Below are 57,671 nucleotides of genomic sequence, written 5' to 3'. Positions count from 1 at the left end.
ACCGGCAGAACGCCAACGCCCTGGTCATCGCCGAGGCGCTGCGGGGCAGGCCCGAGGTGACGGGCCTGCGTCATCCGGGCCTGCCCGACGACCCCTCCCACAAGATCGCCGCGCAGCAGATGCGGCGCTTCGGATGCGTGGTCTCCTTCACGCTCCCCACCCGCGCGCGTGCCGACCGGTTCCTCGACGCCTTGCGGCTGGTGGACGACGCGACGAGCTTCGGAGGCGTCCGGTCCACCGCCGAGCGGCGCGGCCGGTGGGGCGGCGACGCGGTGCCGGAAGGCTTCATCCGCCTCTCGGCCGGCGCCGAGGACCCGGAGGACCTGGTCGCGGACGTGCTCCGCGCACTCGACGAGTCCGCGGACTGACCTCGTGCCGAGCGGCCGGCGGGCAGGCCGCGCCGCGCGTCCGGCCGCCCGGCATGCCGCTCATCACGACGGACGGTCCGAGCCTCCCCCCTCGTGGCTCGGACCGTCCCGGTTCTTTGCGCGAAGAACCGCGCGAACAAGGCTAGTTGACTCTGTGTCAGTGTCCAATCACAGTAGCGACAGCGACCTATCGACTTATTTATAGTTGAGGCTCGGTCGAGGGTGCTGGGAAAGGAGGGGCGCCATGGACTTGGCCCTGTTGCGGACGTTCGTGACCGTGCACCGGGCCGGCTCCTTCACCCGTGCCGCCGCGCTGCTCGGCCTCTCCCAGCCTGCCGTCACCTCGCAGATCCGGACCCTGGAGCGGCAGTTGGGAAGGCCGCTCTTTCTGCGTCAGGCCCGCGGGGTGACACCCACGACGATCGGTGACGAGCTCGCGCACAAGGCCGCGCCGCATCTCGACGCCCTGGTGGAGATAGCCGAGGCGGGGCTCGACGAGGACTCGTCGCTGCGCACCCTGCATCTCGCCGGCCCTCCGGAGTTCACCGCGGAGCGGGCGTTGCCCGCCCTGACGGAGCTGACGGGCGAGGACGGTCAGGGGTACGCGCTGCGCGCCTCCTTCGGCAACGCCGAGGAGACGCTGGAGGGGCTGGCCGCCGGGCACCACGACCTGGCCATCACCACGGCCCGTCCGCGCGGCGCCCTGCTCACCGCGACCCCGCTCTGCGACGAGGAGCACGTCCTGGTCGCGGCTCCCCGCTGGGCGGCCCGCATCGGCCCTGGAAAGCTCCGGCGCAAAGGCTCGCCGGTCCTGGACAACTTCCCCGTGGTCGAGGTCCACGAGTCACTGCCGCTCGTCGCCCGGTACTGGGCCTCCGTCTTCGACTCCCGCCCGGCCGCCTCGGGCACGGTGGTCGTCCCGGACCTTCGTGCCGTGCTCGCCTGCGCCGCGACGGGCGCGGGGCTCGCGGTGCTGCCGCGCTATCTGTGTGCCGACTCCCTGGAGCGCGGGGACGTCGTGGCGCTCCTCGACCCGGTGGTGCCTCCCCTGCGGACGTACTTCCTGGTGGTCCGAACCGGCACGCTGGCCATGCCCCACATCGCCCGCGCCTACGAATGGCTGCTGCGGGCCGCGGTGGACTGGACCTGAAGCCGCTCCCCGGACCCCGCCGTCGACCGTGGGCGCCTTCCCCGAAGGCCTCTCGAAGGCCGCGGCGCTCCAGAATGTTTCACGTGGAACCTGTCGGGCCACATTTCTCCCATGACCGTCCGACCCGTGGTCAAGCGCACCGCACGTGCCATCCTGCTCGATGGCGACGACCTGATTCTGATCAAACGCACCAAGCCCGGCGTCGATCCCTACTGGCTCACACCGGGTGGCGGGGTCGAGCCGGAGGACACGACCGTTGTCGACGCCCTGCACCGCGAGGTCCACGAGGAACTCGGCGCCAAGGTCACCGATGTCGTGCCCTGCTTCGTCGACACCGTCGAGCACATCGGCGACGACGGCGGCGCCACCGGCGTGAAGGTCCAGCACTTCTTCGTCTGCCGCCTGGAATCCATGGACCCGGCCCTGCGGCACGGCCCCGAGATCGACGAGCCCTGCGGCGAGTACGAGATCGTGCGCGTGCCCTTCACCCGGGTCGGTATCGCCTCCGTGCACCTCGTCCCGCTGTCCCTGCGCCACTACCTGGACGGGAACATCGAGGGCGTACGGGCCATGCACGCGCCCGACCTGGGCTGACGTCTCCGGCCACCGCGGTCTCGCGTTCAGGCCGCGGCGGCGCCCCGGTGTCAGTCGCCGGCCCCGACGAGCTCCTCGACCGAGTCGTGGCGGATGCGGTCCGACGGGATGCCGGCGCTCCTCAGCGCGTCCATCCCGCTGCGGATCATGCCCGGCGGTCCGGAGAGGTAGGCGTCGTACTCGTTCCACGGCCCGTACTCCCGCACCGCGTCGGGCAGGTGCAGATGCGCCTGGTGGTCGACGACCGGACGGACGGCGAGCCAGGGATGGCTCTGCTGAAGCCGCAGCATCGTGTCGATGTCGTACAGGTCGTGATCGGTGCGGGCCCCGTAGAAGACCTCGACCGGACGCCGTTCCCCGTGCTCGGCGACGTCCTCGACCAGCGCCTTGATGGGCGCGATGCCGGTGCCGCCGCCCAGACAGAGCAGGCCGCTGTCGCTGCTGTGGTCGACGGTCATCGATCCGGCGGGCGGGCCGAGACGGATGATGTCGCCGGGGCGCGCGCGGTGCACCAGGGCGTTGGACACCCATCCCGCCGGAACCGCCTTCACATGGAAGGACAGCAGTCCGTCGGAGCGGGGCGCGGAGGCGAACGAGTAGTGCCGCCAGATCCGGGGCCACCACGGCGTCTCCAGGCTCGTGTACTGCCCGGCGAGGAAAGGATACGGCTGGTCCGGCCGGACGGTGATGACGGCGACGTCGGGCGTCCTGAGATCGTGCGCGACCACCTCGGCGTACCACCAGGCGGGGGCACGCAGCTCGTCGGAGGCCGCCGCGTCGATCATGACCTGGGAGATGGTCGTGTACGCGCGCACCCAGGCCGCCTCGGTCTCGGCGTCCCAGACCGCCGAACCGAACCGGCTGAGCGAGCCGATGAGGCACTCGCCGACGGCCGGATAGTGCTCGGGCCGGGTGCCGTACTTGCGGTGTCCACGGCCGAGGTTCTGCAGGTAGTCGACGAGCACCGGGGTGTTGTCGATGTGCTCGGCGGCGGTCAGCAGCGCCTTGAGCAGCCGGTCCCGCTGGGTGTCCATCGCGGCGGGGAACAGTGACCTGAGGTCAGGGTGTCGCACGAAGAGCAGCGCGTAGAAGTACGAGGTGACCTTGTCGGCGACGGGTCCGACCTCGGCCATGGTCCGCCGGATGAGCACGGCGTCCGGGGACGGCTCCGCGACGGCGGCGGGACGTGCCGCGGGCGCCGACGGACGGACCGGTCCCGGTCGCGAGGGGGCGGGGTTCTGTTCCGCGGGGGACATGACCGGAGGCATGGTCCGCGGCGGCGTCGTAGGGGCCCGGAAGGGCGGGAGAGCGTCCCGGACGGGCTCGGGTGCCTCCGGGGGCGTGGACGCGGACACCACGGCCTCAAGAGCGGATATTCGAGCGGGCGTACCGGTCTCCCCGTCCGCGTGGCCCCTGTGCCGCTCGGGGCCTGTCTCCGTCGGCCCGGTCTCCGCGGTGCGGCCGACGGGCCGCAACGCGGCCAGACGGCTCGCGCCCTCGGTCTCCCGCTCTCGGTCGGCGGGTGCCGGTGCCGGTTCCTTGCGCGGCGTGAACCAGCCGCTCCCGCCATTTCCTCCGGAAGTGCCGTTGTCGGCCGACGTGGTGGTCGGAGCGTCCATACTGTGCCTCGCCTCGAACATCTTTCGGTCGGTCTACGCACACTTCCGTCTTCGGAAGATGCCTGCTTTCCCCCGTAGACGGCTTGCTCTCCTGCCCCGTTCAGTCCTCTGACCAATGCGGCCACATTCAACCCAGCTTTCCGCTCTGCGCGGACAAGTAAGGCGAGAACGTGACATTGACCGCATCGCTCTCACCGCAGCATCCCACTCCGCGTCAACGCCCGTCCGCATAACGGAAAATTCGGGTCTCGATCTTTCCGTCCCGGTACGCTGCATTGGCCTGCGTTCGCGGCCCACGACGTGCCCGCACATCACGGGGACGCGAACCGGAGTCGACCATACCGGCAGTCGCCCCCCGGACAAGTCCGCTCTTCACTCGAAGCGATCGAACGAGGGACTCCCCATCAATTGCCGTGATTACAGGGCCTGCCGGACCAGTTCATAGGCGTCCCACAGGCTTCGCCCCACGTAGGAGCGTGTGGCGATCCCGGCCAGGTGGCGGTCCGCGTTGATCGCGACGGACACCGGCACCGTCTCGAACAGGTCCTTGTCCGAGTGCGAGTCACCGTAAGCGACGCAGTCGCTCGGCCTCACCCCGAACTCTTCACAGAGCCGGTTCGCGATCTGCACCTTCGCCGCGGCGCTCAGAATGCCGGCCAGATCGACGGGCTCGGTGAAGGGCAGGGCCGGGAATCGCGAGCCGTAGGCCGCGTGCGCGCCCCAGTTCGTCAGCCGTTCGACGAAGAAGGACGGGGAGAGCGAGACGACGGCACAGTAGTCCCCGTTGCCCCTGATCTCGGTCCAGACGTCTTCGATGCCGGACAGCCAGGGCGCCTGGTCGAAGGCCGCGGCCACATGCGCGTCGGTGAGCCGGGCCCACAAGGCGTGGACCTGCGTGGCGTATTCCGGTGGTCCGATACGTCCTGCCGAGATCTCCTGCTCGATCGCGATGGTCTCGGCCTCCAGGCCGATCTGCCGCGAGATCTCCAGTGGCGCGGAACTCCCGTACAACAGCGTTCCGTCGAGGTCGAAGAGATGAAGGCGTGCCATGCGAGTCGAGGCTAGAGGACGCCTCTTCACCGTTTCACGTGAAACGTCTGGACGCGTCCGCCCTCACGAAGGACACCATGGCTAAAAGCGCATCCGTCCACGGGCAATCAGGTGGACGTCAGGGGTGCCTGTCAGACAGCCTGACCTGCGTGTCGACACCTTCTCTCCCCGCTCTGCCCATCCGCCGCCTGACGCTCCGCGATCTCACCGCCTGCGCAGACTTGTCCGAGGACCGGGGGTGGCCCCGCGAAGAGCACAAATGGGGTCTGCTTCTGACCGCGGGAAAGGGGTACGGGATCGACGCACCGGACGGCGGACTCGTCACCGCGTGCGTGGTGACCGATTACGGAACGCCGGGCCGGCCCGATCTGGGGGCGATCGGCATGGTGCTGGTGGCTCGGCGGTACGCCCGCCAGGGCGTCGGCCGACAGCTGATGCGCCACGTGGTGGCGGAGATGGGCCCCACTCCGCTGACCCTGCACGCGACGCCCTACGGGCAGCCGCTCTACGAGGAGCTCGGATTCAAGGTCACGGGCCGCGCCGAGATGGTCCGCGGACACTTCGCCCTCCGTGAGCCGGACACCCAGGTCCCCACACGGGCGGCCGGCGCCGAGGACCTCACCGGGATCCTCCGGCTGGACGCCGAGGTCTTCGGCCTCGACCGCACGCACATCATCACGCGCCTCCCCGCCTTCTCCGACCAGTTGCGCGTCGCCGAACAGGGGGGCCGGATCACCGGATACGCGGCCGCCTGGCCGAACATGGACACCCATGTCGTCGGTCCCCTGATCGCCCGCGACACGGAGACCGCGAAGGCGCTCGTCACCTCGCTGGCCGCGCGTACCGACCGTCCGCTGCGTACGGACGTCGACGTACGGCATCAGGAACTGCTGTCCTGGGTGAAGGCGCGCGGCCTGGAGTCCGTCGGTTTCAACGCCGTGATGGCGTACGGGGTCTCGGAACTGCCCGGCGACTGGACGCGCCGCTTCGCCCCGCTGACGGTGGCGGCGGGCTGAAGAACCACCTGACGCGCCGAGGCTTCCGGCACGCGCGAACGCCGTCCCTGGCGAACGCCGTCCCCGGCATCCGCCGGGGACGGCGCTTCATGCCGGGGCGCGATCAGACGAGAGCGTCCACGGCGGCGACGGCGAAGCCGTGGTCCTGCTCCGGCGCTCCGCCGCCGACGCCGACGGCGCCGATCAGACGGCCGTCGCGGTGGACGGGCACACCGCCCGCGATGAACAGCAACGGACGGTCGAGGGCGGTGGGCAGCGTGTGGAAGGGGCCTCCGGGCTGGACCGCGTCGACCAGGTCGGCGGTGGCGGAGTTCAGCTGGAGGGCCGTGTAGGCCTTGCGGGTGCTGGTCTCGCCGGAGATCAGCACGGCGCGGTCGTCGCGCCGGAAGGCGAGCAGATGACCGCCCGCGTCGAGGACGGTGACGCTGACCGTGACTCCGGCAGCCTCGGCGGCCTGCTGGGCCGCGGAGAGAAGGATCTCGGCGTCCTGGACGGTCAGCGGGGCGACTGCGCTGGTGGTGCTCATGAAGGGCTTTCTCCTTGAAGGGGCTGTACTCGGCGAGGGACGGCCGCGGGACCCGATGGGTCGCCACCGGTGACCGTCCGTCGACCGGGCGGTGAGGGGGCGGGCCGGTGGGCTCAGTGGTGGACCGCGGACGGCTGCTGGGCGGACGCGGACGCAGATGCGGTGTCGGCGGTGGACGGGGCGGACCGGCGCTCCAGGGCGGCCGAGACGACCGCGAGCACGAGGGCGCTCCCGGCCAGCACGACGCCGACCCAGTTGGGAGCGGTGTAGCCGAGGCCCCTCGAGATGACGATGCCGCCGAGCCAGGCCGAGAGGGCGTTGCCGAGGTTGAAGGCGCCGATGTTCACGGCCGAGGCCAGGGTGGGAGCGCCGTGCGCCTGGTCGAGGACGCGCTTCTGGAGCGGCGGCACCGTCGCGAAGCCGAGGGCGCCGATCAGCGCGATCGTGATCGCCGCGAGGATCTTGTTGTGGGCGGTCACGGTGAAGAGCCCGAGCACGAGGGCGAGGCCGCCCAGGGACGTGTACAGCATCGGCATCAGCGCCCGGTCGGCGAACCGGCCGCCGACGAGGTTCCCGCCGACCATGCCGAGGCCGAAGAGGACCAGCAGCCAGGTGACGGAACTGTCGGCGAATCCGGTCACATGGGTCATCATGGGCGCGATGTAGGTGATGGCCGCGAAGACACCGCCGAAGCCGAGCACGGTCATGGCCATGGCGAGCAGGACCTGGACGTTCTTGAAGGCGGCGAGTTCGTGACGGAGATGGACGCCTTCGGGCTTCGGCATCTCGGGAACCAGCTTGGCGACACCCAGCAGACCGATCACGCCGAGCACCGCCACACCCGCGAAGGTGACCCGCCAGCCGGCTGACTGACCGACCATGGTGCCCAGGGGGACACCCACCACATTGGCGACGGTGAGCCCGCTGAACATCATGGCGATCGCGCCGGCCTTCTTCTCGGGCGCGACCAGCTCGGCCGCCACGACCGATCCGATGCCGAAGAACGCGCCGTGGGTGAGGGACGCCACGATCCGGCCCACCAGCATCAGCCCGAAGACGGGGGCCACGGCGGAGAGCAGGTTGCCGACGACGAAGAGGCCCATCAGCACCATCAGCATCCGCTTGCGGGACACCTTCGTACCGAGCGCGGTCATGATCGGCGCGCCGATCACGACACCGAGGGCGTAGCCGGTCACCAGAAGCCCGGCGGTGGGGATGGAGACACCGAAGTCGCCGGCGACCTCGGGCAGCACACCCATGATCACGAACTCGGTGGTCCCGATTCCGAAGGCCCCGATCGCGAGGGCCAGGAGCGCGAGAGGCATGGCGGAGTGCACCTTCCAAACGATTGCAGGAGCGCTTTGCGTGCGTTCACAATAGTTGCAGGCGCGGGTTAATTGCAAGAGCGGGCTATTGCGGTCGTGCCCTACCCTGGTGACAGCCGCTCCGGGACGGAGGAACACACGCCATGACAGCCACGGACCCCGCACTCACCGCCCTCGCACAAGGGTGGTGCGCCCTCTCCCTGCTGCACGGGAGGATCGAGGCCCACATCGAGCGCGCCCTGCAGGCCGGGCACGGTCTGAGTGTGCGGGAGTACTCCCTGCTCGACGTGCTCAGCCGGCAGCACGACGGTGAAGGCGGTCATCTGCAGATGAAGCAGGTCGCGGACGCGGTCGTGCTGAGCCAGAGCGCCACTACTCGGCTCGTCACCCGGCTCGAGGACCGTGGGCTGCTGTCCCGCTACCTCTGCCCGACGGACCGCCGGGGCATCTACACGAACGTCAGCGAGGCAGGCCTCGAACTGCTCGAAGAGGCACGGCCCACCAATGACGCCGCCCTGCGCGAGGCCCTCGACGAAGCGGCCGGGAATCCCGCGCTGGCACCGCTGGTCCGTGTCGTCGAGTCGGCGAGCGTGCCCGCGTAGTCCTTGAAGAGCCGGGTTCCCCCACTGGATAGGCTGCGGGCATGGGAGATCTTGAGATCCGACCGGCCGTCGCGGACGACGTTCCCGCCGTCGTCGCGATGCTCGCCGACGACGCGCTCGGCGCTCAGCGGGAGTCACCCGACGATCTGAACCCCTATCTGGCCGCGCTCGAACGGCTGAGCGGCGACCCCAACCAGCATCTGGTCGTCGCCGTGCGCGAGGGTCGGATCGTCGGCACCCTGCAGCTCACCATCATCCCGGGACTGTCCCGCAGAGGGTCGACCCGCGCCCTCATCGAGGCGGTGCGGGTGCACACCGACGAGCGCGGCAGCGGACTCGGGACCCGGATCATCGAATGGGCGATCGCCGAATCCCGGCGCCAGGAGTGCCGGTTGGTCGAGCTGACCTCCGACGCCAGCCGCACCGACGCCCACCGCTTCTACGAGCGGCTCGGCTTCACCGCCTCGCATCTGGGCTTCAAACTGGCGCTCTGAAAAACCGCCCGCCACGGTCCGGCGAGTCGGCCCGATCTACGCCAAGGCGTCCTGTTTCACGTGAAACAGGACGCCTCCGAGCGCATCGTCGCCTACAGGATTCCGCGCCATCCCTCGGGATCCACCCCGCCGGGCACAGGAGCGCCCTGGTCGTACGGCTGACGGGTGAAGACGAACGACCCGAGGTCCAGGTGGCTCAGGGACCCGTCCGGGCGCCGTACGGCCCGCAGGAGCTCTCCCGTGTAGTAGCCGTCGAGTCCCGTCCAGGTCCCGTCGGCGTTCGGCCTGAACCGTGAACCACGGCCGCCCCCGGCCAACGGTCCCAGTTCGACCGTGCCGTCCGCGGTGACGTGCAGCGCACATGCCTGCGTGCCCCAGTACCAGGGCCCCGTCATCTCCAGTACGGACGGATCGATCTCACGGGCCGGACGCCAGGGCTCGGGGAAACGCGGCTCGGCCTCGGCGACGATGCCCACGAGATCGGCGGCCAGCGTCAACGGACGCGGTCCGGAGGTGCAGTTGGCCAGGACCACGGCCGACACGTCGTCCTGTACGCCGATGACGAGGGCCGCCAGGAAACCGGGCAGGGACCCCGAATGACCCGCGAGGGTCCGGCCCTCCCGCCGCAGTACCTGCATCCCCAGGCCATAGGAGTCGCCCGAGGCCAGCTCCGCGGCCCCCGGGGGAGCCGCGGGCGTCCGCATCTCCCGCACGGACTCCGCGCTGAGCACACGTACGTCGCCCTCTGCCAGGAAGGCCGCGAAGCGCGCGAGATCGCCCGTGGTGGACCAGAGTTGTCCGGCGGGGGCCATCCGGCCGAGGTCCTCCGCCGGCTCCGGCATCATGACGTCCGCCCACGGATGCACCGCCCAGCCGCCCGCGTGAGGAGCCTGCGGCAGCCCGCTCGTACGGCGCAGGCCCAGGGGTTCGAGCACCTCGCGCCGCAGGACCTCCTCCCAGGGAGCGCCGCGCACCTCCTCGACCAGGGCGCCGAGCAGGGTGTAACCCGGGTTCGAGTAGTGATGCAGCCGTCCGGCCGGATGCAGGAAGGGCTGCTCCCCGAGGACGTCGGCCAGCTCGGGACGCAGCGATCCGGGGGTGCGTTCCCACCAGGGGCCGGGTGTCTCGGCCGCCAGGCCCGCGGTGTGGGCGAGGAGTTGGGCGATGGTCGCCTCCCCCGCGCCCGTTCCGGGCAGATGCTTCTCCAGCGGATCACCCAGGTCCAGCAGCCCCTCGTCCCGCAGCCGCAGCACCAGCACCGCGGTGAAGGTCTTGGTGATCGAACCGATCCGGTACTGCACGTTCTCGTCCGGACCGTGCCCGTCCACCGAGGTCCGCGATCCGTGCCACACCGTCCGTCCGCCCCGCACCAGCGCGGCGACCAACGACGGTGCCCGTCCGTCGGCCTGGGCGACGGCGATACGGTGCGACAGAGCCCGGCGGGTGGCGGGAAGCAGCTCTTCCTGAGGTGTTGTCATTCCCCCAGTCCACCCGGACCCGCGCCGCACGTCGAGTCCATTTCCTCCGAGCCCGGCCGGTCTCCCACGCCGTACCCCGGGCGCCGGATCAGGTCTGTGCCATGTCCACGAAGCGGGAGTAGTGACCCTGGAAGGCGACCGTGATCGTAGCCGTCGGGCCGTTACGGTGCTTGCCGACGATGATGTCCGCCTCGCCCGCCCGCGGTGACTCTTTCTCGTACGCGTCCTCGCGGTGCAGCAGGATCACCATGTCCGCGTCCTGCTCGATCGAGCCGGACTCACGCAGGTCGGAGACCATCGGCTTCTTGTCCGTGCGCTGTTCGGGACCACGGTTGAGCTGGGACAGCGCGATCACCGGCAGCTCCAGCTCCTTGGCCAGCAGCTTCAGGTTTCGCGACATGTCGGAGACCTCCTGCTGACGGCTCTCGGAGCGCTTTCCGCCCGACTGCATCAGCTGCAGATAGTCGATCACGACGAGCTTCAGATCGCTGCGCTGCTTGAGGCGGCGGCACTTGGCGCGGATCTCCATCATCGACAGGTTCGGTGAGTCGTCGATGTAGAGCGGCGCGGCCGAGACGTCCGGCATCCGGCGCGCGAGCCGGGTCCAGTCCTCGTCGGTCATCGTGCCGGACCGCATGTGGTGCAGGGCCACGCGCGCCTCGGCCGACAGCAGGCGCATCGCGATCTCGTTGCGTCCCATTTCGAGGGAGAAGATCACGCTGGGCATGTTGTGCTTGATGGAGCAGGCCCGGGCGAAGTCCAGCGCGAGCGTCGACTTACCCATGGCGGGACGGGCCGCGATGATGATCATCTGGCCTGGGTGCAGTCCGTTGGTCAGCGAGTCGAGGTCGGTGAAGCCGGTGGGGACACCGGTCATCTCCCCCGACCGTGAACCGATCGCCTCGATCTCGTCGAGGGCGCCCTCCATGATGTCGCCGAGCGGCAGATAGTCCTCGGTGGTGCGCTGTTCGGTGACGGCGTAGATCTCGGCCTGGGCGCTGTTGACGATCTCGTCGACGTCGCCGTCGGCCGCGTATCCCATCTGGGTGATGCGGGTCCCGGCCTCGACCAGGCGGCGCAGCACCGCGCGCTCGTGGACGATCTCCGCGTAGTACTCGGCGTTGGCCGCGGTGGGGACCGTCTGGACGAGGGTGTGCAGGTAGGACGCGCCGCCGACCTTGGTGATCTCGCCCCGCTTGGTGAGCTCGGCAGCGACGGTGATCGGGTCGGCGGGCTCGCCCTTGGCGTACAGGTCGAGGATCGCCGTGTAGATCGTCTCGTGCGCCGGCCGGTAGAAGTCGTGGCCCTTGATGACCTCGACGACATCGGCGATCGCGTCCTTGGACAGCAGCATGCCGCCGAGGACCGACTGCTCGGCGTCCAGGTCCTGGGGCGGCACGCGCTCGAAGGACGAGCCTCCGCCCTCCCACGGCCCGTTGTCCCGGTCGCGGTCGTGCTGGTCGTCACGGGCTCGCCCCGTGTCGCGGCGCTGACGGGAAGCGGGCAGACGATCACTGGGACCGCTGTCGGCCCACGGGTCGTCCAAGGGCTCGGAAATACTCACCGAGCCACCTCCTCCCGTCCGCCGAGCGGACCTAGCCGTGCCCCATATTTCTACGGCACCGCACTGACAAATAAGGGGCCCAACTCCGGTTCTCACGCGTCGGTTTTGCGAGGTTTCCGAGGGCGGTGGAGAGAGCGGGCGCCGCACCACGTTAGGCCCGCGGGCACCGTCAGCCAATCTGGTTATCCACAGGCCATGTGGACGACGGCCCAGATGCTGTGGAGAACTCCGTAAAACCTGTGCACGACCCGGTGGACAGGCCTGTGAACAAGCCCTCAGCGGAACCTCCCCAACAGTCCTGACCTGCACCTTCACCGTCCACCGGCTGTGCAGAAGAAAAACTTTTCCAGCCGGACCAAGATCCCTTCGAACCGCGCCCGACGACACGCCCGACGGCCGGATCAGTAAGGGTCACGGATGGATTGCATCTCTTACCTGTGGAAGATTAGATTGGTGCCCATGACACAGGCTCCCCCGGCGCCCAGGGCCGCCCGACGCCGGCACGACCGAGAGATCGTCGCGCTGGCCGTCCCGGCCTTCGGCGCACTCGTCGCCGAGCCTCTTTTCGTGATGGCCGACAGTGCCATCGTCGGCCATCTCGGCACCGCGCAACTGGCCGGTCTCGGTATCGCCTCCGCGCTCCTCGTGACAGCCGTCAGCGTCTTCGTCTTCCTCGCGTACGCCACCACCGCCGCCGTCGCCCGACGCGTCGGCGCGGGTGATCTGCGCGCGGCGATCCGCCAGGGCATGGACGGCGTCTGGCTCGCGCTCCTGCTCGGCGCCGTCGTCATCGTCGCCGTCCTGCCCACGGCCCCCGTCCTGGTGGAACTCTTCGGGGCCTCACCGACGGCGGCCCCGTACGCGACGACGTATCTGCGCGTCTCCGCACTCGGCATCCCCGCGATGCTCGTCGTCCTCGCCTCCACCGGTGTCCTGCGCGGGCTCCAGGACACGAGGACCCCGCTCTATGTCGCCGTCGCGGGCTTCGTGGCCAACGCCGCGCTCAACGCCGGGCTCGTCTACGGCGCCGGACTGGGCATCGCGGGCTCCGCCTGGGGCACGGTCATCGCCCAGTTCGGCATGGCCGCGGCGTATCTGTTCGTGGTCGTACGCGGCGCCCGGAAGCACGGAGCCTCGCTGCGACCGGATGCGGCCGGCATCCGGGCCTGTGCGCAGGCCGGCGCTCCCCTGCTGGTGCGGACGTTGTCGCTGCGGGCCATCCTCATGATCGCCACCGCTGTCGCCGCCCGTCTCGGCGACGCCGACATCGCCGCCCACCAGATCATCATGAGCCTGTGGAGCCTGCTCGCCTTCGCCCTCGACGCGATCGCCATCGCCGGGCAGGCCATCATCGGACGTCATCTCGGAGCGAACGACGCAGCGGGCGCCCGCGAGGCCTGCCGCCGCATGGTCCAGTGGGGCGTCGCCGCCGGCGTCGTCCTGGGGCTGTTGGTCTTCGCCGCCCGTCCGCTGTTCCTTCCGCTGTTCACCGGCGACCCGGCCGTCCAGCACACCGCGCTCCCCGCGCTGATTCTCGTGGCCGTCTCCCAGCCCGTCAGCGGAATCGTCTTCGTCCTCGACGGAGTCCTCATGGGAGCGGGGGACGGACCGTACCTGGCGTGGGCCATGGTCCTGATCCTCGCGGTCTTCGCGCCCGTCGCGCTGCTCGTCCCCGCGTTCGGCGGAGGGCTCACGGCCCTGTGGGGAGCGATGACGCTGATGATGATGCTGAGGATGCTGACGTTGTGGCTGCGTTCTCGTTCGGGACTCTGGATCGTCACGGGCGCCACCCGCTGACCGCACGAGCACGTGAAGCGGGAGATGCCGCCGGGGGACCCTCCGGCCCGTAGGCGTACACGGAAGTGTCCGGCCGCCGCCCGCGCCGGGACATCCGGTCACCCGCGCGGATCCGTCGGGCCGGCCGTCGCCCAGCGACCGTTTCACGTGAAACCCACGGCACCGGAAGCCGGTGCCACGGACCCACGCGGCCCGAAGGGCCCGTTTCACGTGAAACGGGCCCGACCGCACCTCTGAGCCCGGCCCCACCCCGAGGAAGGCTCCCGTTTCACGTGAAACGACGTAGGGCCGCTGAAACGAAGAAGGGCCGCACCCTCAGGGGTACGGCCCTTCCCTCAGCTATGCCGAGTGCTGCACTCAGGCAGCGACGACCTCGATGTTGACCTTGGCGGCAACCTCGGGGTGCAGACGCACCGACGTCTCGTGGGCGCCCAGGGTCTTGATGGGCGAGCCCAGCTCGATGCGGCGCTTGTCGACCTCGGGGCCACCGGAAGCCTTGATCGCCGAAGCGATGTCGGCCGGGGTGACGGAGCCGAAGAGACGACCGGCGTCGCCGGAGCGGACGGCCAGGCGGACCCGGACGCCCTCGAGGCGGGCCTTGATCTCATTGGCCTGCTCGATGGTCGCGATCTCGTGGATCTTGCGAGCACGACGGATCTGCTCGACGTCCTTCTCGCCGCCCTTGGTCCAGCGGATCGCAAAGTTCCGCGGGATCAGGTAGTTGCGAGCGTAGCCGTCCTTGACGTCCACGACATCGCCCGCGGCACCGAGGCCGGAGACCTCGTGGGTGAGGATGATCTTCATGTTTCGGTCACCCTTCCCTTATCGCGCGGTGGAGGTGTAGGGCAGCAGCGCCATCTCACGGCTGTTCTTCACGGCCGTGGCGACGTCACGCTGGTGCTGCGTGCAGTTGCCGGTCACGCGGCGGGCACGGATCTTGCCGCGGTCGGAAATGAACTTCCGCAGCATGTTCGTGTCCTTGTAGTCCACGTACGTGACCTTGTCCTTGCAGAAAGCGCAGACCTTCTTCTTAGGCTTGCGCACAGGCGGCTTCGCCATGGTGTTTCTCCTGTGTGATCAAGAAGTGGGGGTACGGCCCACCCTCGGCCCGAAGGCCTAGAAGGGGGGCTCGTCCGAGTAGCCGCCACCGGAACCGCCGGAGCTTCCGCCCCAGCCGCCACCGCCGCCGCCCTGGTTGCCACCACCGGCAGGAGCGCCGGTCGCCCAGGGGTCGTCCGCGGGGGCACCGCCGCCGCCCTGCTGGCCGCCGCCGGAGCCTCCGCCCCAGCCACCGCCCTGCTGGCCGCCGCCGGAGCCTCCGCCGTAACCGCCCTGACCGCCTCGGCCGGTGGTCTTGGTGACCTTGGCCGTGGCGTTCTTCAGGCTGGCGCCGACTTCCTCCACGTCCAGTTCGTAGACCGTGCGCTTGACGCCCTCACGGTCCTCGTAGGACCGCTGCTTCAGCCGGCCCTGCACGATGACGCGCATGCCTCGCTGGAGCGACTCGGCGACGTTCTCCGCCGCCTGACGCCAGACCGAGCAGGTCAGGAACAGGCTCTCGCCGTCCTTCCACTCGTTGGTCTGACGGTCGAAGGTGCGGGGGGTGGACGCGACACGGAACTTCGCGACCGCCGCACCGGAAGGGGTGAAGCGCAGCTCGGGGTCGTCTACAAGATTGCCGACGACCGTGATGACGGTCTCGCCTGCCATGGGGGAACCTCTCGGCGGGTTTGCTGCTGGCTGCTGGTGCTGCTACTCGAAACCCGAGATCAGCTGAGCGGGAGAGCTCAGTGGGTCTCGGGACGGAGGACCTTGGTCCGGAGGACCGACTCGTTCAGGTTCATCTGGCGGTCGAGCTCCTTGACGACCGCAGGCTCGGCCTGCAGGTCGATGACCGAGTAGATGCCCTCGGGCTTCTTCTTGATCTCGTACGAGAGACGACGACGGCCCCAGGTGTCGACCTTCTCGACCTTTCCGTTGCCCTCACGGACGACGGAGAGGAAGTTCTCGATCAGGGGGGCGACAGCGCGCTCCTCCAGATCGGGGTCGAGGATGACCATCACTTCGTAGTGACGCATGTGGAACCCACCTCCTTTGGACTCAACGGCCACGGTCGTTCCGTGGCAGGAGGGTTGTGATGCGTACGCAACGGTATCGGCCGCCACTGACAATCGGACTCCGTCCGGCGCACCGTGACCAGTGACCGAGAGGGAGTCCTTGTCGTGACCTGGCCCAAGCCTGGGCAGACACCGCTGCAGAGGGTACAGAGTACCCGCACACCCGCTTCGGGTTGAAATCAGGGCGGGGTCACCGGCAATCTGTACACATCGGGTGTGTATGGCGCTACTATGCGCCGCCTTCCGCAGGAGGTGCCTCATGGCACAGACAGTGCGAACCAACACCGCCGGATCCCTGCTCGCCACCGACCACAAGCCCCATCCGCTCCAGGACGCCCTGCTCGCCGTGACCCTGGTGCTCGGAGTGACGGCGTTCATCACGGCACAGTTCCACAGCCTGCACCTGATCAGTTCCTGGACCGGGCTGATCGGCATCTTCACCGGAGCGAGCGGACAGTTCATCTCGGAGACCACCCGGCAGCGCTTCGGGCTGATCCTGGGTCTCGGCGCCGCCGCCATCGGCTTCTTCCTCGGCATGGCACATGGCGGCCTCTTCGGCGGCATCATCGGCTGAGGGGGAGCGCACGGCGGGCGGCCCGGAGACCACACCGCGGCCGCCCGACGGTCCCCGACAGGTGACACATCACCCCATACCGTCCCGACCGGGCATCGGTCCGGACGCGGGTTCCATACGGCCAGACGGGGCGCTCGCAGGGCGCAGTAGGCTTCGGCGCGAGAGCCGGAGCCCTTGTACCCATGGGGACACACCAGCCCGAGGAGCGCCCCTAATGAGTCTGACCCTGAGGACCATCAGCCGAGAGCAGCATCTGGCATACATCCAGAGCCTGTCCTCGGCCAGCCACATGCAGGTCCCGGCCTGGGCCGACGTGAAGGCCGAGTGGCGCTCGGAGAGCCTGGGCTGGTTCGACGGCAGGAGCGGCGAGATGGTCGGGGCCGGGCTGGTCCTGTACCGCCAGCTGCCCAAGATCAAGCGCTATCTCGCCTATCTGCCCGAGGGTCCGGTCATCAACTGGTACGCGCCGAACCTCGACGAGTGGCTGCAGCCGATGCTCGCGCACCTCAAGCACCAGGGCGCCTTCTCCGTGAAGATGGGTCCGCCGGTGATCATCCGGCGCTGGGAGGCCACCTCAATCAAGGGCGGCATCCAGAACCCGGACGTGAAGCGTCTGCGCGACATCGAGGCCGACTTCATCGAGCCGCGCGCCTTCGAGGTGGCCGACAAGCTGCGCCGCATGGGCTGGCAGCAGGGCGAGGACGGCGGCGCCGGCTTCGGCGACGTCCAGCCCCGCTACGTCTTCCAGGTGCCGCTGGCCAACCGCTCCCTGGAAGAGGTCCACAAGAACTTCAACCAGCTGTGGCGCCGCAACATCAAGAAGGCCGAGAAGGAGGGCGTCGAGGTCGTCCAGGGCGGCTACCACGACCTTGAGGAGTGGCAGCGCCTGTACGAGATCACGGCGATCCGCGACCACTTCCGGCCCCGCCCGCTCTCGTACTTCCAGCGCATGTGGACGGCCCTCAACACCGAGGACCCCAACCGGATGCGGCTCTACTTCGCCCGGCGCGGCGGCGTGAACCTGTCGGCGGCGACGATGCTGGTCGTCGGCGGGCACGTCTGGTACTCGTACGGCGCCTCGGACAACATCGGGCGTGAGTTCCGTCCGTCGAACGCGATGCAGTGGCGGATGCTGCGCGACTCGTACGCCCTGGGGGCGACGGTGTACGACCTGCGCGGCATCTCCGACTCGCTGGACGAGACCGACCACCTCTTCGGTCTCATCCAGTTCAAGGTGGGCACGGGCGGCCAGGCGGCCGAGTACCTCGGGGAGTGGGACTTCCCGCTCAACAAGCTGCTGCACAAGGCGCTCGACATCTACATGTCCCGCCGCTGAGTGTCGGGCGCATCAGCCACACTTTCCTTCCATACCTCTGATACACCGCAGCCACGAGAAAGGTTCCGGGACCGGCCATGGCGCTCACGCTCTACGTCGACACCGCGCGCTGGCGGGCACACCACAAGCAGGTGTCCGAGCAGTTCCCGGGGCTCGTCCCCGTCTGCAAGGGCAACGGCTACGGCTTCGGCCACGAACGGCTCGCGGACGAGGCCACCCGCCTCGGCTCCGACATCCTCGCCGTCGGCACCACGTACGAGGCCGCCCGGATCAAGGACTGGTTCGGCGGCGATCTGCTGGTCCTGACGCCGTTCAGGCGGGGCGAGGAGCCCGTACCGCTGCCCGACCGTGTCATCCGCTCGGTGTCGTCCATCGACGGCGTGTACGGCCTCGTGGGCGCCCGTGTCGTCATCGAGGTGATGTCCTCGATGAAGCGGCACGGTGTCAGCGAGCAGGACCTGCCGCATCTGCACTCCGCCATCGAGAACGTGCGGCTGGAGGGCTTCGCCATCCACCTGCCGCTGGACCGTACCGACGGCTCGGACGCCGTCGAGGAGGTCATCGGCTGGATGGACCGCCTGCGGGCGGCCCGCCTGCCGCTGCACACGATGTTCGTCAGCCACCTGAAGGCCCAGGAACTCGCGCGGCTGCAGCAGCAGTTCCCGCAGACCCGGTTCCGCGCCCGTATCGGCACGCGGCTGTGGCTGGGCGACCACGACGCGACCGAGTACCGCGGGGCCGTCCTGGACGTCACCCCTGTCGCCAAGGGCGACCGTTTCGGCTACCGGCAGCAGAAGGCGGCCTCGGACGGCTGGCTCGTCGTCGTGGCGGGCGGTACGTCGCACGGAGTGGGCCTGGAGGCCCCGAAGGCGCTGCACGGCGTCATGCCGCGCGCCAAGGGCGTCGCCCGGGCGGGTCTCGCGACGGTGAACCGGAACCTCTCGCCGTTCGTGTGGGCGGGCAAGCAGCGCTGGTTCGCCGAGCCCCCGCACATGCAGGTCTCGATCCTCTTCGTGCCCTCCGACGCCTCGGAGCCGAAGGTCGGCGACGAGCTGGTGGCCCATCTGCGGCACACGACCACGCAGTTCGACCGCGTCGTCGAGCGCTGACACCGGCCTCCGCACTCCCGCCCTCCCACCGCGGCCGCGCACGGACGGCGTCCGACAGCCGACGGCGGGCGGTTCGGGAGCCGGCAGCGAGCAGCCGAAAGGCCGTACACGATCACCGTGTACGGCCTTTCGTCCTGTCCGTGGACGCGCTGTTCGCTCAGGGCGAACGGTCCTCGACAGCCACACCGCCGTTGCCCCACTGCACCTGCGGCCCGTCGAAGTGGGCCGCGTGCCTGGGCGGACGGGCCGCGGCCCCGAGGACGAAGACGTCCTCCGCCCCGTCGAGGACTCCGCCCGAGGGGTCGTCGTCGCCCGCCTTGCGGACCACGTCGCGTTCCGGCATGAGGATGTCGCGGACGACCACCGCGCACAGGTAGAGCGTGCCCAGGAGGTGGACGGCGATGGCGATCTGGTAGCCCTGCGAGGAGAGGCCCTTGTGGGCGTCCCCGCTGGTCGTGTACGCGAGGTACATCCAGATCCCCAGGAAGTACGCGACCTCGCAGGCCTGCCAGATCAGGAAGTCCCGCCAGCGCGGCCGGGCCAGCGCGGCGAGGGGGACCAGCCACAGCACGTACTGGGGCGAGTAGACCTTGTTGGTGAGGACGAAGGCCGCGACGATCAGGAACGCGAGCTGGACGAAGCGGGGACGGCGCGGCGCGGTGAGCGTGAGCGCGGTCATGCCCACGCAGACCAGCACCATCAGGAAGAGCGCCCAGGCGTTCGCGGTGTCGGCGGTGATCGAGATCTTGAACCAGGTGGAGAGGAACAGGAAGACCGAGCCGAAGTCGACCCCCCGGTCGTGGCTGAAGCTGTAGAACTTCGCCCAGCCCTCCGGGGCGAGGTACATGACCGGCAGGTTCACGACCAGCCAGGCCCCCACGGCGCCCATCAGCGCGGTCCCGAACTCGCGCCATCTGCCGGCCCGCCAGCACAGCACGAGCAGCGGCCCCATCACCAGGAACGGGTAGAACTTCGCGGCGGTGGCGAGTCCGATGAGGATGCCGAAGGCGAGGGCGCGGCCCCGGGACCACATGAGCATGGCGGCGGCCAGCAGGGCCACGGCGAGGAGGTCCCAGTTGATGGTGGCCGTGAGCGCGAAGGCGGGCGCGAGGGCGACCAGGAGGCCGTCCCAGGGGCGCCTGCGGTGGAGGCGCGCGGTGCTCACGGCGATGACCGCCGCGCACACCATGAGCATCCCCGCGTTGACCATCCAGTAGATCTGCTCCTGGTCCTGGATGCTGCCGCCGCCCGGCGTGAGCCAGGCCGCGACCTCCATGAACACACCGGTGAGCACGGGGTACTCGAGGTAGTCCATGTCGCCGGGGAGCTTGTCGAAGTACGGCACCAGGCCGTCGGCGAACCCGCGCCCCTGGTAGAGGTGCGGGATGTCCGAGTAGCACGCGTGCGTGTACTGGGTGCTGGCCCCGAAGAACCAGCCGCCGTCGTAGCAGGGCACCTTCTGGACCATGCCGAGGGCGAACATGGCGATCGCGACCAGCGCGACGACCCGCACGGGCGTCCACCAGGACGTCCCCAGCAGGGCCCGCCGTCCGATGGGGCCGCCGATCAGCTCGCTGCCGGCCGCGGCGACCTCGTCCTCCTTGGTCGGCCGCACCGGTTCCGGCTCGCGCACGCTCGCTCGCGTCGTCTCTGCACTGGGCATGGCGCACATCCTGCCGTACGGACCTGGGGGCGCGGTGGTCGGCGACGGATGCCGCCTCCGCTCCCGGACCGCTTGTGATCAACGACACACCGGGCGCCGCTCACACGGAAGGGGGCCGACGGCGTGTGCCGTCGGCCCCCTTCCGTCAGGCCCGGGTGTCCCTCACTCAGCCGTTCTGGCCGCGGATGAAGCCGCCTCCGTTGCCGTTGCCGCCGTTGCCGGCGGTATCGGTGGCCGAGGGACTGTCGGTGACTCCGCCGTCGGTCCCGCCGTTGTCACTGCCACCGGCGTCGGTGCCGCCGTTGCCGTTGCACGTCCAGTCGAACTTCTTGCAGGTCTCGCTCGTCGTGGGCGAGGGAGAGTTGCTGAGCGTCGGGCTGGGGGTGTCGCTCGGCGTCGGGCTCGTCGACGGCGACGCCGTCTCCGACGGGGTCACGGACGGGCTCGGAGTGTCGTTCAGGATCTCGCCGATGGGCTGCGGTGTCGGGAAGTTCTCCACCTTCTGGCCCTTGAGCGCGTCCTCCATGTAGTCGTGCCAGATCTGCGCCGGGAACGAGGCACCGTGGATCTTCTTCTCGCCACCCGTGCCGTACATCTCCAGGAACGTACGGTTCTTGCTGCTCGCGTCGTCGTCCAGGCGGTACATGCTGATCGACGTCGACAGCTGCGGGGTGTACCCGACGAACCAGGCCGACTTGTTGCCGTCGGTGGTACCGGTCTTGCCGGCCACCTGGCGGCCGGTCAGCCGCGCGGCGGTACCGGTTCCCTTGTCCACGACGGTCTTGAGCACGTCGGTCACGTTGTCCGCGACCTCCGGGCTGAAGGCCTCCTTCGCCTTCGCGACCTCGCTGTGCCGGAACACGTTGCCGTCTTTGCTGTCGATCGTCTCGACCGAGTACGGCTCACGCTGCTGTCCGCTGTCCGCGAAGGTGGCGTACGCACCGGCCATACGGATCGCGCTGGGGTCGGAGGTACCGATCGAGAACGAGGGGAAGTTGGAGCTCGCCAGACTGGTCTTGAGGACGCCCGCGTTGAGCGCGGCCTCCTCCACCTTGTCCAGACCGACGTCCATGCCGAGCTGGACGTAGGCGGAGTTCACGGACTCCCGCATCGCCTCACGCAGGTCGATCTTGTAGCTCGGCGGGTTGTACGACTTACTGCCGTCGTTGGTCTGGAGCCACTCCTTGTTGTCCTTGTCGGTCCAGACCGTCCCGTCGGCATTCTTGATCTTGAGCTTGTTCTGGCCGCTGTACAGGCTCTTGGGGGAGGCGATCCGGCGCCCCGACGGTGCGTCGGGGTCCTTGACGCCCCACTGCATGGAGGCGGCGAGGACGAACGGCTTGAACGTCGATCCCACCTGGGCACCGGTCTGGTCGGCGTTGTTGGTGAAGTGCTTGGTCGCGTCCTCACCGCCGTAGATGGCCTTGATCGCCCCCGTCTTCGGGTCGACGGACGCCCCGCCGAACTGGACGTACTTGTCCGTGTCGGGCCGCACCTTGGGGTTGATCTTCGCCGCGCGGACCTTCTTCACCGCGTCTTCGAGCGCGTTGACCTTGGACTTGTCGAAGGTCGTGTGGATCGAGTAGCCGCCGCGCTGGAGCTGGTCCTCGGTGATCTTCGTGTTGTGGACGACGTACGCCTTGGCGAGGTCGACGAGGTAGCCGATCTGGCCGCTGAGGCGGGTGTTCGAGCGCGGGTTCTGGGCCTTGGGAAGCTCCTTGAACGTGGCCCGCTTCGCGGCGCTCAGATGCCCGTACTTGACCTCTTTGTCCAGCGTGTCCGACCACTGGGCCGTGGCCCGCTTCTTGTTGTTCTGGGGGGTGGCGTTCGAGTCGAGCGACTGGGCGCCGGCCGGGTCGTAGTAGGTCGCACCCTTGAGCATCGCCGCGAGGAACGCGCACTGGCTCTCGTCGAGCTTGATGGCGTCCTTGTCGAAGTACGCGCGCGCCGCCGCCTGGAGTCCGTACGCCCCGCGACCGTAGTACGCGGAGTTCAGGTACCCCTCCATGATCTTTTCCTTCTTGACCGTGGCGCCCACCTTGATCGAGACGAAGATCTCCTTGAACTTGCGGGAGATCGTCTGCGACTGGTCGTCCAGCATCGCGTTCTTGACGTACTGCTGGGTGATGGTGGAGCCACCCTGCGTCTGGCCGCCCCTGGCCATGTTCAGGAAGGCACGCGCGATGCCCTTCGGGTCGACGCCGCTGTCGGTCTCGAAGGTCTTGTTCTCCTGCGAGATGACGGCGTAGCGCATCGCCGCGGGGATCTGCGAGTAGTTGATGATCTGGCGGTTCGTCTCACCACCGGTGGCGACCATCTGGCTGCCGTCGGCCCAGTAGTAGACGTTGTTCTGCGCCGTGGCCGTCTGCGCCACGTCGGGGACGCTCACCATCGCGTACCCGATGCCGGCCACGGCCACCAGGCTGCCGACGAACCCGATGAACAGGCCCGACACCAGCTTCCAGGACGGCACCCAGCGGGCGCCTCCCGTCCTGCCCGCGCGCGGGTAGTCGATCAGGCGCTTCTTGACGGGTCCCGCGGCCCGGCCGCGACCGGGCCCGTTCGGACCCCCGGGGCCGCCGCGGCGGCCGCCGGCTCCCGCGGCTTCCGCGCCTCTGCGGCGCCCGCCGCCACTGTTCCTCTGGGCCGCGCGCCGGGCCTCGGCCCGGCCACCGTACTGACGCTCCTCGTCACCTCCTGACCCACCGGAGCCGGAAGGTGACTCATAGGAGTCGGAAGGTGACCCGGTGGCGCCTCGCGGTGTCGCGCGGCGGCCGGCGGACGGGCCGGGCTGGCCGCGCCGGGCCGCGGCACGTCCGCCGCCCTGCTGCTGCGGCGGTTTGCGACGGTGCTCGCTCATCGAACGACTACTCCTAGGGCAGGCGCACCCGTGCGCGCCTGGAAACGGCGGCTGGTTTCCGGTCCCCCCGAAGTACGGATGCGGTCGATCACACATTCACCCGTACTGCACCGAGGACGAAGACGTACTCAGGCGTCCCTCGGTTCCCGGTGGTTTTGCATGGCGCACAGACTACGCACCGTCAAAACCCGCCTAGCACCGAAGTTCACCTCAAATCAGGCAACTTGCTTCGTATGAATCGGTGATGTGACGCCGTTCACCGTGGCCCCTCTTGTCGCAGACGGGTGGCCGTTCTATCGTGCTGATGTATCGAGTCGATACATCAGCTCGGCATAAGGAACGTGCCGAGGAGGCCGCGACAGACAGGAGGCGACATGAGCCGGCGCTCCGGGATCCTCGAGTTCGCCGTTCTCGGTCTGCTCCGCGAGTCCCCTATGCACGGCTATGAGCTGCGCAAACGACTCAATACGTCACTCGGTGTGTTCCGGGCGTTCAGTTACGGGACGCTCTACCCCTGCCTCAAGACGCTGGTCACCAGCGGCTGGTTGATCGAGGAATCGGGAAACACCCCCGAGGACGCCCTCGCCGCACCACTCGCGGGGCGTCGCGCCAAGATCGTCTACCGGTTGACGGCGGAAGGTAAGGAACACTTCGAGGAGCTGCTCTCGCAGACGGGTCCCGACGCGTACGAGGACGAACACTTCGCCGCTCGTTTCGCCTTCTTCGGGCAGACGTCACGCGATGTACGCATGCGCGTACTGGAGGGACGCCGCAGCCGGCTCGAGGAGCGCCTGGAGAAGATGCGCGCCTCCCTGGCACGCACCCGGGAGCGCCTCGACGACTACACCCTTGAGCTCCAGCGCCACGGAATGGAGTCCGTGGAGCGCGAAGTGCGCTGGCTGAACGAGCTCATCGAAAGCGAGCGGGCGGGACGGGACCTCAAGGGGCCCGCCACCGAAGACACCTCCCGAGGTGCCTCCGACGGCCCCGCTCCGCACCACAGCACATCTGGAGAGACGGGCGGCCTGCCCCGGCACCGGGACGACTCCCGGCCGGATCCGTCCGACGACACCACCACGTGAGGTCCAGTCGGGGCTTCACCTCGTACACACAGGGAGCAACCGGAATGGGTTCGGTTCGCGTAGCCATCGTCGGCGTGGGCAACTGCGCCGCCTCGCTGGTTCAGGGCGTCGAGTACTACAAGGACGCCGACCCGGCGACCAAGGTCCCCGGCCTGATGCACGTCCAGTTCGGCGACTACCACGTCGGTGACGTCGAGTTCGTCGCCGCGTTCGACGTCGACGCGAAGAAGGTCGGCCTCGACCTCTCCGACGCCATCGGTGCCAGCGAGAACAACACCATCAAGATCTGCGACGTCCCGAACAAGGGCGTCACGGTCCAGCGCGGTCACACCCTGGACGGTCTCGGTAAGTACTACCGCATGACCATCGAGGAGTCCGCCGAAGCGCCGGTCGACGTCGTCCAGGTCCTCAAGGACAAGCAGGTCGACGTCCTCATCTGCTACCTGCCCGTCGGTTCCGAGGACGCGGCGAAGTTCTACGCCCAGTGCGCCATCGACGCCAAGGTCGCCTTCGTCAACGCCCTCCCGGTCTTCATCGCCGGCACCAAGGAGTGGGCGGACAAGTTCACCGAGGCCGGTGTCCCGATCGTCGGCGACGACATCAAGTCCCAGGTCGGCGCCACCATCACCCACCGTGTGATGGCGAAGCTGTTCGAGGACCGCGGTGTCCGTCTCGAGCGCACGATGCAGCTCAACGTCGGCGGCAACATGGACTTCAAGAACATGCTGGAGCGCGACCGCCTCGAGTCCAAGAAGATCTCGAAGACGCAGGCCGTCACCTCGCAGATCCCCGACCGCGACCTGGGCGAGAAGAACGTCCACATCGGTCCGTCGGACTACGTGCAGTGGCTCGACGACCGCAAGTGGGCCTACGTGCGCCTCGAGGGCCGCGCGTTCGGCGACGTCCCGCTGAACCTGGAGTACAAGCTCGAGGTCTGGGACTCCCCGAACTCGGCCGGTGTCATCATCGACGCCCTGCGCGCCGCGAAGATCGCCAAGGACCGCGGCATCGGCGGCCCGATCCTGTCGGCGTCGTCCTACTTCATGAAGTCTCCGCCGGTCCAGTACTTCGACGACGAGGCCTTCGCCAACGTCGAGAAGTTCATCAAGGGCGAGGTCGAGCGCTAGAAAGACAAGCGCCGAGCGCCGGCCGCCACGGATCACGGTGCCCGCACGACGGGCACCGCGGACCGACGGACGCCACGCACGGCGCCGAGGGGCTCTTCGCTCCTGCCCGTCGAGGGTCCCCGGGTCACCGACCCGGGGACCTTCCTCGTATGTGAGGCTGTGGCCCATGGCCGTCGTGCGTGACCTGCGCGTCCTCCTGCGCGTCAGGAACTTCAGACATCTGCTCGGGATCCGCCTGCTCTCCCAGGGCGCCGACGGGGTCTACCAGGTCGCGCTCGCCACCTACGTCGTCTTCTCCCCGGAGAAACAGACCTCGGCGGCTTCGATCGCCTCGGCGATGGCCGTCCTGCTCCTGCCGTACTCCCTCATCGGCCCCTTCGCCGGCGTCCTGCTGGACCGCTGGCGGCGCCGCCAGGTCTTCCTGTACGGGAATCTGCTGCGGGCCTCGCTGGCCGCCGTGACCGCCGTCCTGATACTGACCCCCGTGCCCGCCTGGCTCTTCTACGTCTCCGCGCTGTGCGTCACCGCGGTCAACCGCTTCGTCCTGGCGGGCCTCTCGGCCGCCCTTCCGCGCGTCGTCGACGCCGACCGGCTGGTGATCGCCAACTCCCTGTCGCCCACCGCCGGGACCCTCGCAGCGACCGCGGGCGGCGGCCTCGCCTTCATAGTGCGGCTGGCCGCCTCGGACTCGGACGCGGCGGTCGTGCTTGTCGGGGCCGCCCTCTATCTGTGCGCGGCGCTCGCCTCCCTGCGCATCTCGCCGGAGCTTCTCGGGCCGGAGCGGCGGTGGGTGCGGCCGAGACTGCGCGTCGCGGTCGCCGACACCGCGCGCGGTCTGGTGGCGGGCGTGCGGCATCTCGCCGAGCCGGGACGCCGCGAGGCCGCCTGGGCCCTCCTCGCCATGACGCTGATGCGCTTCTGCTACGGCGCCCTGACGGTCATGATGCTGATGCTCTGCCGGTACGCCTGGTCGTCCGGCTCGGACGACGGGCTCGCCCTGCTGGGGCTCGCCGTGGGTATCTCGGGGGCCGGGTTCTTCGCCGCGGCCGTGCTGACTCCCTGGGCGGTCGGGCGGGTGGGCCCCGGTGGCTGGATCATCGTCTGCGCCGCCACGGCCGCGGTCCTCGAACCCGCGCTCGGCCTGCCCTTCACGCCGCCGCCCGTGCTGGCCGCCGCCTTCGTCCTGGGCCTGACCACACAGGGCGCGAAGATCGCCACCGACACGGTGGTCCAGTCCTCGGTCGACGACGGCTACCGCGGCCGGATCTTCTCGGTCTACGACGTCCTGTTCAACGTCGCGTTCGTCGGCGCGGCCGCGGTGGCCGCCTTGATACTGCCTCCTGACGGGCGATCGGCTTCCCTCGTGATCACCGTGGCCCTGGTCTACGCGGCAATTGGTGCTTCTATGGCCCGCTTTGAGCGTCTGTCAGTGTCACATCAATGACACAGAGCCTCTCCTGACTACTGGATTGTCAGAGGCTCCCGATAACTTACGTGGGTCTTATTTCGCGCCACGCGCCTTCGTCCCAGGGGGGACCCCAATGGCTACTCCGCCGCCCCACGGCCAGAACCCGTACGCCCAGCAGCCCACCGCTCCCATGGGGCAGCAGCCCGGCCAGCCGGGGGTACCCCCGCAGCAGCCCTACGCGCCGTTCCCGAACCAGGGCGCCCCGGTGCCTCCGCCGGCCCCGACCCCGGGCAAGCGTGTCGGCAAGAAGGCTCTGCGCATCGTCATCCTGATAGTCATCGCCCTCGGCGTGTACGGGGTGAAGTGGTACCTGGGCCAGAGCGACGCGGAGACCACGTCGGTCGGTAGCTGCATGCACAACAACGGCACGGACTCCAATGCCGACCTCAAGACGGTCGACTGCTCCTCGGGCGACGCCCAGTACAAGGTCGTCTCGAAGTTCGACAACACGAGTGACGACACCAAGTGCAAGGACGTCTCGGACGCCACGATCTCCTACATCCAGTCGGGCGGCGGCCACGACGTGGTGCTGTGCCTGAAGGAGAACAAGTAGCGGTATCCACGCGATGAGGGGCGGTGTTTCACGTGAAACACCGTCCCTCATCCCTTCGCCGCTTGTCCGGGGGACATGTTTCACGTGAAACATGACCCCTTCCCATGCCTCAGCCCTGCCCGGCCCACCACTCCTTGAGCGCCGCCACGGCCGTGTCGTGGTCCGTGGGGCCGTTCTCCAGCCGCAGCTCCAGCAGGAACTTGTAGGCCTGGCCGATCGCCGGACCCGGGCCGATGCCCAGGATCTCCATGATCTGGTTGCCGTCCAGGTCAGGCCGGATCGAGTCCAGCTCCTCCTGTTCCTGGAGCTGCGCGATGCGCTCCTCCAGGCCGTCGTACGCACGCGAGAGCGCCGTCGCCTTGCGCTTGTTCCGGGTGGTGCAGTCGGAGCGGGTCAGCTTGTGAAGACGCTCCAGGAGCGGCCCCGCGTCCCGTACGTAGCGACGCACCGCGGAATCGGTCCACTCACCGGTGCCGTAGCCGTGGAACCGCAGATGGAGTTCGACCAGCCGGGAGACGTCCTTCACGAGCTCGTTCGAGTACTTGAGCTCGGACATCCGCTTCTTGGTCATCTTCGCGCCCACCATCTCGTGGTGGTGGAAGGAGACGCGGCCGTCCTTCTCGAAACGCCGGGTCCTCGGCTTGCCGATGTCATGCAGCAGCGCGGCCAGCCGTAGGGTCAGGTCGGGGCCGTTCTCCTCCAGCGCCATCGCCTGTTCCAGAACGATCAGGCTGTGGTCGTAGACGTCCTTGTGCCGGTGGTGCTCGTCGCTCTCCAGCCGCAGGGCCGGCAGCTCCGGCAGCACATGGGCCGAGAGACCGGTGTCGACGAGCAGGGTCAGGCCCTTGCGCGGGTGCGCCGAGAGAAGCAGCTTGTTGAGCTCGTCACGCACCCGTTCCGCGGAGACGATCTCGATACGTCCGGCCATGTCCGTCATCGCCGCGACGACGTCCGGGGCCACCTCGAAGTCGAGCTGCGCCGCGAACCGCGCGGCCCGCATCATCCGCAGCGGATCGTCGGAGAAGGACTGCTCGGGGGTTCCCGGGGTGCGCAGCACCCGGGCGGCCAGATCGTCACGGCCACCGTGCGGGTCGATGAACGTCTTCTCCGGAAGCGCGACGGCCATCGCGTTCACCGTGAAGTCGCGACGGACGAGGTCTTCCTCGATCGAGTCGCCGTAGGACACCTCGGGCTTGCGGGAGGTGCGGTCGTACGCCTCGGAGCGGTACGTCGTGATCTCGATCTGGAAGGACTGCCGTACGCCGTCCACGAGCGCGTCCTTCTGCGCGCCGACGGTGCCGAAGGCGATCCCGACCTCCCAGAGGGCATCCGCCCAGGGGCGCACGATCTTCAGTACGTCCTCGGGGCGGGCGTCGGTGGTGAAGTCCAGGTCGTTGCCGAGCCGGCCGAGGAGCGCGTCCCGGACCGAGCCGCCCACGAGAGCGAGGGAGAATCCTGCCTCCTGGAACCGGCGGGCGAGATCGTCGGCGACAGGGGACACCCGCAGCAGCTCACTCACCGCGCGTCGCTGCACCTGACTCAGGGCACTGGAATTGTCTTCGTTGGCGTTCGGCACAACAGAAAAGGGTACGTGGCCGGGGCACCCCGGGGCGCCTCCATAAAACGTGCACAGGCGTCGTCCCCTTTATAGGGGCCTCAATACACACACATACAGGACAGTCGGCCCAGTCTCCCGATCTTGTGGAGCCCTCCGCGGCACTTCCCCTCAGCGCACATCGTTACCATGCGTGGACGCACATTCCGACGACCACTGACGACGACGAGGGACGGGCGAGCGCGTGGCCGAGGCGGCAGACTTCCAGGGGACCAGTCCCTCACCTGCCCACCGGTGGTTGCGGCGCGCCGGCGCACTGCTGGCCGGGGCGCCCCTTCTGGCCGGAGTACTCCAGCTGCCCGTCTCCCCGGCCGCACACGCCGCGCAGACGGCCGCTGTGGCCGCCGCCGGCGGCTCCAGGACCGTGGACGTCTCCCTCGACTCTCTGACCCCCAGCGCGCCCACGGACGGCGACACGATCACCGTCTCCGGCTCGATCACCAACAAGGGCAAGCAGACGGTCACCGACGCCCACGTGGGGCTGCGGGTCGGCCCCTCCCTCACCGGACGGGGGGCCATCGACGACGCCGCCGAGCGCACCGGGTTCCAGCCGGGGCTCGACCCGCTGGAGATCGGCGGCAAGTACGTCCAGAAGTTCGCCCAGCTCCCCGCCGGAGCCTCGCAGCCGTTCAGCATCTCGGTACCCGTCAAGGAACTCGACCTCGGCTCCGACGGGGTCTACCAGCTGGGTGTCTCCCTCTCGGGCCAGACCTCCGCCGAACCGTGGGAGCACGTGCTCGGGATCGAGCGGACGTTCCTGCCCTGGCAGCCCGAGAGCGTGGACACCAGGACGAAGACGACCTACCTCTGGCCGCTGATCTCGACGGTCCACCTCAGTGCCCAGACCGGCTCGGACGCCCGGCAGACCCCCGTCTTCCAGAACGACGACCTGGCCAAGGAGATCGCCCCCGGCGGCCGCCTCGACCGGTTGCTGTCACTGGGCGGTGATCTCGACGTCACCTGGGTCCTCGACCCGGACCTGCTGGCCTCCGTCGACGCCATGACGGGCACCTACCGGATCCAGGACGGCGACACCACGACCGCCGGCAAGAACCAGGCCGTCGCCAAGGAGTGGCTCGACAAGCTGGAGAAGACGGTCGCCGGCAAGGAAGTGGTCGCGCTCCCCTTCGCCGACCCGGACCTCGCCTCGCTGGCGCACCAGGGCAAAGGCATCCCCGGTTCCCTGAACCATCTCAAGGACGCCACGAACGTCGCCTCCGACACGGTCGACACCATCGTGCACGTGAAGCCCGAGACCGACTTCGCCTGGCCGGTGAACGGCGCCATCGACCCGTCGATCGTCCAGGTCGCCACCTCCGCCGGCGCGGACAAGGTGATCGCCCGCAGCGACAGCCTCCGCGAGACCGGCGACCTCACCTACACCCCCAGCGCGGCCCGCCCCATCGGCGGCGGCACGACCGCGGTCGTCTCGGACTACCGGCTGTCGACCGAGTTCCAGGGCGACATGACGAAGGCCGAGAACTCCACCCTGGCCGTGCAGGAGTTCCTCGCCCAGTCCCTCGCGCTCAACCTGCAGGAGCCGAACGACCAGCGCAGCATCGTCGTCGCTCCGCAGCGCATGCCCACCGCGGGCCAGGCGCAGGCCATGGCGACGGCGGTGAAGGCCCTCCAGAGCGGGAACTGGTCCGACACCCAGGGCCTGTCCGCGGCCGCCAAGGCCAAACCGGACCCGGACGCCACGACGAGGATCCCCTCCGGGGACTCGTACCCGAAGGCGCTCGGCAATCAGGAGCTGCCCCCGAAGGCCTTCCAGACGATCCACGACACGCAGGCCGACCTCGACAAGTTCGAGGTCATCCTCACCGACAAGTCCCGCGTGGTCACCCCCTTCGGCCGGGCCATGGACCGCGGGATGTCGACGTCCTGGCGCGGCCGGCACGATCAGGGACAGGCTTTCCGGGAAGGCGTGAAGTCGTATCTCAAAGACCTCACCGGTCTCGTCCGGCTGATCGACAAGTCCGACGCGAAGCTCTCGGGCCGCAGTGCCACGATCCCCGTGACGGTGCAGAACAACCTCGTGCAGGGCGTCCACCACCTGGTGCTGCGCCTCACCTCGAGGCACCCGACCCGCCTCAAGATCGGCAATGACGCCTACACCGAGCGGCAGATCCAGGTCGCGGGCGAGCACAGCCAGTCGGTGAAGTTCACCACCTCGGCCAAGGCCAACGGTCCCGTGGAGGTGGTCGCGCAGCTGTACACGGAGGACGGCCAGACGTACGGTTCCGCGGTGCCCTTCGAGGTGAAGGTCACCGAGATCACCCCCACCGTCATGCTGGTCATCGGCGGCGGCGTGCTGCTCCTCGTACTCGCGGGCTTCCGGATGTACACGCAGCGCAAGCGCGCGGCGGCCCGGCAGGCCGAGGAGGAGCAGGGGAACACTCCAGACACCACAGACACCACAGACACCCCGGACACCGTGGACCCGGCCGACGCCGGGCCCACGGATGAGGCCGGGACGGAAGCCGGGAACGGCGTGAACAAGGCCGCCGCAGGCACCGTAGACACTGTTGAGAACGCCGAGCGCTCCAAGGACGGTCCCGACGGGGAATCCACGGCGCGGCCCGGGGCAGACACCCCGGAGCAGCCGAGTGACCCCGCCCCGGACACCGCACCGGAAAGCACCGACCCGTCCGGCACGGGTGAGAGAGTGGACCGTTGAGCGATGTCGTGGCCGGTGGGCCCGGGGACGATGAGGTGGGGTAACCATGAACGCGCCGTACGACGGTGACCGCGGTCAGGGCGCGGGCAGCTCGGGGCAGCCCGAGGGCCGCCCCCGGCAGGGCGCGGGGAACTCCGGCTACCCCGAGGGCTACCCGGAGGGACCTCCGGCCGAGCCCGGTCAGGCCCCGCAGGGGCACTACCCGGACATGTACTTCCAGGACGCCTACGACCAGGACCCCTACGGCAGGCAGGATCTCGCCGCCCAGGACCCGGTGACGGAGGCGCTCTACGACCGTGCCGCGCACCCCCCGCCGCCGGCCGGGACGTTCCCTCCGCAGCAGCAGCTCTACGCCCAGCCGCCCACCGCGCAGCACGCCCCCGACCCCCGCGTGTGGGCCCAGACGCCCCCGCCGGAGCCGGCGGGCCCCAGCCGGCACCTTCCGTACGGCGAGGACGCGCGCACGACCCAGTTCGTCGGTGTCGACGACCTCGTCACCCAGGCGGCCGACCAGCAGCCCGAGACCGACGCCTTCGCCCACCTCTTCCGCGACCAGCGGCAAGGGGGCGCCCGCCCGTTCCCGGACGGCCCCGCCACTCCGGCGCCCGCCCCGCGTCAGGGCCCCGGGGCGCCTCCGCCCGGCCCGATGGCCGAGCAGACGATGCAGCTCACGCCCACGGCGAAGCCCACCCCCGCGGCCGCCCCGAAGAAGGGCGGACGTGCCTCGGGTCTGATGAAGTCGAGCGCCGTCATGGCGGCCGGCACCCTGGTGTCCCGGCTCACCGGCTTCATCCGCTCCGCGCTGATCGTCTCCGCGCTGGGTCTCGGCTTCCTCGGTGACTCCTTCCAGGTCGCCTACCAGCTGCCCACCATGATCTACATCCTGACCGTGGGCGGCGGACTCAACTCCGTCTTCGTGCCGCAGCTGGTGCGCGCCATGAAGGACGACGAGGACGGCGGCGAGGCCTTCGCCAACCGGCTGCTGACCCTCGTCATGGTGGCGCTCGGTCTGCTGACCGCGCTCGCGATGCTCGCCGCGCCCCTTCTTGTCCGCATGCTGTCGAATCCCGTCGCCAGCAACCCCGCCGCCAACGAGGTGGCCGTCACCTTCACCCGCTACTTCCTGCCCTCGATCTTCTTCATGGGCATCCACGTGGTGATGGGCCAGGTCCTCAACGCCCGCGGGAAGTTCGGCGCGATGATGTGGACCCCGGTCCTGAACAACATCGTCATCATCGTGACGCTCGGCCTGTTCATCTGGGTGTACGGCACCGCGGCGGACTCCGACATGTCCGTCCAGAACATCCCGCCGGAGGGACAGCGGCTCCTCGGCGTCGGTGTGCTCCTCGGTCTCGTCGTCCAGGCCCTCGCGATGATCCCGTATCTCCGGGAGACCGGGTTCAGGCTGCGGCTGCGCTTCGACTGGAGGGGCCACGGGCTCGGCAAGGCAGCGATGCTCGCCAAGTGGACCGTGCTCTTCGTCCTCGCCAACCAGGCGGGCGCGATGGTCGTCACCCAGCTGTCCACCGCCGCGGGCGAGCACTCCGTCAAGGGAACCGGCTTCGCCGCCTACGCCAACGCCCAGCTGATCTGGGGTCTCCCGCAGGCGATCATCACCGTCTCCCTGATGGCCGCCCTGCTGCCGCGCATCTCCCGGTCGGCGCACGAGGGCGACAGCGGCGCGGTCCGCGACGACATCTCGCAGGGACTGCGGACGACGGCCGTCGCGATCGTGCCGATCGCCTTCGGCTTCCTCTCCCTCGGCATCCCGATGTGCACCCTGATCTTCGGGTCCTCCGGCATCGCGCCGGCCACCAACATGGGTTACATGCTGATGGCCTTCGGTCTCGGCCTCATCCCGTTCTCCGTGCAGTACGTCGTGCTCCGTGCGTTCTACGCGTACGAGGACACCCGGACCCCCTTCTACAACACGGTGATCGTGGCGGTCTTCAACGCCGTCGCCTCCGCCGTGTGCTACTTCGTGCTCCCCGCCCGCTGGGCCGTCGTCGGCATGGCCGCCTCCTACGGCCTCGCCTACGCGATCGGCGTCGGGGTCGCCTGGAGCAGGCTGCGCACGAGGCTGGGCGGCGACCTGGACGGAGCCCGTGTCCTGCGTACCTACGCCAGGCTCGGTATCGCCTCGGTCCCGGCGGCACTGCTGAGCGGTGCCGCCTGCTACGGCATCGCGCAGACGCTGGGACAGGGGGTCGGCGGCTCGTTCGCCGCCCTGCTCGGCGGCAGCGTCGTCCTGTTCGGCGTCTTCTACGTCGCCGCGCGGAAGATGCGCATCGAAGAACTCAACTCGATGGTCGGAATGGTCCGCGGGCGCCTGGGGCGCTGAGGCGGGGGTACGCGCACAACCATCGCCCGTCGCCGTGTGTCGTGCATAGCGCCGGACTGTGGGCACAATTGGTTTCTGCGTCGGACAGCGCGCAATGAATGGGGAGGCGGGAACGACGGTGGCGGAACGGAGCACGGCTGCCGTCGACGTGGCAGACAACAGTGGCGATGAGCCGCTGACCGCCAAGGCGGGCCAGTCCACGTCCGACGGGGTGGCCCAGGACCAGGAGCGGGACACGGACAGCGAAGAGGCACAGGGGAGCGGCGGGACCGAGGGTCCTGGGAAGGTCTCGGCGCCGGAACTGCACAGCGGCCACAAGCTGGCCAGAAGGTATCGCCTCGAGGAGTGCGTCACCCGTCTGGACGGCTTCAGCAGTTGGCGTGCGGTGGACGAGAAGCTGCGTCGCGCCGTCGGCGTGCATCTGCTGCCCGCCGACCATCCGCGGGCCCGCTCCGTGCTGGCCGCGGCGCGTTCCTCCGCCCTGCTGGGCGATCCCCGCTTCGTCCAGGTCCTGGACGCCGTCGAGGAGAACGATCTCGTCTACGTCGTCCACGAATGGCTGCCGGACGCCACGGAGCTGACGGCCCTCCTGGCCGTGGGCCCGCTGGAGGTCCACGAGGCCTACCAGATGGTCACCCAGGTCTCCCAGGCCATGGCGGCCGCACACCGGGAGGGCCTCGCGCATCTGCGGCTGACCCCGAGCGCCGTGCTGCGCACGTCGACCGGCCAGTGGCGCATCCGCGGGCTCGCGGTGAACGCCGCCCTTCGCGGCATCAGCTCCGACACCCCGCAGCGCACGGACACCGAGGCGATCGGCGCACTGCTGTACGCGGCGCTCACCCAGCGCTGGCCGTACGAGAACGACGCGTACGGCCTGTCCGGGCTGCCCAAGGGAGTCGGCCTGATCGCGCCGGACCAGGTGCGCGCCGGCGTCCACCGCGGCCTGTCCGAGCTCGCCATGCGCGCGCTCGCCAACGACGGCGCGACCGCCTCCCGCCACGAGTCCCCGTGCACGACACCGGAGGAACTGGTCAAGGCGATCGCCGAGATGCCCCGCATCCGGCCGCCGGAGCCCGCGTTCACCGCACCCCCGGAGTACCAGCGCACGTCGTACCAGCAGGGCAGCTACGGCCGCCCCACGTCACACGCCACGCAGCCGGTCTCGGCCCCGCCGCCCCCGCTGCAGAGCCGTACCGGCAAAGCCCTCAAGTGGACCGTGTCGGCACTCCTCATCGCCGCCCTGGGACTCGGCAGCTGGCAGCTCGCCGACGCGCTGATGGACCACGGAAAGTCCGACGACACCCAGCCGACACGCACGACGGACGGCAACGACAAGAACAGCGAGAAGACCAAGCCGGTCAGGCCGGTCACCATCAAGGCCGCCCAGGAGTACGTCGCCAAGGGCTCCCCCCAGGCGGCCGCCGACGTGGGCAAGACGTACGACGGGAACAGCTCGACGTTCTGGCGCAGCAAGAGCTTCGTGGACGGCCCGAACATGAATCCGGCGTTCAAGCCCGGCGTCGGGATCGTCTACGACCTCGGCACGCAGCAGACCGTCACGGCGGCTTCCATAGGGCTCCGGTACTCCGGTGACCACACCACGATCGGGCTGTACGCGACCGACTCGGCGGGTTCGTCGACTCCCGTGGACTCGATGACGAGGATCGGGACCGTCACCACCACCGGTACGACCGCGAAGATCACGGTCACCAAGAAGGTCAAGACACGGTACGTACTGCTCTGGATCACGGCGATGCCCTACGCGTCCGGTGACCAGTACAGCAACGCCGGCTACAAGCAGGCCATCACCGACGTGAAGTTCACCGGCTGACGTTCACGCGGAGGGGGAGGGGGCCTGATGGCCGATGAAGCCGCGTACGCCGACACCAGCGATCAGGACCTCCTCACCCGTCATGTGGACGGCGATCCGGAGGCCTTCGGTGAGCTGGTGCGGCGTCACCGCGACCGGCTCTGGGCGGTGGCCCTGCGGACACTGGGAGACCGCGAGGAGGCCGCTGACGCCGTCCAGGACGCACTGGTCTCCGCCTACCGGGCCGCCCACACCTTCCGTGGCCAGTCGGCCGTCACGACGTGGCTGCACCGCATCACTGTGAACGCCTGTCTGGACCGCGCCCGCAAGGCGGCCTCCAGGAAGACCTCCCCCGTCGACGACACCGAACGGCTGGAACAGCTCCTCGAGCCCCACGAGTCCGCCTCCGCCCCGGCGGAGCGCAACGACCTGCACCGGGAACTGGTGACAGCCCTGGGCACACTCCCGGCCGACCAGCGCGCGGCGCTCGTCCTCGTGGACATGCAGGCCTACCCCGTGGCCGAGGCAGCGGTCATCCTCGGCATCCCCGTCGGTACCGTGAAGAGCCGCTGCGCCCGGGGCAGAGCCAGGCTTCTCCCCCTCCTGACCCATCTCCGTTCCGGGAACGGAAGCGCGGCGAGGGGCAGAAGCGGCAGCGACGGCGGGCACGGCAACCATTCCGAGGACGGAAGGAACCGGACTCAGGGGGCATCCGTCCCACCGGCAGCGGGTCCGCACGAGGCGGGTCCCCAGGACGCAGGGCCAAGCGATTCAGCTGCGGTGAAGGGCGGAGGTGGGCGCGCGTGACATCCACGACGGAGACGGCTGGGCACCCGGATGTCGCGGAGATCTCCGAGCTCACCGAAGGCGTGCTCTCGCCCTCCCGTGCCGCTGAGGTGCGGCAGCATCTGGACGGCTGTGCGCTCTGCGCCGAGGTCCGCGACTCCCTGGAGGAGATCCGCGGCCTGCTCGGCACCCTGCCGGGGCCGACCCGCATGCCCGACGACGTAGCCGGCCGCATCGATGCCGCACTGGCCGCGGAGGCCCCGCCGGGCGGCACGACACCACGACACGCGCCCCGGGCCGACGAACCGAGTCACGATGTTTCACGTGAAACATCGGTCACCGATGCACCTGAAACACCGGTCACCGGAGTCTCCGACCCGCAGACCACCCCTGGTTCGCCCTCGCCCGTGAGCCGTCCCTCGGGACACTCCCACGCGGCCACCGGACCGGGCCGATCACGCCGAGGCCGCCCGAGCCGCCGCAAGGCGGCCCTTCTCGGCACGGCGGTCACCGCCGCCGCTCTGGGACTGGGTGCGATCTTCTTCCAGACGATGGGCGACGACAGCTCCGGCGGGAGCCACCAGACGGCCCAGCGGCAGGGGCCGAAGGACACCTATTCCGAGGGAACCCTGGGAACCCGGGTCACCGATCTTCTCGCCAAGAACCAGAAGAAGAACGGCGGCGAACGCTCCGGCGGCTCGAACCATCCGTGGGGGGTGGAGTCCAATGGCGCGGACAACGAGTCGGCCGGGGTGGACACCCTGATCACACCCGCCGTGAAGATCCCCGACTGCATCCAGCAGGGGACGGGCAGCACCGGAGCCGTCCTCGCCGCGGAGAAGGGCACGTACAAGGGAACGAGCGTCTATCTCGTCGTGCTGCCGGACACCTCGGACAGCGCCAAGGTGACGGCGTACCTCGTGGACGCGGCCTGCGAGAAACCGGGGGGACCATCACCCGGCAAGCTCCTGCTGACCCACTCGTACGCACGCTCCTGAGGTCGTGCTCAGGGGATCGCTCCCTCCCCAGGAATGCCACGGGATCTCTGTGCTGTGTCCCATCTCCGTGTGCCCGGACACAGCGGGAATGCACGCCCCTTAGGATCCGTTGGGTGGGGTGAGAGTTCTGAGAGAGGCTCCCACCGGCAGTACGTGCAGTCTCCAGAGACGAGGAATGAAGCCGTGAGCGACGTCCGTAACGTGATCATCATCGGGTCCGGGCCTGCCGGCTACACGGCAGCGCTCTACACCGCGCGCGCGTCGCTGAAGCCGCTGGTCTTCGAGGGCGCCGTCACCGCCGGTGGCGCGCTGATGAACACCACCGAGGTGGAGAACTTCCCCGGCTTCCAGGACGGCATCATGGGCCCCGAGCTCATGGACAACATGCGCGCCCAGGCCGAGCGCTTCGGTGCCGAGCTGGTCCCGGACGACATCGTCGCCGTCGACCTGTCCGGCGAGATCAAGACCGTCACGGACACCGCCGGTACGGTGCACCGCGCCAAGGCCGTCATCGTCACCACGGGCTCGCAGCACCGCAAGCTGGGCCTGCCCAGGGAGGACGCCCTCTCCGGACGCGGCGTCTCCTGGTGTGCCACCTGTGACGGGTTCTTCTTCAAGGACCAGGACATCGCCGTGATCGGCGGCGGTGACACCGCGATGGAAGAGGCGACCTTCCTCTCCCGCTTCGCCAAGTCCGTGACGATCGTCCACCGCCGTGACAGCCTGCGTGCCTCCAAGGCCATGCAGGAGCGCGCCTTCGCCGACCCGAAGATCAAGTTCGTCTGGGACAGCGAGGTCGCCGAGATCGAGGGTGACCCCAAGCTCTCCGGCCTCAAGCTGCGCAACCTGAAGACGGGCGAGATCTCCGACCTGGCGGTGACCGGTCTGTTCATCGCCATCGGCCACGACCCGCGCACCGAGCTCTTCAAGGGCCAGCTGAACCTGGACGACGAGGGCTACCTGAAGGTCGAGGCTCCCTCGACCCGCACGAACCTGACCGGTGTCTTCGGCGCCGGTGACGTCGTCGACCACACCTACCGCCAGGCCATCACCGCGGCCGGCACCGGCTGCTCCGCCGCCCTCGACGCCGAGCGCTACCTCGCTGCCCTCGCGGACAGCGAGACCGCCGCGGCTGCCACCGTCTGATCCCGTCCGCCCCACCGCACCAACGAGTTAAGGAGCCCGCCGTGGCCGGCACCCTCAAGAACGTGACCGACGATTCCTTCGAGCAGGACGTCCTCAAGAGCGACAAGCCCGTCCTGGTGGACTTCTGGGCCGCCTGGTGCGGTCCCTGCCGCCAGATCGCGCCGTCCCTCGAGGCGATCGCCGCCGAGTACGGCGACAAGATCGAGATCGTCAAGCTCAACATCGACGAGAACCCGGGTACGGCCGCCAAGTACGGCGTCATGTCCATCCCGACCCTGAACGTCTACCAGGGTGGCGAGGTCGCCAAGACCATCGTCGGTGCCAAGCCGAAGGCCGCGATCGTGCGGGACCTCGAGGACTTCATCGCCGAGTGATCGACGACCAGACGCGCACCAGCGGCGCGTGTTTCACGTGAAACATGGAGGGGCCGGCCCAGATGGGCCGGCCCCTTCATGCATGTCGTCCAGCTCGACGTTCCTGGCTCCAGGACCTGACGTCCAGTGGCCGCCACCCGCAGCGACGCCGACTACAGCGGACGGAGCGCCGGTTCCTTCTGTACCACCCCGAGCAGACGGTCCAGCGCCATCTCCATGTCTTCCTTCCAGGAGAGCGTCGTCCGCAGCTCCAGCCTCAGACGCGGGTACGCGGGGTGGGGCCGCACCGTCTTGAAACCCACCGCCAGGAGATGGTCCGCCGGAAGCACACAGGCGGGCTCCTTCCAGCGTGCGTCCCCGAAAGCCTCGATCGCCTTGAAGCCCCGGCGCAGGAGATCCTTGGCGACCGTCTGGACCATCACCCGGCCCAGTCCCTGGCCCTGGTAGCCCGGCAGGATGAAGGCCGTCATCAGCTGGACGGCGTCCGGTGACACCGGACTCGTGGGAAAGGCGGTGGCGCGGGGGACATACGCCGGAGGTGCGTACAGCACGAAGCCGACCGGCACGTCGTCCACATAGACCACGCGACCGCAGGATCCCCATTCCAGCAGGACGGCGGAGATCCACGACTCCTTCTCCAGCTCGGACCTTCCCGCCTTTACCGCGGCTTCCCCGCTGACCGGGTCCAGCTCCCAGAAGACGCACGCCCGACAGCGCTGGGGAAGATCCGGAAGGTTGTCCAGCGTGAGCGGTACGAGCCGACGGCCCATGAAGGATGTTCCTCGCTTCCTTCGTCCGCGGCGCCGCGGACGGCAGTCAGAGCGCTTCGCTCCCTGAGCAGGCTCCCGACGAACCCGCCGACCGCCCCCAGACTCAGACCCGCGGTCACCAGTCCGGTACGGCTCACGCCGTTCATGGCCCCCGCCTCCCCGATGAAGGTGCCCCAGGTGAATGCGCCGTACCCGATCGCATCGTATCCACGATGCGATTCCATCGATACCGCCAGAAAGCAAAGAGCGGGCCGTGTTCCGGTACACACCGGACATGGCCCGCTCTCGTGCTCGGTCGATCCGTGATCTCCCGGCCCGGGATGCTCACTCCTCGGTGTCGTCCTCCGAGTCGCCGTCCAGGAGACTCCTCTGCAGGACGGGCCCTTCGCCGGGGGCCAGAGAGCCGAGGATCCGCTCCAGGTCGTCCATCGACGCGAACTCGACGGTGATCTTCCCCTTCTTCTGCCCCAGGTCGACCTTCACCCGCGTCTCGAAGCGGTCCGAGAGGCGCGTGGCGAGGTCACTGAGCGCCGGGGAGAGGCGGGCACCTGCCCGGGGACCCTTGGACCGCTGAGAGGTCTGCGGACGGGATCCCATCAGCGTGACGATCTCCTCGACGGCCCGCACCGACAGCCCCTCGGCCACGATGCGATGGGCCAGCCGGTCCTGCTCCTCCGAGTCGGCGACGGAGAGGAGAGCCCGGGCGTGCCCGGCGGAGAGAACTCCTGCGGCGACACGGCGCTGGACCGCCGGCGAGAGCTTCAGCAGCCGCAGCGTGTTGGAGACCTGCGGGCGCGACCGCCCGATCCGGTCCGCCAGCTGGTCGTGGGTGCAGTTGAAGTCCTGCAGCAGCTGGTCGTAGGCCGCGGCCTCCTCCAGCGGGTTCAGCTGGGCGCGGTGCAGGTTCTCCAGCAGCGCGTCCAGAAGGAGCTTCTCGTCATCCGTGGCGCGCACGATCGCCGGGATGGCGTCGAGCCCGGCCTCGCGGCAGGCCCGGAAGCGTCGCTCACCCATGATGAGCTCGTAGCGCGTCGGCCCCACCTGACGCACGACGACGGGCTGGAGGAGCCCGACCTCCTTGATGGAGGTGACGAGCTCGGACAGAGCGTCCTCGTCGAAGACCTCGCGGGGCTGGCGCGGGTTGGGCGTGATGAAGTCGAGCGGCAGCTCGGCGAAGTGGGCACCTACCGGTGGAGCGGGCGTCTCCTGGCTTCCGCCGGTCGAGAAGTCCTCGGTCTCCTGGGACACGGGCGGCAGAGTGGCCACCTTCGCCGCCGCCACGCCACGCTCCGCGGTCAGCAGGGGGGTGCCCGCCGACGAGGTGGAGAGTCCACCCGCCGGTGAGGGAACCGCCTTCTCCCCTGTCGGAGCCGCGGGGATCAGTGCGCCGAGGCCCCGCCCCAGCCCTCGTCGTCGCTCGCTCACTGGATCCCCTCCACAAGGTTCTGACTGTTCTGTCCGCCCACGTGGGCGTTCTGCGGGTCGTACGCCACACCAACTCCTCGGAGGGCGATTTCTCGTGCCGCCTCAAGGTACGAGAGAGCACCGCTTGACCCTGGATCGTAGGTCAGCACCGTCTGACCGTAACTGGGGGCCTCGGAGATACGGACCGAGCGAGGAATGCTCGTCCGCAGCACCTCCTCACCGAAGTGACTGCGCACCTCTTCCGCGACCTGCGACGCCAGCCGGGTCCGGCCGTCGTACATGGTGAGGAGGATCGTCGAGACATGAAGGTTGGGGTTGAGGTGCCCTCGTACCAGGTCGACGTTGCGCAGGAGCTGCCCCAGTCCTTCCAACGCGTAGTACTCGCACTGGATCGGGATGAGGACCTCTGCACCCGCGACCAGGGCGTTGACCGTCAGGAGACCGAGTGAGGGCGGGCAGTCGATGAGGACGTAGTCCAGCGGCTGCTCATAGGCCTGGATCGCGCGTTCCAGCCGGCTCTCACGTGCCACCAGGGAGACCAGCTCGATCTCCGCACCGGCGAGATCGATCGTGGCGGGCGCGCAGAAGAGTCCCTCCACATCCGGCACCGGCTGAACCACCTCGGAGAGCGGTCTGCTGTCGATCAGCACGTCGTAGATGGAGGGAACCTCGGCGTGGTGATCGATACCCAGCGCGGTGGAGGCATTGCCCTGAGGGTCGAGGTCGATCACGAGGACCCGACCGCCGTGCAGGGCCAGCGAGGCGGCGAGATTGACCGTCGTGGTGGTCTTGCCCACCCCGCCCTTCTGGTTGGCGACCACAATGACGCGGGTCTGCTCGGGCCGGGGCAGGCCCTCGCCGGCGCGGCCAAGCGCCTCCACCGCCAATTGGGCAGCACGACCGATGGGAGTGTCGTCCATCGGAGGCGGTGTTTCACGTGAAACATCCGCCCCCATCGATTCGGTACGGGGGCCGGGGACCGGATCGGTCATCGGTCCCGCGATGTTGGCGTCGGACCGCAAGGATTCACTCTCCTCGACTTCAGGCTCGCAATGAACAGAGCCTCCCATGCCTTCGGGGTCGTGAACCAGCGAGGCCCGTTCTTCTGTGGAGAAATCCACCTCTGTGGACACCTCTCCACCCTCTCGGAGTGAACCGAGAGGCTGCCGGTCGCGGGGTTCGGCCGCGGCCCGGCCCCGACTGATGATGCCGTGCAACAGTGAGCGACGTTTCACGTGAAACACGATGCAAGGACGCACCGGCCGCGACGGCGCGACACTCCGAGTGACATGGTGGGGCAGCTTGTGTGGAGTACGGCTGATCGTCAGGACGGATCAGCTCAGGCCGGATCAACCGCGGTGACAGAGACTCCCAGCTCCGGATGACGGAGCCGGGAGTCCAGGCCGACCAGCATCGTGATCAGCGTCGGCGCCGTGTCCGCCCGGTCCGCGCCGCCTTCGCCCGTTTGGCCGCGAAGCGCACACCGCCCGGGCTCTCCCCGACCTCGACGCGCACCACGGTGGAGAGGGGATCGACCACTCCCTCACCCACGTGGAGGACAGAGGTCTTCGCGGCTCCGAGCTTACTGAGTGCCGTCGCGGCGCTCTTCAGCTCCTCTTCCGCGGTGTCGCCCTTGAGCGCGAGCATCTCCCCGTACGGGCGGAGCAGCGGAATCCCCCAGGTGGCCAGGCGGTCCAGGGGTGCCACGGCACGCGCCGTCACGACGTGTACGGGAGGCAGCTTGCCCATGACCTCCTCCGCCCGCCCACGGACGACCGTCACATGGTCGAGCCCGAGCAGCTCCACGACCTCGGTGAGGAAGTTCGTCCGGCGCAGCAGCGGCTCAAGGAGCGTGATCTTGATGTCCTCACGGACGAGCGCCAGCGGAATGCCGGGCAGTCCGGCGCCCGAGCCGACATCGCACACCGTCACGCCCTCGGGTACGACCTCGGAGAGCACCGCGCAGTTCAGCAGGTGCCGCTCCCACAGCCGGGGCACTTCACGCGGGCCGATCAGGCCCCGCTGCACTCCGGCCTCCGCCAGGAGCTCCGCGTACCGGACCGCGTCCGCGAAGCGATCACCGAATACCTCACGCGCCTGCTCGGGCGCGGGAGGAAGCTCCGCTGCCTCCGTCACGGGGGACCGTCCTTCCGTACCGCATAAGCGCCTTGAGCGCTGATCACCAGAACCATCGGGCTGACAAAGTTCGGCCCCGCCTGCTCAACAGACGGGGCCGGGGAACATACCTGTCGATCAGGCGGGGAGCACGACGACGAAGCGCTCCGGCTCCTCGCCCTCGGACTCGCTGCGCAGACCCGCGGCCTTCACCGCGTCGTGGACCACCTTGCGCTCGAAAGGCGTCATAGGCTTCATCTTCACGGGCTCGCCGGAGCTCTTGACCTCGGCCGCGGCCTTGGCGCCGAGCTCGGAGAGCTCCTCGCGCTTCTTGGCCCGGTAGCCCGCGATGTCCAGCATCAGCCGGCTGCGGTCCCCGGTCTCCCGGTGCACGGCCAGGCGCGTGAGCTCCTGGAGGGCCTCGAGCACCTCGCCGTCACGGCCGACGAGCTTCTGCAGATCGCGGCCGGCGACGTCGCTGATGATCGAGACAGCGGCGCGGTCCGCCTCGACGTCCATGTCGATGTCGCCGTCGAGGTCGGCGATGTCCAGCAGACCCTCGAGGTAGTCCGCCGCGATCTCGCCTTCCTGCTCCAGGCGGGTCAGGGTGTCGCCCTCGGTGGCGGCGGAGGTGGTGCCTTCCGTCACGGGATGGACTCCTTCTTACTTCTTGGACGGGGACTTGGGCCGCTGCGGACCCTTGCGCTGTCCGGACTGGGCTTTGCTGCGGGTTCCGTTGCCCGGCTTGCTGCCGCCGCCCGCCGGCTTGGGGGTGGCCTTGGCGTCCTGCGGCTGGTCGGACTTGGTCAGCGAGGTCTTCGGCTCGGACTCGTCCGCCGCCGTCCTGGCCGTACCGGCCGCCGCTCCCGACTGGCGCTGCGACTTGGACTGGCGCTTCGGCTGCTGACGCTTGGGAGCACCGCCGGTGGTGACCGTGGTGCCGTCCTCGGTCTCGACGACCGTCGTGCTGTCGCCCTTCACCACGACGCCGTCGGGCTGGGCGACGAGGCCCGCCTTGGTCAGGCCGTTGATGAACCTGCGCTCGAACTCGTTGCGGTCGCGGCCCTTGCCGACGATCGTCTTGATGATCGTCTTCTCGCGCCGGTTGCGGGCCTTGCCGTGGTGCGTGACGTGTTTCTGCAGGCGCTCCAGGTAGGCGGCCTGGGCCTTGCTGCCCGGGGTCGGGTTGTTGCGGATGACGTACATCTGCTGACCCATGGTCCACACGTTGGTGGTGAGCCAGTACACGAGGACACCGACCGGGAAGTTGATGCCGAAGACGGCGAACATGACCGGGAAGACGTACATCAGCATCTTCTGCTGCTGCATGAAGGGCGTCTTCACCGTGGTGTCGACGTTCTTCGTCATCAGCTGACGCTGGGTGTAGAACTGCGATCCCGACATCAGCACGATCATGATCGCGGTGACGACGCGGACATCCGTGATCTGCGCGCTGAGCTGGCCGACCTTGTCGGCGCTGTCCGTGAACTTGGAGGCGAGCGGAGCGCCGAAGATGTGCGCCTTACGGGCGCTGGCGAGCAGCTGATCGTCGATGACGCCGATCGTCTTGCCCGTCGCGATGCCGTTGAGCACGTGGTACAGGGCGAAGAAGAACGGCGACTGCGCCAGGATGGGAAGGCACGAGGAGAGCGGGTTGGTACCCGACTCTTTGTACAGCTTCATCATCTCTTCGGACTGGCGCTGCTTGTCGTTCTTGTAGCGCTCCTGGATCTTCTTCATCTCGGGCTGCAGGGTCTGCATGGCCCGAGTGGCCTTGATCTGCTTCACGAAGAGCGGGATCAGGCAGATACGGATCAGGATCACCAGGGACACGATCGACAGGCCCCAGGCCCAGCCCGTATCAGGACCGAAGATCTTCCCGTACACGGCGTGGAACTGGACGATGACCCAGGAAACGGGTGTCGTGATGAAGCTGAAAAAACCGGCAATCGTGTCCACTAATCAGGCTCCTTGAGCATGGGACGGGGTCTCGGCGGCCGGGCCCGGGGCAGTGGTCTCCCCGGTGGCCGGTTCGGCGGCGGAGGTCCCGCCCTTGCGTGCGCGCCAGGCGTTGCGCACCATCTCGTGCCACCGCGGACGCTTGCGCGGCGGGACATGGTCCACGCCGCCCGGTGACCACGGATTGCACCGGAGGATGCGCCAGGCGGTGAGTGCCGTTCCCTTGATCGCACCGTGCCGGTCGATGGCCTGGTAGCCGTAGTGGGAGCACGACGGGTAGTACTTGCACACCGGCCCGAGCAGCGGGCTGATCGTCCACTGGTACAGCTTTATGAGAGCCAGCAGCGGGTACTTCATCGCGCGCCCCCTCCCAGCAGCCGCTGAAGAGCGGCATCCAGGTCTTGGGCCAGCTGTTCATGGTCGGCGTCGCCCGCACCGGGCAACGCTCGTACGACTACCAGGCTACCGGGGGCCAGCAGGCCGATCCGGTCACGCATGAGATGGCGGAGTCTGCGCTTCACCACGTTGCGTATGACGGCTCCACCCACGGCTTTGCTCACGACGAAACCCGCACGCGTCGGGGGAGCGCTCTCCCCAGGCGCGTGCGGGTCCGTTGCACCGCTACGAAGGTGGACGACGAGGAGCGGGCGTCCGGCCCGGCGTCCTCGGCGTACCGCGGTCGCGAAGTCCTCGCGCCGCCTCAGCCGATGCTCGGAAGGCAGCACGTCATGACCTGTAAATGATCAGGCGGACAGGCTCGCGCGACCCTTGCCACGGCGGTTCGCGAGAATCGCGCGGCCGGCACGGGTGCGCATCCGCAGGCGGAAGCCGTGGGTCTTGGCGCGACGACGGTTGTTCGGCTGGAAGGTGCGCTTGCTCACTCGGGGGCTCCAGAAAGAATCGGTGGTGGCGGGGTGCCGTCCTGGCTGTCACCGTGCGCCCACGAGTAGCTCGCATTACGCCCGAGTGCACCGCTTCCCGATCACTTTTCGCGATCTGTGCCCATCGGAGGCAGGCGGCAGCAGCCATCGACAACTCGACCTGGTTACGGTACGCGCGGCTCCGCCATTCGGTCAAACCAGCACCTGGCGAGAGACACTGTCCACAGGCTGGGGACAACAACTTGAACCACAGCGGTCGCCCTGACTACCGTGGCTGAACTCCGATTCGTTCCCTTCCCCCCGCCCCAGCGGTTTTGTTCCCCGTCCCACCCGACTGACTTCCCAACCTGTTCCCAGAACCACACGTTCGTGGGACCCGTGAGAGAGCGTGCCCTGTGGCTGACGTACCTGCCGATCTTGCCGCAGTGTGGCCACGAGTACTCGAACAACTCCTCGGTGAGGGCCGCGGTCAGGGTGTCGAGGTGAAGGACGAGCACTGGATCAAGCGGTGCCAGCCCCTGGCCCTGGTCGCGGACACGGCGCTGCTCGCCGTTCCGAACGAGTTCGCGAAGGGCGTCCTGGAAGGACGCCTCGCGCCGATCGTCAGCGAGACGCTGAGCCGCGAGTGCGGGCGGCCGATCCGTATCGCGATCACCGTCGACGACTCGGCCGGCGAGCCCCCGCCGCCTCCCGTCCCGCCCCGGTACGAGGAGCCCGAGGCCTCGCAGGGCCAGGGCCGTGACACATACGACGGCCAGGGCGGCGAGGACCGCAATTCCTTCGGCGGTCAGGCCCGCGACGAGCGCTCGGGCTACGACACCCAGGGCCGTGACGACCACAACGGCTACGAGCCGCGCCGCGAGGACCGCACCGTGTACGAGCCCCCGCGCCGCGACGGTTACGAGGGATACGGACGCCACCGCGCCGACGACCGGCGGGAAGAGCGGCGTGACGACCGCCGTGAGGACCACCGCGGCGACCACCGGGGCGATCACCGAGGAGGCCGCGGCGACCAGCTTCCCGGCGCTCCCGGCGACCAGCTGCCGACCGCCCGCCCCGCGTACCCGGACTACCAGCGTCCGGAACCCGGCGCCTGGCCCCGGCACGGGCAGGACGACTACGGCTGGCAGCAGCAGCGCCTCGGTTTCCCCGAGCGCGACCCGTACGCCTCGCCGTCGCAGGACTACCGACCGCAGTCGATGGAGCGCCCGCCCTACGAGCAGCAGCGCCAGGACTACGACCAGCCGCGCTCCGACTACGACCAGCGTCCCGACCGCCGCGACCTCCAGGACCCGTCCTCGGGCGGCGGCCCGCTGCACCGCGGCGGCCCCGCGCTGCCGAGTTCCAGCGGCGCCCCCGGCCCCCTGGCCGCCAAGCCCGCGCCGGCCTCCGGCCCGGGTGAGCCCACCGCGCGCCTCAACCCGAAGTACCTCTTCGACACCTTCGTGATCGGCGCCTCGAACCGCTTCGCGCACGCCGCCGCGGTCGCCGTCGCCGAGGCGCCGGCGAAGGCGTACAACCCCCTCTTCATCTACGGGGAGTCGGGCCTCGGCAAGACGCACCTGCTGCACGCGATCGGGCACTACGCCCGCAGCCTCTACCCGGGCACCCGGGTGCGGTACGTGAGTTCCGAGGAGTTCACCAACGAGTTCATCAACTCCATCCGCGACGGCAAGGGCGACAGCTTCCGCAAGCGCTACCGCGAGATGGACATCCTGCTGGTCGACGACATCCAGTTCCTCGCGGACAAGGAGTCGACGCAGGAGGAGTTCTTCCACACCTTCAACACCCTCCACAACGCGAACAAGCAGATCGTGCTCTCCAGCGACCGGCCGCCCAAGCAGCTGGTGACGCTGGAGGACCGGCTGCGCAACCGTTTCGAGTGGGGCCTGATCACGGACGTCCAGCCGCCCGAGCTGGAGACCCGGATCGCGATCCTCCGCAAGAAGGCGGTGCAGGAGCAGCTCAACGCCCCGCCGGAGGTCCTGGAGTTCATCGCCTCGCGGATCTCGCGCAACATCCGCGAACTGGAGGGCGCGCTGATCCGGGTGACGGCGTTCGCGTCGCTCAACCGGCAGCCCGTGGACCTCGGTCTGACGGAGATCGTCCTGAAGGACCTCATCCCGGGCGGCGAGGACTCGGCCCCGGAGATCACCGCGACCGCGATCATGGCGGCGACCGCCGACTACTTCGGGCTCACGGTGGACGACCTGTGCGGGTCCTCGCGCAGCCGCGTCCTGGTGACGGCGCGCCAGATCGCCATGTACCTGTGCCGCGAGCTGACGGATCTGTCGCTGCCGAAGATCGGTGCGCAGTTCGGCGGCCGCGACCACACGACCGTCATGCACGCCGACCGCAAGATCCGCGCGCTGATGGCCGAGCGCCGCTCGATCTACAACCAGGTCACCGAGCTCACCAACCGCATCAAGAACGGCTGACGGACGCGGCGGTACGCCGCCCGCCCACGGCGCCCCGGGACAGGTTCCCGCGGGCGCCCTCTGTTTCCCGTCCCCCTTCGTCCCGCTCCGTGCGTCGTCCCCCTCCGCGGCATCCTCATCGGCCGGCCCACGCGGCACCGCCCTCAGCGCCCCTCATCGCCGCTCAGCGCGCCTCGGCCCCTCGGCTTCCCCTGCCTCCCCTGCTCCTCCTGCCCCGCCGTCCGACCGACCCCGCCCGGACGCCCCGCCGACGGCTCCCCACCCGTGCTCCGCTTCGCCCAGGCCCCTGGAAGCACCGTCCGCGCGTGCCCATGAGGACCGTTCCGGCGCTCCCTGACGCGCTCCGGAGCCCTCCGCCCCCGCGTCCGGCGGCCGTGCGGCGCCGCGCGAAGGTCATGTACTCGGCACCGTCTGTTCGAATACAAGCAGGGTTACGGCCACCCTCCACAGATTCGGTGACTTTCTGGCGTCCACACCCTGGGGACCGCGAAGTTGTCCCGATCGTGTCCACAGGGCGTGCGGCCGTAGGACCATCGAGCCAGGTCAACTGCCTGTGGATTCGTGGACGAAGGCTTTCCACAGACTGTGGACAAGGAAATGATCCACAGGGTGTGCAGGCAGTTGTCCACCGACAACCCACAGGTCGGCGCCCGTTTTCCCCAGTGAACCCCAGCTTCTCCACACCCCTGTCCACTGTTCGGCAACGAGACGCGCTCCCTCACCGTGTCGAGTGAAAGGCGTCACACCAAGGTGCCGGGTTGGGCTGTGGGGAACCGGGGTAAAGCTGGGGACGGCGCTGGGGAGAAGTGGCCCGAGGCTGTGCATCGAGTGTGCAGAACTTTTCGCCGTCCACAGACGCCCCCGGTTTTCCACCGCCTCCGCCCACAGGCACGGTGGACAAAAAATCCGGTCTGACCTGCGAAAACAGGGTTATCCACGGTATCCACAGGCCCTACTACTAAGACCAACTAGAGAGAGCCTGGGAATCGTTTCGAAGCGGGGGCTGTGCACAACTCGCTCCCGGAGCCCCGACTGCCGCCCGGTACGACTTGACCCCGAGGGGCACCGACTGTCAGTGCGGTGCGTCAGACTGTTCCCCGGTGTCCTTCCCCTCACAGGGTCCGAAGACACCGAGTCAGACGACGAAGGCCAGCAGGGCGAGAGCGCCGGCAACAGACGGAGGCGGCAACGGTGAAGATCCGGGTGGAACGCGACGTACTCGCGGAGGCAGTGGCCTGGGCGGCTCGCAGCCTCCCGGCCCGTCCACCGGCGCCTGTGCTCGCCGGCCTCCTTCTGAAGGCCGAGGAGGGTGCCCTGAGCCTCTCCAGCTTCGACTACGAGGTCTCGGCGCGGGTCTCCGTGGACGCGGAGATCGAGGAAGAGGGCACGGTCCTGGTCTCCGGCCGCCTGCTCGCGGACATCTGCCGCGCCCTCCCCAACCGCCCGGTGGAGATCTCCACAGACGGTGTACGGGCGACCGTGGTCTGCGGCTCCTCCCGGTTCACCCTCCACACCCTGCCTGTGGAGGAGTACCCGGCCCTGCCGCAGATGCCGTCGGCGACCGGCACCGTCCCGGGCGAGGTCTTCGCCTCGGCCGCCGCCCAGGTGGCCATCGCCGCCGGACGCGACGACACGCTGCCCGTCCTCACCGGTGTGCGCATCGAGATCGAGGGCGACACGGTCACGCTGGCCTCGACCGACCGCTACCGCTTCGCGGTCCGCGAGTTCCTGTGGAAGCCGGAGAACCCGGAGGCGTCCGCGGTCGCCCTGGTGCCCGCCAAGACGCTCCTGGACACCGCCAAGGCCCTCACGAGCGGCGACAGCGTGATCCTGGCCCTGTCCGGCTCCGGCGCGGGCGAGGGGCTCATCGGCTTCGAGGGCGCCGGCCGCCGTACCACGACCCGGCTGCTGGAGGGCGACCTCCCGAAGTACCGCTCGCTGTTCCCGACGGAGTTCAACTCGATCGCCGTGATCGAGACCGCCCCCTTCGTGGAGGCCGTCAAGCGCGTGGCCCTGGTCGCCGAGCGCAACACCCCGGTGCGGCTGAGCTTCGAGCAGGGCGTGCTGATCCTGGAGGCCGGCTCCAGCGACGACGCACAGGCTGTGGAGAGGGTCGACGCGCAGCTGGAGGGCGACGACGTCTCGATCGCCTTCAACCCGACCTTCCTGCTCGACGGCCTGAGCGCCATCGACTCCCCGGTCGCGCAGCTGTCGTTCACGACCTCCACGAAGCCCGCGCTGCTGAGCGGCAAGCCCGCCGTGGACGCCGAGGCGGACGAGGCCTACAAGTACCTGATCATGCCGGTGCGCCTGTCCGGCTGAGCGGTGCGAGCCCGCCGGCCGACCGGACCGGCGGGCGAATCCGCAGGTGGGACGTACGCCTGAGCGGCTATGCCCACAGGTGTGCGTGAGAGTCCGGGTTTAGGCTCGGACACAGGTACGAAAGTGCCCTCACGCCACGTCGAAAACCTAAGGAACAACTGATGGAGCTCGGTCTCGTCGGCCTCGGCAAGATGGGCGGCAACATGCGCGAGCGGATCCGCCGCGCAGGCCACACCGTCATCGGATACGACCGCAACCCGGAACTCGCCGATGTCCACAGCCTCGAAGAACTCGTGGGCGCGCTCGAAGCCCCCCGCGTGGTGTGGGTGATGGTCCCGGCCGGCGCCGCCACCCAGTCCACCATCGACCAGCTCGGCGACCTCCTCGAACCCGGCGGCACCGTCGTCGACGGCGGCAACTCCCGCTGGACCGACGACGAGAAGCACGCCGACGAACTCGCCGCCAAGGGCATCGGCTTCGTCGACGCCGGCGTCTCCGGCGGCGTCTGGGGCCTGCAGAACGGCTACGCCCTCATGGTCGGCGGCGACGCCGAGAACGTCGCCCGCGTCCAGCCCGTCTTCGACGCCCTCAAGCCCGAAGGCGACTCCGGCTTCGTCCACGCCGGCAAGGTCGGCGCCGGCCACTTCTCCAAGATGGTCCACAACGGCATCGAGTACGCCATGATGCAGGCCTACGCCGAGGGCTGGGAACTCCTGGAGAAGGTCCACTCCGTCACCGACGTCCGCGAGGTCTTCCGCTCCTGGCAGGAAGGCACCGTCATCCGCTCCTGGCTCCTCGACCTCGCCGTCAACGCCCTCGACGACGACGAACACCTCGACAAACTCCGCGGCTACGCCGACGACTCCGGCGAAGGCCGCTGGACCGTCGAGGCCGCCATCGACAACGCCGTACCCCTCCCCGCGATCACCGCCTCCCTCTTCGCCCGATTCGCCTCCCGCCAGGACGACTCCCCGCAGATGAAGATGATCGCCGCACTCCGCAACCAGTTCGGCGGCCACGCCGTCGAGCCGAAGTAATCCACAGATCCACATCCGCATCCACAGATCCACCGGCCGCAGGGCCGGGGATCCGCACCCCTGGGGGAGGTCGGCGAACGACCATGCACGTCACGCATCTGTCGCTGGCCGACTTCCGCTCCTACGCCCGGGTCGAGGTCCCGCTCGACCCGGGCGTCACCGCGTTCGTGGGCCCCAACGGACAGGGCAAGACGAACCTGGTCGAGGCGGTCGGCTATCTCGCGAGCCTCGGCAGCCACCGCGTCTCCTCCGACGCGCCCCTGGTGCGGATGGGCGCCGAGCGGGCGATCATCCGTGCGAGCGTCAGACAGGGCGAACGGCAGCAGCTCGTCGAACTGGAGCTGAACCCCGGGCGCGCCAACCGTGCCCGTATCAACAGGTCCTCGCAGGTCAGGCCCCGTGACGTGCTCGGCATCGTGCGCACGGTGCTGTTCGCGCCCGAGGACCTCGCGCTGGTCAAGGGCGACCCCGGGGAGCGCCGCCGCTTCCTCGACGAGCTGATCACCGCCCGCTCGCCGCGGATGGCGGGCGTCCGCTCCGACTACGACCGGGTCCTCAAGCAGCGCAACACCCTCCTGAAGTCGGCCGCGCTGGCCCGTCGGCACGGCGGCCGCACCATGGATCTCTCCACGCTCGACGTGTGGGACCAGCACCTCGCGCGGGTGGGCGCCGAACTGCTCGCCCAGCGGCTCGACCTGGTCGCCGCGGTCCAGCCGCTGGCCGACAAGGCGTACGAACAGCTCGCGCCGGGCGGGGGCCCCGTCGCCCTGGAGTACAAGCCCTCCTCGGCCGTCCTCACCGGTCACACCCGCGAGGAGCTGTACGAGCAGCTGATGGAGGCCCTCGCGGAGTCCCGTAAGCCGGAGATCGAACGGGGCGTCACCCTGGTGGGCCCGCACCGGGACGAGCTGCTGCTCAAGCTGGGCGAACTGCCCGCCAAGGGATACGCGTCGCACGGCGAGTCCTGGTCGTACGCCCTGGCGCTGCGCCTCGCCTCCTACGACCTGCTGAGGGCCGAGGGCAACGAGCCGGTCCTGGTCCTCGACGACGTCTTCGCCGAGCTGGACAGCCGCCGGCGGGAGCGCCTCGCGGAGCTCGTGGCCCCCGGCGAGCAGGTCCTCGTGACGGCGGCGGTCGACGACGACGTGCCGGGTGTCCTGGCGGGGACCCGCTACGCCGTCTCGGAGGGCACGGTGGAGCGGGTATGACGGAGAACACACCACTGATCCCGGAGCCGTCGAAGCCGTCCGGCCAGGGCGTCGGGAAGACCCCCGAGCCGAGTGGCGTCGACCTCGCGCGCGTGGCACTGCGCGCCGCGAAGGAACAGGCCCGCGCGCGGGGGGACGCGGCCCAGCAGAAGAGGCAGGCCCGCCGCGGCGGGCTGCGCTCCGGCGCGCGCGCCGACGGGCGCGACCCGATGGCACTGGGCGCCGCGATCAACCGGCTGCTGACCGAGCGAGGGTGGGAGACCCCGGCCGCGGTGGGCGGGGTGATGGGGCGCTGGCCGCAGATCGTCGGCGACGACCTGGCCAAGCACTGCGTCCCGCTGCGGTACGACGACGACCCGGCCGAGCGGGTGCTGACCGTGCAGTGCGACTCGACCGCCTGGGCCACCCAGCTGCGGCTGCTCGCCCCGCAGCTGGTCGCGCGGCTGAACCAGGACCTCGGGCACGGCACGGTGAGGCTGATCAAGGTGCAGGGTCCGGGGGGTCCCGCGCGCCGGTTCGGGCCCCTCCGCGCTCCTGGCAGCACGGGTCCGGGCGACACCTACGGGTGATCCCGGCCCGCGTGGACCGGCGGGCCACCGGTGCTCCGGGCCCGCGCGGACCGCCGGCCGGACGCGGGCGTTCCCCCAGGTCCGGACGACCGAACGCGGTTGCGAACACCGACCTGACTCCACAGTAGCCAAGGGTTGACACCCGGAAGCGCTGAGTGCCGCTGTGAGCCACTTTGAGCCCAGGGCCGTATATGGGGAGTCGGGCGAGGCCGGTTCAGGGCGGCACATGCGGACTCAGGTACCGGCAAACCCCCATCACTGTCGGCGCTACCGGTAGACTGGAAGCTAATCCCGCCCCACTTGTGGGGACCGTCCGGGAGAAGCTGAGCAACGCTGATCAAGGCTTACCAACGCAACGTGCCGCAGCCGCTCCGGCAACCCGCCGACGAGCCTGGTTTGTGCTGTGCCAGAAAGGGCGCTTCGTGGCCGATTCCGGCAACCCCAACGAGAACATCCCGTCCACCGACGAAGGCGCCGTCGCCGGGGCCACCGCCGCCTCGAACGGCGAGGTCACGGCCTCGTACGACGCCAGTGCCATCACCGTCCTCGAGGGTCTGGACGCGGTCCGCAAGCGACCCGGCATGTACATCGGCTCGACCGGTGAGCGCGGACTCCACCACCTCGTCTACGAGGTCGTGGACAACTCCGTCGACGAGGCGCTGGCCGGCCACGCGGACACGATCGACGTCACGATCCTGCCCGACGGCGGCGTGCGCGTGATCGACAACGGCCGCGGCATCCCGGTGGACATCGTTCCGTCCGAGAACAAGCCGGCCGTCGAGGTCGTACTCACCGTGCTGCACGCGGGCGGCAAGTTCGGCGGTGGCGGGTACGCCGTCTCCGGCGGTCTGCACGGCGTCGGTGTGTCGGTCGTGAACGCGCTGTCCAGCAAGGTCGCGGTCGACGTCAGGCGCGACGGCCACCGCTGGACGCAGGACTACAAGCTGGGCGTTCCCACGGCCCCGCTGAAGCGCAACGAGGAGACGGACGAGTCCGGTACGACGGTCACGTTCTGGGCCGATCCCGACGTCTTCGAGACCACGGAGTACTCCTTCGAGACGCTCTCGCGGCGCTTCCAGGAGATGGCGTTCCTCAACAAGGGTTTGACGATCAAACTCACTGATGAGCGCGAGTCGGCGAAGGCCACGGCCGGTGCCGACGAGGCCGGGGCGGACGAGAAGGCCGAGGTCAAGACCGTCACGTACCACTACGAAGGCGGCATCGTCGACTTCGTGAAGTACCTGAACTCCCGCAAGGGCGACGTCGTCCACGAGACCGTGATCGACATCGAGGCCGAGGACAAGGAGCGCATGCTCTCCCTCGAGGTCGCGATGCAGTGGAACACCGGTTACAGCGAGGGCGTCTACTCCTTCGCGAACACCATCCACACCCACGAGGGCGGCACGCACGAGGAGGGCTTCCGCGCGGCACTCACCGGTCTCATCAACCGGTACGCGCGCGACAAGAAGCTGCTGCGCGAGAAGGACGACAACCTCACGGGCGACGACATCCGCGAGGGTCTGACCGCGATCATCTCGGTCAAGCTCGGCGAGCCCCAGTTCGAGGGCCAGACGAAGACCAAGCTGGGCAACACGGAGGCGAAGACCTTCGTGCAGAAGGTCGTCCACGAGCACCTCACGGACTGGCTGGACCGCAATCCGAACGAGGCCGCGGACATCATCCGCAAGTCCATCCAGGCGGCCACCGCGCGCGTGGCGGCCCGCAAGGCCCGTGACCTGACCCGTCGCAAGGGCCTCCTGGAGACGGCGTCCCTGCCGGGCAAGCTCTCCGACTGCCAGTCGAACGATCCCACCAAGTGCGAGATCTTCATCGTCGAGGGCGACTCCGCCGGCGGCTCCGCCAAGTCCGGCCGCAACCCGCAGTACCAGGCGATCCTCCCGATCCGCGGAAAGATCCTCAACGTCGAGAAGGCGCGGATCGACAAGATCCTGCAGAACCAGGAGATCCAGGCGCTGATCTCCGCCTTCGGCACCGGGGTCCACGAGGACTTCGACATCGAGAAGCTCCGCTATCACAAGATCATCCTGATGGCGGACGCCGACGTCGACGGCCAGCACATCAACACCCTGCTGCTGACCTTCCTGTTCCGCTTCATGCGGCCCCTGGTCGAGGCCGGGCACGTCTTCCTGTCGCGCCCCCCGCTCTACAAGATCAAGTGGGGCAGGGACGACTTCGAGTACGCCTACTCGGACCGCGAGCGCGACGCGCTGACCGAGCTCGGCCGGCAGGCGGGCAAGCGCGTCAGGGAGGACTCGATCCAGCGCTTCAAGGGTCTCGGTGAGATGAACGCCGAGGAGTTGCGCATCACGACCATGGACCAGGAGCACCGCGTTCTCGGCCAGGTCACGCTGGACGACGCCGCCCAGGCCGACGACCTGTTCTCGGTCCTGATGGGCGAGGACGTCGAGGCGCGCCGCGCCTTCATCCAGCGCAACGCCAAGGACGTCCGGTTCCTCGACATCTGAGTCGGTCTCAGCTGACCGCAGCAGAAAGGATCTTCACCAGCAATGGCCGACGAGAACACTCCGAGCACGCCTGAAGAAGACGGCGAGACCGTCCTCCGCGTCGAGCCCGTCGGGCTCGAGACGGAGATGCAGCGCTCGTACCTCGACTACGCGATGTCCGTCATCGTCTCCCGCGCGCTGCCCGACGTACGGGACGGCCTCAAGCCCGTCCACCGGCGCGTGCTGTACGCGATGTACGACGGCGGCTACCGGCCCGAGAAGGGCTTCTACAAGTGCGCCCGTGTCGTCGGCGACGTCATGGGCACGTATCACCCGCACGGCGACTCCTCGATCTACGATGCGCTCGTGCGGCTCGCGCAGCCGTGGTCGATGCGGATGCCGCTGGTGGACTCCAACGGCAACTTCGGCTCCCCGGGCAACGACCCCGCCGCCGCCATGCGCTACACCGAGTGCAAGATGGCGCCGCTGTCCATGGAGATGGTCCGCGACATCGACGAGGAGACCGTCGACTTCACGGACAACTACGACGGCCGCAACCAGGAACCGACGGTGCTTCCGGCCCGGTTCCCGAACCTGCTGATCAACGGTTCGGCGGGCATCGCGGTCGGCATGGCCACCAACATCCCGCCGCACAACCTCCGCGAGGTCGCGGCGGGTGCCCAGTGGTACCTGGAGAACCCCGAGGCGAGCCACGAGGAGCTGCTCGACGCCCTGATCGAGCGCATCAAGGGCCCCGACTTCCCGACCGGCGCCCTCGTGGTGGGCCGCAAGGGCATCGAGGAGGCGTACCGCACGGGCCGCGGCTCGATCACGATGCGCGCGGTGGTCGAGGTCGAGGAGATCCAGAACCGCCAGTGCCTGGTGGTCACCGAGCTCCCGTACCAGACGAACCCCGACAACCTCGCGCAGAAGATCGCCGACCTGGTGAAGGACGGCAAGGTCGGCGGCATCGCCGACGTCCGCGACGAGACCAGCTCGCGCACGGGCCAGCGGCTCGTGATCGTGCTCAAGAGGGACGCGGTCGCCAAGGTCGTCCTGAACAACCTCTACAAGCACACCGATCTGCAGTCGAACTTCGGCGCCAACATGCTGGCCCTGGTCGACGGTGTCCCGCGCACGCTGTCGCTCGACGCGTTCATCCGGCACTGGGTGGCGCACCAGATCGAGGTCATCGTCCGCCGGACGAAGTTCCGGCTGCGCAAGGCCGAGGAGCGCGCGCACATCCTGCGTGGCCTCCTG

The 57,671-nt window shown here is 69.1% G+C and carries 50 protein-coding genes (2 of these 50 running past the window's edge); 28 read left to right on the top strand and 22 right to left on the bottom strand.

What is annotated here, in order from left to right; all coding sequences use genetic code 11:
* The 3 genes from OG776_RS21720 to OG776_RS21710 all read left to right on the top strand — a co-directional run.
* Window positions 1-368 carry the end of a cystathionine gamma-lyase gene (locus tag OG776_RS21720; protein WP_148009257.1) on the top strand. Its footprint begins 778 nt before the window's first position, so the window shows 368 of its 1,146 coding nt (coding positions 779-1,146); the start codon falls outside the window, past its left edge; the stop codon is at window positions 366-368.
* A 244-nt stretch (window positions 369-612) separates the two neighbouring features.
* The gene (locus tag OG776_RS21715) at window positions 613-1,518 is read left to right on the top strand and encodes a LysR family transcriptional regulator (protein WP_329322302.1); all 906 of its coding nucleotides are present in this window, start codon (window positions 613-615) and stop codon (window positions 1,516-1,518) included.
* Between the two features lie 111 nt (window positions 1,519-1,629).
* On the top strand, window positions 1,630-2,112 hold the full coding sequence (locus OG776_RS21710) for an NUDIX domain-containing protein (RefSeq protein ID WP_148009259.1): 483 nt from the start codon (window positions 1,630-1,632) through the stop codon (window positions 2,110-2,112).
* Between the two features lie 50 nt (window positions 2,113-2,162).
* Here OG776_RS21710 and OG776_RS21705 read toward each other — a convergent pair whose 3' ends face one another.
* Together OG776_RS21705 and OG776_RS21700 are read right to left on the bottom strand one after the other, a co-directional pair.
* A complete protein-coding gene (locus tag OG776_RS21705; RefSeq protein WP_329322300.1) occupies window positions 2,163-3,752 on the bottom strand; it encodes a globin domain-containing protein in 1,590 nt (529 codons plus the stop codon).
* A gap of 396 nt (window positions 3,753-4,148) precedes the next feature.
* Window positions 4,149-4,781 carry an HAD family hydrolase gene (locus tag OG776_RS21700; RefSeq protein ID WP_148009261.1) on the bottom strand — a complete coding sequence of 211 codons (633 nt, stop codon included), beginning with the start codon at window positions 4,779-4,781 and terminating at the stop codon, window positions 4,149-4,151.
* A 149-nt stretch (window positions 4,782-4,930) separates the two neighbouring features.
* On the opposite strand from OG776_RS21700, the gene OG776_RS21695 reads away from it, so the two are divergent.
* The gene (locus OG776_RS21695) at window positions 4,931-5,797 is read left to right on the top strand and encodes a GNAT family N-acetyltransferase (protein ID WP_148009262.1); all 867 of its coding nucleotides are present in this window, start codon (window positions 4,931-4,933) and stop codon (window positions 5,795-5,797) included.
* 103 nt (window positions 5,798-5,900) lie between these two features.
* Here OG776_RS21695 and OG776_RS21690 read toward each other — a convergent pair whose 3' ends face one another.
* Together OG776_RS21690 and OG776_RS21685 are read right to left on the bottom strand one after the other, a co-directional pair.
* Window positions 5,901-6,323: a GlcG/HbpS family heme-binding protein gene (locus OG776_RS21690; protein WP_148009263.1), complete on the bottom strand. Its 423-nt coding sequence runs from the start codon at window positions 6,321-6,323 to the stop codon at window positions 5,901-5,903.
* Between the two features lie 113 nt (window positions 6,324-6,436).
* Window positions 6,437-7,648 (bottom strand): MFS transporter, encoded by a 1,212-nt coding sequence (locus OG776_RS21685; protein ID WP_329322295.1) that lies wholly within the window; start codon window positions 7,646-7,648, stop codon window positions 6,437-6,439.
* Window positions 7,649-7,791: 143 nt separating this feature from the next.
* Here OG776_RS21685 and OG776_RS21680 point away from each other — a divergent pair, with 143 nt between their 5' ends.
* Both OG776_RS21680 and OG776_RS21675 read left to right on the top strand, forming a co-directional pair.
* Complete coding sequence (locus tag OG776_RS21680; protein WP_329322293.1) at window positions 7,792-8,250, top strand: MarR family winged helix-turn-helix transcriptional regulator; 459 nt, start codon at window positions 7,792-7,794, stop codon at window positions 8,248-8,250.
* Window positions 8,251-8,291: 41 nt separating this feature from the next.
* Complete coding sequence (locus tag OG776_RS21675; protein ID WP_148009266.1) at window positions 8,292-8,744, top strand: GNAT family N-acetyltransferase; 453 nt, start codon at window positions 8,292-8,294, stop codon at window positions 8,742-8,744.
* Between the two features lie 92 nt (window positions 8,745-8,836).
* Here the strand turns inward: OG776_RS21675 and OG776_RS21670 are convergent, their stop codons facing one another.
* Both OG776_RS21670 and dnaB read right to left on the bottom strand, forming a co-directional pair.
* Window positions 8,837-10,222: a serine hydrolase domain-containing protein gene (locus OG776_RS21670; protein ID WP_329322291.1), complete on the bottom strand. Its 1,386-nt coding sequence runs from the start codon at window positions 10,220-10,222 to the stop codon at window positions 8,837-8,839.
* 88 nt (window positions 10,223-10,310) lie between these two features.
* Window positions 10,311-11,786, bottom strand: a complete 1,476-nt coding sequence (gene dnaB, locus OG776_RS21665) for a replicative DNA helicase (protein ID WP_148009268.1) — start codon at window positions 11,784-11,786, stop codon at window positions 10,311-10,313.
* A gap of 459 nt (window positions 11,787-12,245) precedes the next feature.
* Here dnaB and OG776_RS21660 point away from each other — a divergent pair, with 459 nt between their 5' ends.
* Window positions 12,246-13,583 carry an MATE family efflux transporter gene (locus tag OG776_RS21660; protein ID WP_329322289.1) on the top strand — a complete coding sequence of 446 codons (1,338 nt, stop codon included), beginning with the start codon at window positions 12,246-12,248 and terminating at the stop codon, window positions 13,581-13,583.
* Between the two features lie 357 nt (window positions 13,584-13,940).
* Here the strand turns inward: OG776_RS21660 and rplI are convergent, their stop codons facing one another.
* The 4 genes from rplI to rpsF form a co-directional block, all read right to left on the bottom strand.
* Complete coding sequence (gene rplI, locus OG776_RS21655) at window positions 13,941-14,387, bottom strand: 50S ribosomal protein L9 (protein WP_148009270.1); 447 nt, start codon at window positions 14,385-14,387, stop codon at window positions 13,941-13,943.
* An 18-nt stretch (window positions 14,388-14,405) separates the two neighbouring features.
* Window positions 14,406-14,642: a 30S ribosomal protein S18 gene (gene rpsR / locus OG776_RS21650; RefSeq protein WP_003949403.1), complete on the bottom strand. Its 237-nt coding sequence runs from the start codon at window positions 14,640-14,642 to the stop codon at window positions 14,406-14,408.
* A 57-nt stretch (window positions 14,643-14,699) separates the two neighbouring features.
* Entirely contained in the window at window positions 14,700-15,293 is a 594-nt protein-coding gene (locus tag OG776_RS21645) for a single-stranded DNA-binding protein (protein ID WP_148009271.1), read from the bottom strand.
* A 77-nt stretch (window positions 15,294-15,370) separates the two neighbouring features.
* Window positions 15,371-15,661 carry a 30S ribosomal protein S6 gene (gene rpsF, locus OG776_RS21640; RefSeq protein WP_005482942.1) on the bottom strand — a complete coding sequence of 97 codons (291 nt, stop codon included), beginning with the start codon at window positions 15,659-15,661 and terminating at the stop codon, window positions 15,371-15,373.
* 298 nt (window positions 15,662-15,959) lie between these two features.
* On the opposite strand from rpsF, the gene OG776_RS21635 reads away from it, so the two are divergent.
* From OG776_RS21635 to OG776_RS21625, 3 genes are all read left to right on the top strand, one after another.
* The gene (locus OG776_RS21635) at window positions 15,960-16,274 is read left to right on the top strand and encodes a hypothetical protein (protein ID WP_148009272.1); all 315 of its coding nucleotides are present in this window, start codon (window positions 15,960-15,962) and stop codon (window positions 16,272-16,274) included.
* Window positions 16,275-16,488: 214 nt separating this feature from the next.
* On the top strand, window positions 16,489-17,610 hold the full coding sequence (locus OG776_RS21630) for a lipid II:glycine glycyltransferase FemX (protein ID WP_148009273.1): 1,122 nt from the start codon (window positions 16,489-16,491) through the stop codon (window positions 17,608-17,610).
* A 77-nt stretch (window positions 17,611-17,687) separates the two neighbouring features.
* A complete protein-coding gene (locus OG776_RS21625; protein WP_148009274.1) occupies window positions 17,688-18,719 on the top strand; it encodes an alanine racemase in 1,032 nt (343 codons plus the stop codon).
* A 157-nt stretch (window positions 18,720-18,876) separates the two neighbouring features.
* On the opposite strand, the gene OG776_RS21620 is transcribed toward OG776_RS21625, so the two are convergent.
* Both OG776_RS21620 and OG776_RS21615 read right to left on the bottom strand, forming a co-directional pair.
* On the bottom strand, window positions 18,877-20,382 hold the full coding sequence (locus OG776_RS21620) for a glycosyltransferase family 87 protein (protein ID WP_329322284.1): 1,506 nt from the start codon (window positions 20,380-20,382) through the stop codon (window positions 18,877-18,879).
* Window positions 20,383-20,548: 166 nt separating this feature from the next.
* Complete coding sequence (locus tag OG776_RS21615; RefSeq protein WP_329322282.1) at window positions 20,549-23,242, bottom strand: transglycosylase domain-containing protein; 2,694 nt, start codon at window positions 23,240-23,242, stop codon at window positions 20,549-20,551.
* A 374-nt stretch (window positions 23,243-23,616) separates the two neighbouring features.
* On the opposite strand from OG776_RS21615, the gene OG776_RS21610 reads away from it, so the two are divergent.
* From OG776_RS21610 to OG776_RS21595, 4 genes are all read left to right on the top strand, one after another.
* Window positions 23,617-24,324 carry a PadR family transcriptional regulator gene (locus OG776_RS21610; protein ID WP_148009277.1) on the top strand — a complete coding sequence of 236 codons (708 nt, stop codon included), beginning with the start codon at window positions 23,617-23,619 and terminating at the stop codon, window positions 24,322-24,324.
* Window positions 24,325-24,368: 44 nt separating this feature from the next.
* Window positions 24,369-25,451, top strand: coding sequence for an inositol-3-phosphate synthase (locus OG776_RS21605; protein ID WP_148009278.1), 1,083 nt, complete (start codon window positions 24,369-24,371; stop codon window positions 25,449-25,451).
* A 166-nt stretch (window positions 25,452-25,617) separates the two neighbouring features.
* Window positions 25,618-26,895, top strand: coding sequence for an MFS transporter (locus OG776_RS21600; RefSeq protein WP_148009279.1), 1,278 nt, complete (start codon window positions 25,618-25,620; stop codon window positions 26,893-26,895).
* Between the two features lie 97 nt (window positions 26,896-26,992).
* Window positions 26,993-27,472 carry an LppU/SCO3897 family protein gene (locus OG776_RS21595; protein WP_148009280.1) on the top strand — a complete coding sequence of 160 codons (480 nt, stop codon included), beginning with the start codon at window positions 26,993-26,995 and terminating at the stop codon, window positions 27,470-27,472.
* A 109-nt stretch (window positions 27,473-27,581) separates the two neighbouring features.
* On the opposite strand, the gene OG776_RS21590 is transcribed toward OG776_RS21595, so the two are convergent.
* Window positions 27,582-29,048, bottom strand: a complete 1,467-nt coding sequence (locus OG776_RS21590; RefSeq protein ID WP_148009281.1) for a CCA tRNA nucleotidyltransferase — start codon at window positions 29,046-29,048, stop codon at window positions 27,582-27,584.
* Between the two features lie 223 nt (window positions 29,049-29,271).
* On the opposite strand from OG776_RS21590, the gene OG776_RS21585 reads away from it, so the two are divergent.
* The 7 genes from OG776_RS21585 to trxA all read left to right on the top strand — a co-directional run bounded on the left by OG776_RS21585 (window position 29,272) and on the right by trxA (window position 39,222).
* Window positions 29,272-31,767 (top strand): DUF6049 family protein, encoded by a 2,496-nt coding sequence (locus OG776_RS21585; protein ID WP_148009282.1) that lies wholly within the window; start codon window positions 29,272-29,274, stop codon window positions 31,765-31,767.
* A gap of 46 nt (window positions 31,768-31,813) precedes the next feature.
* Window positions 31,814-34,108: a murein biosynthesis integral membrane protein MurJ gene (murJ, locus tag OG776_RS21580; RefSeq protein WP_329322276.1), complete on the top strand. Its 2,295-nt coding sequence runs from the start codon at window positions 31,814-31,816 to the stop codon at window positions 34,106-34,108.
* Window positions 34,109-34,226: 118 nt separating this feature from the next.
* Window positions 34,227-35,939 (top strand): protein kinase family protein, encoded by a 1,713-nt coding sequence (locus OG776_RS21575; RefSeq protein WP_148009284.1) that lies wholly within the window; start codon window positions 34,227-34,229, stop codon window positions 35,937-35,939.
* Window positions 35,940-35,966: 27 nt separating this feature from the next.
* Window positions 35,967-36,725 carry an RNA polymerase sigma factor SigM gene (sigM, locus tag OG776_RS21570; RefSeq protein WP_329322274.1) on the top strand — a complete coding sequence of 253 codons (759 nt, stop codon included), beginning with the start codon at window positions 35,967-35,969 and terminating at the stop codon, window positions 36,723-36,725.
* Window positions 36,722-37,702: an anti-sigma factor family protein gene (locus OG776_RS21565; protein WP_329322272.1), complete on the top strand. Its 981-nt coding sequence runs from the start codon at window positions 36,722-36,724 to the stop codon at window positions 37,700-37,702. Before sigM ends, OG776_RS21565 begins: the two co-directional genes overlap by 4 nt.
* Window positions 37,703-37,885: 183 nt before the next feature.
* Window positions 37,886-38,848 carry a thioredoxin-disulfide reductase gene (gene trxB, locus OG776_RS21560; RefSeq protein ID WP_168529044.1) on the top strand — a complete coding sequence of 321 codons (963 nt, stop codon included), beginning with the start codon at window positions 37,886-37,888 and terminating at the stop codon, window positions 38,846-38,848.
* A gap of 41 nt (window positions 38,849-38,889) precedes the next feature.
* Complete coding sequence (trxA, locus tag OG776_RS21555; RefSeq protein WP_007383275.1) at window positions 38,890-39,222, top strand: thioredoxin; 333 nt, start codon at window positions 38,890-38,892, stop codon at window positions 39,220-39,222.
* 152 nt (window positions 39,223-39,374) lie between these two features.
* Here the strand turns inward: trxA and OG776_RS21550 are convergent, their stop codons facing one another.
* From OG776_RS21550 to rpmH, 9 genes are all read right to left on the bottom strand, one after another.
* Window positions 39,375-39,992, bottom strand: a complete 618-nt coding sequence (locus tag OG776_RS21550) for a GNAT family N-acetyltransferase (protein WP_148009288.1) — start codon at window positions 39,990-39,992, stop codon at window positions 39,375-39,377.
* A gap of 324 nt (window positions 39,993-40,316) precedes the next feature.
* Window positions 40,317-41,417 carry a ParB/RepB/Spo0J family partition protein gene (locus tag OG776_RS21545; protein ID WP_148009289.1) on the bottom strand — a complete coding sequence of 367 codons (1,101 nt, stop codon included), beginning with the start codon at window positions 41,415-41,417 and terminating at the stop codon, window positions 40,317-40,319.
* Complete coding sequence (locus OG776_RS21540) at window positions 41,414-42,487, bottom strand: ParA family protein (RefSeq protein ID WP_148009498.1); 1,074 nt, start codon at window positions 42,485-42,487, stop codon at window positions 41,414-41,416. The genes OG776_RS21545 and OG776_RS21540 overlap by 4 nt, the downstream gene beginning before the upstream one ends.
* A 349-nt stretch (window positions 42,488-42,836) precedes the next feature.
* On the bottom strand, window positions 42,837-43,553 hold the full coding sequence (gene rsmG / locus OG776_RS21535; RefSeq protein ID WP_148009290.1) for a 16S rRNA (guanine(527)-N(7))-methyltransferase RsmG: 717 nt from the start codon (window positions 43,551-43,553) through the stop codon (window positions 42,837-42,839).
* A gap of 117 nt (window positions 43,554-43,670) precedes the next feature.
* Window positions 43,671-44,180 (bottom strand): Jag family protein, encoded by a 510-nt coding sequence (locus OG776_RS21530; RefSeq protein WP_148009291.1) that lies wholly within the window; start codon window positions 44,178-44,180, stop codon window positions 43,671-43,673.
* Window positions 44,181-44,195: 15 nt separating this feature from the next.
* Entirely contained in the window at window positions 44,196-45,491 is a 1,296-nt protein-coding gene (yidC, locus tag OG776_RS21525; RefSeq protein ID WP_148009292.1) for a membrane protein insertase YidC, read from the bottom strand.
* Between the two features lie 3 nt (window positions 45,492-45,494).
* On the bottom strand, window positions 45,495-45,848 hold the full coding sequence (gene yidD / locus OG776_RS21520) for a membrane protein insertion efficiency factor YidD (RefSeq protein ID WP_148009293.1): 354 nt from the start codon (window positions 45,846-45,848) through the stop codon (window positions 45,495-45,497).
* Window positions 45,845-46,216: a ribonuclease P protein component gene (gene rnpA / locus OG776_RS21515; protein ID WP_148009294.1), complete on the bottom strand. Its 372-nt coding sequence runs from the start codon at window positions 46,214-46,216 to the stop codon at window positions 45,845-45,847. Before rnpA ends, yidD begins: the two co-directional genes overlap by 4 nt.
* A gap of 18 nt (window positions 46,217-46,234) precedes the next feature.
* Window positions 46,235-46,372 carry a 50S ribosomal protein L34 gene (gene rpmH, locus OG776_RS21510; protein ID WP_006381191.1) on the bottom strand — a complete coding sequence of 46 codons (138 nt, stop codon included), beginning with the start codon at window positions 46,370-46,372 and terminating at the stop codon, window positions 46,235-46,237.
* 395 nt (window positions 46,373-46,767) lie between these two features.
* Between rpmH and dnaA the strand changes: the two genes are divergently transcribed.
* The 7 genes from dnaA to gyrA form a co-directional block, all read left to right on the top strand.
* Window positions 46,768-48,810 (top strand): chromosomal replication initiator protein DnaA, encoded by a 2,043-nt coding sequence (gene dnaA / locus OG776_RS21505; RefSeq protein WP_148009295.1) that lies wholly within the window; start codon window positions 46,768-46,770, stop codon window positions 48,808-48,810.
* Window positions 48,811-50,001: 1,191 nt separating this feature from the next.
* Window positions 50,002-51,132 carry a DNA polymerase III subunit beta gene (gene dnaN / locus OG776_RS21500; RefSeq protein ID WP_148009296.1) on the top strand — a complete coding sequence of 377 codons (1,131 nt, stop codon included), beginning with the start codon at window positions 50,002-50,004 and terminating at the stop codon, window positions 51,130-51,132.
* A 161-nt stretch (window positions 51,133-51,293) separates the two neighbouring features.
* Window positions 51,294-52,169: a phosphogluconate dehydrogenase (NAD(+)-dependent, decarboxylating) gene (gene gnd / locus OG776_RS21495; protein ID WP_329322263.1), complete on the top strand. Its 876-nt coding sequence runs from the start codon at window positions 51,294-51,296 to the stop codon at window positions 52,167-52,169.
* An 83-nt stretch (window positions 52,170-52,252) separates the two neighbouring features.
* Window positions 52,253-53,377, top strand: a complete 1,125-nt coding sequence (gene recF / locus OG776_RS21490; RefSeq protein WP_148009297.1) for a DNA replication/repair protein RecF — start codon at window positions 52,253-52,255, stop codon at window positions 53,375-53,377.
* Window positions 53,374-53,946: a DUF721 domain-containing protein gene (locus tag OG776_RS21485; RefSeq protein WP_187285614.1), complete on the top strand. Its 573-nt coding sequence runs from the start codon at window positions 53,374-53,376 to the stop codon at window positions 53,944-53,946. Before recF ends, OG776_RS21485 begins: the two co-directional genes overlap by 4 nt.
* 398 nt (window positions 53,947-54,344) lie before the next feature.
* Window positions 54,345-56,432, top strand: coding sequence for a DNA topoisomerase (ATP-hydrolyzing) subunit B (gene gyrB, locus OG776_RS21480; protein ID WP_148009298.1), 2,088 nt, complete (start codon window positions 54,345-54,347; stop codon window positions 56,430-56,432).
* Between the two features lie 42 nt (window positions 56,433-56,474).
* Window positions 56,475-57,671: the 5' end (the start) of a DNA gyrase subunit A gene (gene gyrA, locus OG776_RS21475; protein WP_148009299.1), read on the top strand. The gene runs 1,398 nt beyond the window's last position; 1,197 of the gene's 2,595 nt are visible here — the first part of the coding sequence; the start codon lies at window positions 56,475-56,477; its stop codon lies beyond the right edge, outside the window.

Origin of the sequence: Streptomyces sp. NBC_01689 (assembly GCF_036250675.1) — a bacterium.
Taxonomy (GTDB): domain Bacteria; phylum Actinomycetota; class Actinomycetes; order Streptomycetales; family Streptomycetaceae; genus Streptomyces.
This window is presented reverse-complemented; position numbering and strand designations above follow the sequence as displayed.

Bases quoted from the DNA above. Each gene is read 5' to 3' on its own strand.
- OG776_RS21715 (WP_329322302.1), top strand. From the start codon at position 613: ATGGACTTGGCCCTGTTGCGGACGTTCGTGACCGTGCACCGGGCCGGC.
- OG776_RS21710 (WP_148009259.1), top strand. From the start codon at position 1,630: ATGACCGTCCGACCCGTGGTCAAGCGCACCGCACGTGCCATCCTGCTC.
- OG776_RS21705 (WP_329322300.1), bottom strand. From the start codon at position 3,752: ATGTTCGAGGCGAGGCACAGTATGGACGCTCCGACCACCACGTCGGCC.
- OG776_RS21700 (WP_148009261.1), bottom strand. From the start codon at position 4,781: ATGGCACGCCTTCATCTCTTCGACCTCGACGGAACGCTGTTGTACGGG.
- OG776_RS21690 (WP_148009263.1), bottom strand. From the start codon at position 6,323: ATGAGCACCACCAGCGCAGTCGCCCCGCTGACCGTCCAGGACGCCGAG.
- OG776_RS21685 (WP_329322295.1), bottom strand. From the start codon at position 7,648: ATGCCTCTCGCGCTCCTGGCCCTCGCGATCGGGGCCTTCGGAATCGGG.
- OG776_RS21680 (WP_329322293.1), top strand. From the start codon at position 7,792: ATGACAGCCACGGACCCCGCACTCACCGCCCTCGCACAAGGGTGGTGC.
- OG776_RS21675 (WP_148009266.1), top strand. From the start codon at position 8,292: ATGGGAGATCTTGAGATCCGACCGGCCGTCGCGGACGACGTTCCCGCC.
- OG776_RS21670 (WP_329322291.1), bottom strand. From the start codon at position 10,222: ATGACAACACCTCAGGAAGAGCTGCTTCCCGCCACCCGCCGGGCTCTG.
- OG776_RS21660 (WP_329322289.1), top strand. From the start codon at position 12,246: ATGACACAGGCTCCCCCGGCGCCCAGGGCCGCCCGACGCCGGCACGAC.
- rplI (WP_148009270.1), bottom strand. From the start codon at position 14,387: ATGAAGATCATCCTCACCCACGAGGTCTCCGGCCTCGGTGCCGCGGGC.
- rpsR (WP_003949403.1), bottom strand. From the start codon at position 14,642: ATGGCGAAGCCGCCTGTGCGCAAGCCTAAGAAGAAGGTCTGCGCTTTC.
- OG776_RS21645 (WP_148009271.1), bottom strand. From the start codon at position 15,293: ATGGCAGGCGAGACCGTCATCACGGTCGTCGGCAATCTTGTAGACGAC.
- rpsF (WP_005482942.1), bottom strand. From the start codon at position 15,661: ATGCGTCACTACGAAGTGATGGTCATCCTCGACCCCGATCTGGAGGAG.
- OG776_RS21635 (WP_148009272.1), top strand. From the start codon at position 15,960: ATGGCACAGACAGTGCGAACCAACACCGCCGGATCCCTGCTCGCCACC.
- OG776_RS21630 (WP_148009273.1), top strand. From the start codon at position 16,489: ATGAGTCTGACCCTGAGGACCATCAGCCGAGAGCAGCATCTGGCATAC.
- OG776_RS21625 (WP_148009274.1), top strand. From the start codon at position 17,688: ATGGCGCTCACGCTCTACGTCGACACCGCGCGCTGGCGGGCACACCAC.
- OG776_RS21620 (WP_329322284.1), bottom strand. From the start codon at position 20,382: ATGCCCAGTGCAGAGACGACGCGAGCGAGCGTGCGCGAGCCGGAACCG.
- OG776_RS21615 (WP_329322282.1), bottom strand. From the start codon at position 23,242: ATGAGCGAGCACCGTCGCAAACCGCCGCAGCAGCAGGGCGGCGGACGT.
- OG776_RS21610 (WP_148009277.1), top strand. From the start codon at position 23,617: ATGAGCCGGCGCTCCGGGATCCTCGAGTTCGCCGTTCTCGGTCTGCTC.
- OG776_RS21605 (WP_148009278.1), top strand. From the start codon at position 24,369: ATGGGTTCGGTTCGCGTAGCCATCGTCGGCGTGGGCAACTGCGCCGCC.
- OG776_RS21600 (WP_148009279.1), top strand. From the start codon at position 25,618: ATGGCCGTCGTGCGTGACCTGCGCGTCCTCCTGCGCGTCAGGAACTTC.
- OG776_RS21595 (WP_148009280.1), top strand. From the start codon at position 26,993: ATGGCTACTCCGCCGCCCCACGGCCAGAACCCGTACGCCCAGCAGCCC.
- murJ (WP_329322276.1), top strand. From the start codon at position 31,814: ATGAACGCGCCGTACGACGGTGACCGCGGTCAGGGCGCGGGCAGCTCG.
- sigM (WP_329322274.1), top strand. From the start codon at position 35,967: ATGGCCGATGAAGCCGCGTACGCCGACACCAGCGATCAGGACCTCCTC.
- OG776_RS21550 (WP_148009288.1), bottom strand. From the start codon at position 39,992: ATGGGCCGTCGGCTCGTACCGCTCACGCTGGACAACCTTCCGGATCTT.
- OG776_RS21540 (WP_148009498.1), bottom strand. From the start codon at position 42,487: ATGGGAGGCTCTGTTCATTGCGAGCCTGAAGTCGAGGAGAGTGAATCC.
- yidD (WP_148009293.1), bottom strand. From the start codon at position 45,848: ATGAAGTACCCGCTGCTGGCTCTCATAAAGCTGTACCAGTGGACGATC.
- gnd (WP_329322263.1), top strand. From the start codon at position 51,294: ATGGAGCTCGGTCTCGTCGGCCTCGGCAAGATGGGCGGCAACATGCGC.
- recF (WP_148009297.1), top strand. From the start codon at position 52,253: ATGCACGTCACGCATCTGTCGCTGGCCGACTTCCGCTCCTACGCCCGG.
- OG776_RS21485 (WP_187285614.1), top strand. From the start codon at position 53,374: ATGACGGAGAACACACCACTGATCCCGGAGCCGTCGAAGCCGTCCGGC.